The 57,671-nt window shown below is 72.5% G+C and carries 54 protein-coding genes and 1 pseudogene (1 of these 55 running past the window's edge); 18 read left to right on the forward strand and 37 right to left on the reverse strand.

The window, feature by feature from the left end; translation table 11 throughout:
• Nucleotides 1-2,815: 2,815 nt before the first annotated feature.
• From OG618_RS00005 to OG618_RS00015, 3 genes are all read right to left on the reverse strand, one after another.
• Complete coding sequence (locus OG618_RS00005) at nt 2,816-3,343, reverse strand: hypothetical protein (protein ID WP_329484977.1); 528 nt, start codon at nt 3,341-3,343, stop codon at nt 2,816-2,818.
• A 696-nt stretch (nt 3,344-4,039) separates the two neighbouring features.
• The gene (locus OG618_RS00010; protein ID WP_329484978.1) at nt 4,040-4,243 is read right to left on the reverse strand and encodes a hypothetical protein; all 204 of its coding nucleotides are present in this window, start codon (nt 4,241-4,243) and stop codon (nt 4,040-4,042) included.
• Between the two features lie 553 nt (nt 4,244-4,796).
• Nucleotides 4,797-5,717, reverse strand: coding sequence for a hypothetical protein (locus OG618_RS00015; RefSeq protein WP_329484979.1), 921 nt, complete (start codon nt 5,715-5,717; stop codon nt 4,797-4,799).
• Between the two features lie 1,516 nt (nt 5,718-7,233).
• On the opposite strand from OG618_RS00015, the gene OG618_RS00020 reads away from it, so the two are divergent.
• Together OG618_RS00020 and OG618_RS00025 are read left to right on the forward strand one after the other, a co-directional pair.
• Nucleotides 7,234-7,995 carry a hypothetical protein gene (locus tag OG618_RS00020; RefSeq protein WP_329484980.1) on the forward strand — a complete coding sequence of 254 codons (762 nt, stop codon included), beginning with the start codon at nt 7,234-7,236 and terminating at the stop codon, nt 7,993-7,995.
• 51 nt (nt 7,996-8,046) lie between these two features.
• Nucleotides 8,047-8,658, forward strand: coding sequence for a helicase associated domain-containing protein (locus tag OG618_RS00025; RefSeq protein ID WP_329484981.1), 612 nt, complete (start codon nt 8,047-8,049; stop codon nt 8,656-8,658).
• Between the two features lie 233 nt (nt 8,659-8,891).
• Here OG618_RS00025 and OG618_RS00030 read toward each other — a convergent pair whose 3' ends face one another.
• The 7 genes from OG618_RS00030 to OG618_RS00065 form a co-directional block, all read right to left on the reverse strand.
• Nucleotides 8,892-9,512: an RICIN domain-containing protein gene (locus OG618_RS00030; RefSeq protein ID WP_442906712.1), complete on the reverse strand. Its 621-nt coding sequence runs from the start codon at nt 9,510-9,512 to the stop codon at nt 8,892-8,894.
• A 1,379-nt stretch (nt 9,513-10,891) separates the two neighbouring features.
• Nucleotides 10,892-12,568, reverse strand: a complete 1,677-nt coding sequence (locus tag OG618_RS00040; protein ID WP_329484984.1) for an ABC transporter ATP-binding protein — start codon at nt 12,566-12,568, stop codon at nt 10,892-10,894.
• Nucleotides 12,565-13,554: an ABC transporter permease gene (locus OG618_RS00045; RefSeq protein ID WP_329484985.1), complete on the reverse strand. Its 990-nt coding sequence runs from the start codon at nt 13,552-13,554 to the stop codon at nt 12,565-12,567. Before OG618_RS00045 ends, OG618_RS00040 begins: the two co-directional genes overlap by 4 nt.
• The gene (locus OG618_RS00050; RefSeq protein ID WP_329484986.1) at nt 13,551-14,591 is read right to left on the reverse strand and encodes an ABC transporter permease; all 1,041 of its coding nucleotides are present in this window, start codon (nt 14,589-14,591) and stop codon (nt 13,551-13,553) included. Before OG618_RS00050 ends, OG618_RS00045 begins: the two co-directional genes overlap by 4 nt.
• Nucleotides 14,592-14,634: 43 nt before the next feature.
• Entirely contained in the window at nt 14,635-16,353 is a 1,719-nt protein-coding gene (locus tag OG618_RS00055) for an ABC transporter substrate-binding protein (protein WP_329484987.1), read from the reverse strand.
• Nucleotides 16,354-16,499: 146 nt separating this feature from the next.
• Nucleotides 16,500-16,592: an Ms4533A family Cys-rich leader peptide gene (locus tag OG618_RS00060; protein ID WP_329484988.1), complete on the reverse strand. Its 93-nt coding sequence runs from the start codon at nt 16,590-16,592 to the stop codon at nt 16,500-16,502.
• 21 nt (nt 16,593-16,613) lie between these two features.
• Complete coding sequence (locus OG618_RS00065) at nt 16,614-17,261, reverse strand: hypothetical protein (RefSeq protein ID WP_329484989.1); 648 nt, start codon at nt 17,259-17,261, stop codon at nt 16,614-16,616.
• Nucleotides 17,262-17,522: 261 nt separating this feature from the next.
• Here OG618_RS00065 and OG618_RS00070 point away from each other — a divergent pair, with 261 nt between their 5' ends.
• On the forward strand, nt 17,523-17,990 hold the full coding sequence (locus OG618_RS00070) for a hypothetical protein (protein WP_329484991.1): 468 nt from the start codon (nt 17,523-17,525) through the stop codon (nt 17,988-17,990).
• 577 nt (nt 17,991-18,567) lie between these two features.
• A complete protein-coding gene (locus OG618_RS37925; RefSeq protein WP_442906921.1) occupies nt 18,568-19,143 on the forward strand; it encodes a replication-relaxation family protein in 576 nt (191 codons plus the stop codon).
• 88 nt (nt 19,144-19,231) lie between these two features.
• On the opposite strand, the gene OG618_RS00075 is transcribed toward OG618_RS37925, so the two are convergent.
• Entirely contained in the window at nt 19,232-19,513 is a 282-nt protein-coding gene (locus OG618_RS00075; RefSeq protein ID WP_329491962.1) for a helix-turn-helix domain-containing protein, read from the reverse strand.
• 1,157 nt (nt 19,514-20,670) lie between these two features.
• Here OG618_RS00075 and OG618_RS00080 point away from each other — a divergent pair.
• Complete coding sequence (locus OG618_RS00080) at nt 20,671-20,886, forward strand: hypothetical protein (protein WP_329484992.1); 216 nt, start codon at nt 20,671-20,673, stop codon at nt 20,884-20,886.
• 225 nt (nt 20,887-21,111) lie between these two features.
• On the opposite strand, the gene OG618_RS00085 is transcribed toward OG618_RS00080, so the two are convergent.
• Complete coding sequence (locus OG618_RS00085) at nt 21,112-21,690, reverse strand: hypothetical protein (RefSeq protein WP_329484994.1); 579 nt, start codon at nt 21,688-21,690, stop codon at nt 21,112-21,114.
• A 29-nt stretch (nt 21,691-21,719) separates the two neighbouring features.
• Here OG618_RS00085 and OG618_RS00090 point away from each other — a divergent pair, with 29 nt between their 5' ends.
• A complete protein-coding gene (locus OG618_RS00090; protein WP_329484995.1) occupies nt 21,720-22,145 on the forward strand; it encodes a hypothetical protein in 426 nt (141 codons plus the stop codon).
• A 215-nt stretch (nt 22,146-22,360) separates the two neighbouring features.
• Here the strand turns inward: OG618_RS00090 and OG618_RS00095 are convergent, their stop codons facing one another.
• Together OG618_RS00095 and OG618_RS00100 are read right to left on the reverse strand one after the other, a co-directional pair.
• The gene (locus tag OG618_RS00095) at nt 22,361-23,017 is read right to left on the reverse strand and encodes a hypothetical protein (protein ID WP_329484996.1); all 657 of its coding nucleotides are present in this window, start codon (nt 23,015-23,017) and stop codon (nt 22,361-22,363) included.
• Nucleotides 23,018-23,080: 63 nt separating this feature from the next.
• On the reverse strand, nt 23,081-23,608 hold the full coding sequence (locus tag OG618_RS00100) for an NUDIX domain-containing protein (RefSeq protein ID WP_329484997.1): 528 nt from the start codon (nt 23,606-23,608) through the stop codon (nt 23,081-23,083).
• 299 nt (nt 23,609-23,907) lie between these two features.
• Between OG618_RS00100 and OG618_RS00105 the strand changes: the two genes are divergently transcribed.
• Nucleotides 23,908-24,690, forward strand: a complete 783-nt coding sequence (locus OG618_RS00105; RefSeq protein ID WP_329484998.1) for an IS5 family transposase — start codon at nt 23,908-23,910, stop codon at nt 24,688-24,690.
• Here the strand turns inward: OG618_RS00105 and OG618_RS00110 are convergent.
• The 13 genes from OG618_RS00110 to OG618_RS00170 form a co-directional block, all read right to left on the reverse strand.
• Nucleotides 24,656-25,150, reverse strand: coding sequence for a hypothetical protein (locus OG618_RS00110; RefSeq protein WP_329484999.1), 495 nt, complete (start codon nt 25,148-25,150; stop codon nt 24,656-24,658). The genes OG618_RS00105 and OG618_RS00110 overlap by 35 nt on opposite strands.
• A 421-nt stretch (nt 25,151-25,571) precedes the next feature.
• Nucleotides 25,572-26,345: a DUF4328 domain-containing protein gene (locus OG618_RS00115; protein ID WP_329485000.1), complete on the reverse strand. Its 774-nt coding sequence runs from the start codon at nt 26,343-26,345 to the stop codon at nt 25,572-25,574.
• A 272-nt stretch (nt 26,346-26,617) separates the two neighbouring features.
• Nucleotides 26,618-26,881: a hypothetical protein gene (locus tag OG618_RS00120; RefSeq protein WP_329485001.1), complete on the reverse strand. Its 264-nt coding sequence runs from the start codon at nt 26,879-26,881 to the stop codon at nt 26,618-26,620.
• A gap of 81 nt (nt 26,882-26,962) precedes the next feature.
• A complete protein-coding gene (locus OG618_RS00125; RefSeq protein ID WP_329485002.1) occupies nt 26,963-27,892 on the reverse strand; it encodes a hypothetical protein in 930 nt (309 codons plus the stop codon).
• Nucleotides 27,889-28,239, reverse strand: a complete 351-nt coding sequence (locus OG618_RS00130) for a PadR family transcriptional regulator (protein ID WP_329485003.1) — start codon at nt 28,237-28,239, stop codon at nt 27,889-27,891. The genes OG618_RS00125 and OG618_RS00130 overlap by 4 nt, the downstream gene beginning before the upstream one ends.
• 56 nt (nt 28,240-28,295) lie before the next feature.
• Nucleotides 28,296-28,619 carry a hypothetical protein gene (locus OG618_RS00135; protein WP_329485004.1) on the reverse strand — a complete coding sequence of 108 codons (324 nt, stop codon included), beginning with the start codon at nt 28,617-28,619 and terminating at the stop codon, nt 28,296-28,298.
• 109 nt (nt 28,620-28,728) lie between these two features.
• Nucleotides 28,729-29,490, reverse strand: a complete 762-nt coding sequence (locus OG618_RS00140) for a hypothetical protein (RefSeq protein ID WP_329485005.1) — start codon at nt 29,488-29,490, stop codon at nt 28,729-28,731.
• A gap of 65 nt (nt 29,491-29,555) precedes the next feature.
• Entirely contained in the window at nt 29,556-30,212 is a 657-nt protein-coding gene (locus tag OG618_RS00145) for a hypothetical protein (protein ID WP_329485006.1), read from the reverse strand.
• A 7-nt stretch (nt 30,213-30,219) separates the two neighbouring features.
• Nucleotides 30,220-30,798 (reverse strand): NUDIX domain-containing protein, encoded by a 579-nt coding sequence (locus OG618_RS00150; protein ID WP_329485007.1) that lies wholly within the window; start codon nt 30,796-30,798, stop codon nt 30,220-30,222.
• 421 nt (nt 30,799-31,219) lie between these two features.
• Nucleotides 31,220-31,423 carry a hypothetical protein gene (locus tag OG618_RS00155; RefSeq protein ID WP_329485008.1) on the reverse strand — a complete coding sequence of 68 codons (204 nt, stop codon included), beginning with the start codon at nt 31,421-31,423 and terminating at the stop codon, nt 31,220-31,222.
• A gap of 210 nt (nt 31,424-31,633) precedes the next feature.
• On the reverse strand, nt 31,634-32,050 hold the full coding sequence (locus OG618_RS00160) for a hypothetical protein (RefSeq protein ID WP_329485009.1): 417 nt from the start codon (nt 32,048-32,050) through the stop codon (nt 31,634-31,636).
• A gap of 112 nt (nt 32,051-32,162) precedes the next feature.
• Complete coding sequence (locus OG618_RS00165; RefSeq protein WP_329485010.1) at nt 32,163-32,681, reverse strand: hypothetical protein; 519 nt, start codon at nt 32,679-32,681, stop codon at nt 32,163-32,165.
• A gap of 327 nt (nt 32,682-33,008) precedes the next feature.
• Nucleotides 33,009-34,484: an APC family permease gene (locus tag OG618_RS00170; protein ID WP_329485011.1), complete on the reverse strand. Its 1,476-nt coding sequence runs from the start codon at nt 34,482-34,484 to the stop codon at nt 33,009-33,011.
• A 303-nt stretch (nt 34,485-34,787) separates the two neighbouring features.
• On the opposite strand from OG618_RS00170, the pseudogene OG618_RS37930 reads away from it, so the two are divergent.
• The 4 genes and pseudogenes from OG618_RS37930 to OG618_RS00185 form a co-directional block, all read left to right on the forward strand.
• Nucleotides 34,788-35,126: pseudogene (locus OG618_RS37930) on the forward strand (replication-relaxation family protein); the annotation flags it as partial.
• A gap of 106 nt (nt 35,127-35,232) precedes the next feature.
• Complete coding sequence (locus OG618_RS00175) at nt 35,233-35,619, forward strand: hypothetical protein (RefSeq protein WP_329485012.1); 387 nt, start codon at nt 35,233-35,235, stop codon at nt 35,617-35,619.
• Between the two features lie 227 nt (nt 35,620-35,846).
• Entirely contained in the window at nt 35,847-36,500 is a 654-nt protein-coding gene (locus OG618_RS00180; RefSeq protein WP_329485013.1) for a replication-relaxation family protein, read from the forward strand.
• Entirely contained in the window at nt 36,470-36,853 is a 384-nt protein-coding gene (locus OG618_RS00185) for a hypothetical protein (protein WP_329485014.1), read from the forward strand. Before OG618_RS00180 ends, OG618_RS00185 begins: the two co-directional genes overlap by 31 nt.
• A 213-nt stretch (nt 36,854-37,066) precedes the next feature.
• On the opposite strand, the gene OG618_RS00190 is transcribed toward OG618_RS00185, so the two are convergent.
• Both OG618_RS00190 and OG618_RS00195 read right to left on the reverse strand, forming a co-directional pair.
• Nucleotides 37,067-37,723: a hypothetical protein gene (locus OG618_RS00190; protein ID WP_329485015.1), complete on the reverse strand. Its 657-nt coding sequence runs from the start codon at nt 37,721-37,723 to the stop codon at nt 37,067-37,069.
• Nucleotides 37,724-38,871: 1,148 nt separating this feature from the next.
• Nucleotides 38,872-39,555 (reverse strand): hypothetical protein, encoded by a 684-nt coding sequence (locus OG618_RS00195; RefSeq protein ID WP_329485016.1) that lies wholly within the window; start codon nt 39,553-39,555, stop codon nt 38,872-38,874.
• 109 nt (nt 39,556-39,664) lie between these two features.
• Here OG618_RS00195 and OG618_RS00200 point away from each other — a divergent pair, with 109 nt between their 5' ends.
• The 5 genes from OG618_RS00200 (at nt 39,665) to OG618_RS00220 (ending at nt 44,876) form a co-directional block, all read left to right on the forward strand.
• On the forward strand, nt 39,665-40,843 hold the full coding sequence (locus OG618_RS00200) for a dsDNA nuclease domain-containing protein (protein ID WP_329485017.1): 1,179 nt from the start codon (nt 39,665-39,667) through the stop codon (nt 40,841-40,843).
• Nucleotides 40,844-40,895: 52 nt separating this feature from the next.
• Nucleotides 40,896-41,363, forward strand: coding sequence for a hypothetical protein (locus OG618_RS00205; protein WP_329485018.1), 468 nt, complete (start codon nt 40,896-40,898; stop codon nt 41,361-41,363).
• Complete coding sequence (locus OG618_RS00210) at nt 41,360-43,237, forward strand: hypothetical protein (RefSeq protein ID WP_329485019.1); 1,878 nt, start codon at nt 41,360-41,362, stop codon at nt 43,235-43,237. Before OG618_RS00205 ends, OG618_RS00210 begins: the two co-directional genes overlap by 4 nt.
• A gap of 480 nt (nt 43,238-43,717) precedes the next feature.
• Nucleotides 43,718-43,978 carry a hypothetical protein gene (locus OG618_RS00215; protein WP_329485020.1) on the forward strand — a complete coding sequence of 87 codons (261 nt, stop codon included), beginning with the start codon at nt 43,718-43,720 and terminating at the stop codon, nt 43,976-43,978.
• Nucleotides 43,979-43,985: 7 nt separating this feature from the next.
• Nucleotides 43,986-44,876: a helix-turn-helix domain-containing protein gene (locus OG618_RS00220; protein WP_329485021.1), complete on the forward strand. Its 891-nt coding sequence runs from the start codon at nt 43,986-43,988 to the stop codon at nt 44,874-44,876.
• 160 nt (nt 44,877-45,036) lie between these two features.
• Here the strand turns inward: OG618_RS00220 and OG618_RS00225 are convergent, their stop codons facing one another.
• From OG618_RS00225 to OG618_RS00245, 5 genes are all read right to left on the reverse strand, one after another.
• Nucleotides 45,037-47,412 (reverse strand): DEAD/DEAH box helicase, encoded by a 2,376-nt coding sequence (locus OG618_RS00225; protein ID WP_329485022.1) that lies wholly within the window; start codon nt 47,410-47,412, stop codon nt 45,037-45,039.
• A gap of 103 nt (nt 47,413-47,515) precedes the next feature.
• Entirely contained in the window at nt 47,516-47,782 is a 267-nt protein-coding gene (locus OG618_RS00230) for a hypothetical protein (RefSeq protein WP_329485023.1), read from the reverse strand.
• Between the two features lie 147 nt (nt 47,783-47,929).
• Nucleotides 47,930-48,658 carry a helix-turn-helix domain containing protein gene (locus OG618_RS00235; RefSeq protein ID WP_329485024.1) on the reverse strand — a complete coding sequence of 243 codons (729 nt, stop codon included), beginning with the start codon at nt 48,656-48,658 and terminating at the stop codon, nt 47,930-47,932.
• Nucleotides 48,655-50,982: a hypothetical protein gene (locus tag OG618_RS00240; protein ID WP_329485025.1), complete on the reverse strand. Its 2,328-nt coding sequence runs from the start codon at nt 50,980-50,982 to the stop codon at nt 48,655-48,657. The genes OG618_RS00235 and OG618_RS00240 overlap by 4 nt, the downstream gene beginning before the upstream one ends.
• 7 nt (nt 50,983-50,989) lie before the next feature.
• Nucleotides 50,990-51,565: a DNA-binding protein gene (locus OG618_RS00245; RefSeq protein ID WP_329485026.1), complete on the reverse strand. Its 576-nt coding sequence runs from the start codon at nt 51,563-51,565 to the stop codon at nt 50,990-50,992.
• A 261-nt stretch (nt 51,566-51,826) separates the two neighbouring features.
• Between OG618_RS00245 and OG618_RS00250 the strand changes: the two genes are divergently transcribed.
• Both OG618_RS00250 and OG618_RS00255 read left to right on the forward strand, forming a co-directional pair.
• A complete protein-coding gene (locus OG618_RS00250) occupies nt 51,827-53,890 on the forward strand; it encodes an AAA family ATPase (RefSeq protein WP_329485027.1) in 2,064 nt (687 codons plus the stop codon).
• A 266-nt stretch (nt 53,891-54,156) separates the two neighbouring features.
• Nucleotides 54,157-54,471 carry an HNH endonuclease family protein gene (locus OG618_RS00255; protein WP_442906713.1) on the forward strand — a complete coding sequence of 105 codons (315 nt, stop codon included), beginning with the start codon at nt 54,157-54,159 and terminating at the stop codon, nt 54,469-54,471.
• A gap of 377 nt (nt 54,472-54,848) precedes the next feature.
• Here the strand turns inward: OG618_RS00255 and OG618_RS00260 are convergent, their stop codons facing one another.
• From OG618_RS00260 to OG618_RS00270, 3 genes are all read right to left on the reverse strand, one after another.
• Complete coding sequence (locus tag OG618_RS00260; protein ID WP_329485028.1) at nt 54,849-55,982, reverse strand: methyltransferase domain-containing protein; 1,134 nt, start codon at nt 55,980-55,982, stop codon at nt 54,849-54,851.
• Between the two features lie 240 nt (nt 55,983-56,222).
• A complete protein-coding gene (locus tag OG618_RS00265; RefSeq protein WP_329485029.1) occupies nt 56,223-56,648 on the reverse strand; it encodes an ATP-binding protein in 426 nt (141 codons plus the stop codon).
• Nucleotides 56,649-56,906: 258 nt separating this feature from the next.
• On the reverse strand, nt 56,907-57,671 hold the 3' portion of the coding sequence (locus OG618_RS00270; RefSeq protein ID WP_329485030.1) for a helix-turn-helix domain-containing protein. It continues 15 nt past the right edge of the window; 765 of the gene's 780 nt are visible here — the last part of the coding sequence; its start codon lies beyond the right edge, outside the window; its stop codon occupies nt 56,907-56,909.

Consider the following 57,671-nt stretch of genomic DNA (forward strand, 5'->3'; position numbering starts at 1 on the left):
AGGCAGCGCCTGGCGGCGCTGCAGCGGGCCTGACGGCCCGCCAGGGCCGGGGGGTGCCGGCTGCGCCGTCACCCTGCGTGGTTGCTGGCCCGGGGCTGCGCCCCGGGGGCCCGGCTGCGCCGGGCGGGGTGGGTGGGTGGCGGGGGCAATTCGCCTGCGGCGAATTGGCTTGCCCGGGGCGGCCCCTGGCGGGGCCTCAACTTGGTGGGTGATGGGCGTCAGGGCGGCACGGGCCTGCGGCCCGCCTTGGGGCCCGTTCCGGCCTGCGGCCGGGAGCGTTGACGATGTGGCGTGAATCGCCGTTATAGGGGCCTCCCCTGGCGGGGTGTCCGAGCAGCGTTGACGATGTGGCGCGAATTGCCGGTAGGAGGGCCATCCCTGACGGGACGGCGAATTCGTCGGGCCTTCCGTTCACGATATCCCGCGAATTGTCGGTAGAGGGCCATCACCCGATATCGGCCCCGGGGCGCAGCGGTGGGGCCCCGGTGCCTCTGCGGCCCTGGGGCGGGGGTGCTGGGCGGTCCCTCGGGCGGCCTGCGGCCTCCGGGAAGGGGACGGGGCCGGACGGCGCCCTGGCGGGCTCCGCAGCGGGCCGGGAGCGGCAGCAGGAGGGCGGGGCTGGCGCCTGCGGCCGGGACACGGCGGAGGGCCCAGGAGCAGCGGGCCGCAGGGGTGCTGGAGGACAGCGGGAGAAGGCACCGGCGGCGGGTGCTGGTGGGCGGCGGGCGAAGGCAGGCCCCGGCATCGGCCGCGACGGCGGCGGGCACCAGGAGGCCGCCGAGCCACCCGCCGGGCACCACCGGCACCAGCGTCGGCCCGGCACCCGGCGGCTCGGTGACGGGCCCTCCCCGGGGCAGCGGCGGCGCGGTAGAGGAAGTAGTCGTACCACTCGACGGTGCCAACCCCCGAGCGCGACAGCGGCCCCGCGCCCGTCCCCGGCGGGTGCGGCGGCGGCCACCACCGCAGCGCGGCGACAGCACCAGGCGGGTACGGCGCGGGCCTGCGGCAGGGCGCGGCGGGCACTGTCGGCCCGGCACCGAACCCACCCCCGGCGCCCACCACCACCCCCTTCGTGGACAGCACCGGCAACCCTCCGGCCTGCGGCAGGACGACGATGCAAAAGGTGTCGGCGACTCGGGGGTCGAGATGCAAGAGCTGTCAGGGACTCCACCCCCGGCCCCGGAAAGGCAGCACGGGAAGCAGCACCACACGGCCGGCGGGCGGGAGGCGACCCCGGTCCGGGGCGCAGCACCGCACCACCACCCAGCCCTCCAACAGCCACCCGTTCACACGCGGGCGGCCTGACGGCCGCGGCGGGTGCCGGCCTGACGGCCGCACCGGCGGAAGACCGGGCGCCGGGGCCCGGCGGCCCCGCAGCGGGCGGGTGACCGGGCCGGGCCTGCGGCACCGGCCAGGGTGGCAGGCGGCCCGTGGCGGTGGCCTGCGGCCCCCTGGCGGGGGCACAACGGACGTGGCCCGGGTGGGTGGTGCCGGGGGGCGCGGTGGCGGGGCGGGCCAGGCGATGGGGGCCGGGCCGGGCGGCCTACAGCCCCCAGGGACGATGGCACACCCCTGCGGGTGTCACCCCGCCCCGGGGTACCTCCCCCGGGGTGCGCCCAGCACCGCAAGCCGGAGCCGGAGCCGGCGTTCCGGGAAGCAGCGGCAGGCAGGACGTCCCCCTCCCCCGGGGGCCGGGAACAGCCCGCCCCCGGGGCGGCCGGCTGGCACCGGGCCCGGAGCAGCAGAGCAGCGCGGCGCAGCGGGGCACGGGGCAGGCGACGGGCGGGGGCACCGGACACGGCGGCGGGCGGGCGGCGGGCGGGCACTTCCGGTACGGGGTGCGGGGCGAATCCAGCGACCGGTACGACGGCGAATCGAGGCAGCCCCGGGAAGGCACTCCACAGGGGAAACCGGCAGTGCTCGCAGCAGTGAAAGCGGGCGTGATTCCGGCGCTGAATGCGGCGGCGGGCGGACCGGTTTCCGAAGGCCGAACACGACCGGGCCGGACCGTGAAACAGGCCAGGGAATCGCATGGATCGCCGGAGCCGTTCCGGCTGGTCGTTCCGGGAGGAAATCCGGGAAGTCGGAGCGGCGGAATCCTGGCGCGTTCCGGAGACCACCGGAGCGCGTCCGACAGGCGGAATGACCAGCATCGGAACTGGTGACACCGGCCGCTGCCTCGCACCGTGAATCACGGGACAGCCGGAGACACCGCAGGCGGGCGCAGCACAGTCCGGTCCGGCAGCACGTGAGCGGAATTCACGAGCGGCACGGTGGAATTCAGGGCCGGTTTCCGGAATCCGTACGACGCCAGGCGGGGCGGGGCCGGGTGGGCAGCGGCGCGGGGCGGGGCGGGGCGGGGCGCAGCCGGGCACCACCGCCTCCTGGTCCTCGCGCGGGCGGCCTGCGGCCGCGAAGGGGGTGCCGGCCTGGCGGCCGGACCGGTGGTGGTCGGGGGCCGGGGCCTGACGGCCCCGCAGCGGGCCAGTGAAGGGCCGCTGGCGGGGCGCGGGTTCCTGCGGCACCGGGGCGGTGGCGGCAGGGCCGTGGCAGGCGCAGGCGGTGGCCTACGGCCCCCGGGACCGGAACCACCCGACGGACCGACCACACCAGCCCGCCGAACCCACCCTGACGGCCAGCAGCAGCCGCTGCACCCGCACCACACGGCGGCGACCCAGCCGGGACGGCCGCCCCCACCGGCCGGGGCCACCCGGCCGGTGGGGGCGGCCCTGGTTGCACCCCCCTGTTCAGGGGTGCCTGTTCCGACGTGCTTCCGGGGCGTGGGTGCGCCGATCTCCTTCCCGAGGCTGTCCGGCTAGCCTCGATCAACGTGTGGGCAGAGGGGTCCTTGCTCATAGCCGCCGGGAACGCCGCTGCCGACGCTCTCCCAGAAGGGCCGGGACACCGGGAAGTGCCCGCCGAGGGTGTGCCAGGTCAGGCCGGGGTGATCGGCGCGCAGCGCGATGAGGCCCGATGTGGCCAGGCCGCAGCGGCGGTACGGTTCGAAGGTGGCAGGGCTTTCCACCCACCCGATCCGGCAGCGTCGGCAGACCCGGTAGTCGACCGCGAAGATGTGCTCGCCGTGCAGCCAGGCCGCGCGCGTGCGCCACCCGGTCCGTTCCGAGGCCACCGTGTCCTGCCAGGGCGAGCCCAGGTCCCGGACAACCGGCCGGCTCCGATTCACGCGCCAGCGCCCGCGCGACAGACGGCGTACCAGCGGAATCCACCAGTCGTTGCCGATCTCGCGTCTGACCTCTGCGGCCTGCCCGGCCAGCCGTACCCCGTCCGTGTGTGCCCGAGTCGCCATGCCCACCACCATGCCCACCAAGACGGACACGAACACGACACCCGGGTCGGCCCGCCTCACCCCCGCCGGGAGCCCTCCGAACGCCGCTGCCCCCCGGCGCGCAGGGCCCGCAGGTCCCACCCCACACCCGGGCAAGCGAAGACAGCAGGTCGCCACGACGGGAGCAGCCGCGGCGACGGCGCCCAGGGCGAGACGGGAACAGCGCGGGCCCGGCAGGGGGCTGGCGGCGGGCGGGGACCGGCCCGGGAACGGCGACCAGGAGCAGCCGCTCGACACCGGCACGGCGCAGCAACGGGCGGGGCATGGCGGCGGCCGGCGGGCCAGCGGGCCAGCGGGCCAGCGGGCCAGCGGGCCGGGCAGGGAGCAGCCGAGCCCCGGCGGACCGGCACGATCGATGCAACACAGCGGCGCAACACGCCCGCCCCCGCCGACGGCCACATAAACCCTGGTCAGACCCGAAACACAGCCCCGCGTCACACCCCGACGCAACACCACGTTGCACCCGCCACCAGGCCACCGAACACCACCAGCAGAAGGCCGGGGCGGACCAGCCGACGCAACCGCACCAGGCACAGCCGCAGCGGGCCCCGGCAGGGGGGCCGACCACCGGCGAGCGGCGACCAGGACGGCAAGGCACAGCGGGCCGGGCGGGCCGGGACGGCCTGCGTGAGGGCCGCTGCCGGTGCCCGGCGAGGGCCGTCAGGCCTCCGCCGCTGGGTGATTGCCGCGCAATCACCCAGCCATCAGCTCCGACCGCCGACGAGCCGGACACAGCAACACCGGACCCGCAAGCGACGACCAGACGCAGCGGCACCGGGCCGGCAGCGGCTCATACAGGACGTCCCTGATCGCCCCGTCGACCGCCCGGGTCGAGGTGGTCAGCATGTGCTCGCCGTCGAACACCAGCTCACCATCCGCGGCGCGGACCAGGACCACCAGCAGCTCCTGCGCGTGCCGTACAAATCGTCGCCCCGTACCCGCCACGCGACCCCGGCAGCGGCCGCCAGGCAGCGGCGGCCAGGCGCAGCAAACCGGCGCCGGGCCGGGAGCCGGGGCCCGGCAGCGACCGCCAGGCACGGCAGGACCGCTACTCCTCCCCGCCCCCGGAAGCGGTCACATAACAGCTGGTCAGACCCGTAACACGGCCCCGTGTCGCACCCCTGACGCAACACCGTGTCGCACCCGCCATCAGTGCGCCGAGCCACCACCACGAGAAAGCCCGCAGGTGCGCTACCCGCTCCCGGACCCCGGGAGCAGCACGACGACCAGGCGCAGCCGCCCGGGGGCCGGGAGCAGCGGCCGGGGGCCGGAGCCGGAGCGGCAGACAGGCCGAACGCACTCGGCGGTGGGGAGCAGCCCGGCCACCACCACCCCGAACAGACGCGGCCGCCGGGGACGGCGGCGGGACCGGGGCACGGCGGCCGGAGGCGACGGCAGCCAGGAGCGGCCGGCCAGGGGTCGGCGCTCGTCTCGGCCTTGGGTCAGCCGGTCACACGTCCTCCAGGTAGAGCCATTCGATCGGGTCCCAGGTGAAGTCTTCCGGCGGATCGTCGAGAACGACCTCGTCGGTGAAGTCGTCGCCCAGCTCGTAAAGCTCTTCGTCGACGAGTTCAAGGCCGCAGGCGGAGCAGTCGAAGATGTAAGGCGAGATGAAGACGACGACGGCCTTGGGCCCGGCCACACCGCGGAGGGAGCCGAGGTTGAGGTCGCCCGTCAACCAGCCATCCGAGCTGCAGGCAGGGCAGGTCCTGAGCACGCTGTGCTCATTGGCGAGCGTCGTGCCCTGCTGCGTGACCGCAGCCAGTACGAGTGCTCGCTCCCTCTCATTCAGGTGCCCGTAGCGTTCCTCGAAGGCGGCCCTTGCTCTGGCCAGCCTGCCTTCCAGGCGGATACGGGTGGCTTCGACGCGCTCCTCGATCAGCCGGTCGTGCAGCGGCCGGTAGCTGCCCCAGTAGCGATCCGCATCTATCTTTAGCTCGGTAAGCAGCGGGTCGATCAGCCGAAGGCATGTGGTGAAAACCAACTGCACCTCGGCAACGTCATAGACACCACTGTGGGCAACTCCGTTGCGTGCGTTCGCGACGGGTCCGAGCGCCTGCTTGGCGACCGGCATTTGGGTGCGGAGGATCTTGTGCACCCGGTCGTGAGCGTCGACCAGTCCGATGGTCTTCGCCCGGCTGGCGGGGACAGACGCGTGCGTGCCATGACCGGTGGCATGGAGAAGCGAGTCAAAGTCCCGCTCGGCGATCAGCGCCGGGTGGAGCGAGGCCAGGTAGGCCTTGAGCATGTGCTCAGCGGCGATCCCAGCATGGTGAACGGCGAAGTCATGCGACTCCGGTCCCTGCGCAAACGCCGTCAGTGCGGCCGTCATCCACCGCTGGGATGAGAGCTGGAGTTGGTCAGAGTGCATGGGCTGGACCCTATGGCGGGAGGACGGGGGCGCGACACGGAATTCTCGTCTTCGGTATCCCGCGGCCGCGCTTGACGAAGCCGCAGTCGGCGACCGCCTGACCTCCGCCCGAGCGGCACGGAGCAGCCCCGCGACGCCGGTCTGCACGCCGGACAGGAGACCCCCGCTCGCGCGGGTGCTCGCCCAGCTTCACCCTCTGGCCCCAGAGGGGCAGCACGGGGAGCAGCCGGACCACCAGCCACCCGGAACGGCCGCGCGCCCCGAACGGCGACCTCCGCCGCCCCCGCGCCGGGGATGGCTGCGAGCCGGGCACGGCCGCCGCCCGAACCACACCGCTCCCCGCCCCCGAACTCCCGGCGAACTCCCGCATGAATTAACCACCCGCCAAAGCAGCCCGAGCAACGAAATTCCGGCTGAATACGAGAGGAAAGCCAGAGCCGAAAACCGGCGGCATTTCCGAGGCGCCGTCAATTCGCCGGAGCACCCCACAGCGGCCCCGGTCCCCAGACCGCCCGCCGAACCCCGGCCGGCCGGGGCGGTGACCACACGCCGTCGCCGAACCCGGCATACCCCGGAGTGCCGCCAGACCGCCTGACAGGGGTCGGCCGCACGCCCAGATTGGTCTACCAGAAGGCCCTACCCGCGCCAGAAATCCGACAAGGTCACACACCGGGACCCGAACCGGAACCCAGCCGAGGGCGGAGCAGAGCGGCCCGTCACGAAACCCCCAGCACCCCGAACGACAGACATCCGGGGGACAGGACAGCCCAGGCAGCCAAGGGCGGCCGGGACGGCAAGCAAGGGCGCCGGACAGGCGACCAGACGGGCCGGGCAGGCGACCGGCATGCCGGGGTGGACTACCCGAGCGGCAACGCCCGGCGGGGCAGTCCACCCCGGCACCGGTCAGCAGGCCAGACCCAGCCGGACGGGTGGACCACCCCCACCCAAACCAGAGCACCATCACTGCAGGTAGCAGCCCCCGTCCACGTCCATCGCGGACTTGATCGCCCAACGGCGCGCCGTGCGGCACCTGCCGGAACAGGTCAACCTCGGCCGGCCGCCACGGCGGCCCACTCCAGTCGGGACGGGCAGGCGGGAGTTTCGTCACCAACAGCCGGTCCCGCAACCACCTCACCACCCGCCTCCGGCAGCAACCGGCAGCCAGGCAGCAGGTGGGCCGGGCAGGCGGGGGCGCGGTTCAGGGAGCAGGCGGCTGATCGGCCCGCGCTGCTTGCTGCCTCCGCAAGCGCAACGCCTTCGCGGTCTTCGCGGCCAGTCGCGGGTCGTCGAGGACTCGGGCGATGACGGCTTCGTCGCTCATCTCCCCGTGCTGGGAGGGCAGCGGCGGGCGGGACGGGGCCGTCGCCATAGGGGTCCGCTTCTCCCTCTAGGCTGATGTCCCGTCATAGAGGCGGATTGGCAAGGAAGGCGGCATGTGATGGCGGGTCGGTTGAGGAAGGACGGCACAGCGCGGAATCGGCGGGACCCCCACGACCAGGTCGTACGCCAGCTGCTCGTGTTCAGCGGCAACGAGTGCGCGTGGGAGGACTGCAAGGTACGGCTCGTCACCGCCGAGAACGGTTGGATCGGCGAGATCGCCCACATCATCGGCGCCGAGCCTACAAGCGCTCGGCACGAGGACTGGGATGGCAAGGACCTCGATGACCTCCGGGCCCACAACAACCTGATCTTGCTCTGCAAGAACCACGCCAAGAACATCGACGACAAGTCCTCGCGCGGCGAGTTCACTTCGGAGTTCCTCCGGGGCATGAAGGAGCGCCACGAAGCCCCCTACCGCCACAGCGTGCAGCAGATGGAGGCGGCATACCGCGACGTCACCAAGGACAACACGGTCGCCTACGCAACCACCCTGCGCCGCTTTCACGACTGGGAGAACCTGGGGCTGACCCCAGAAGAGGAAGCACAGAGCATCAGCGCGTTCAACCGCCTCGCGACGGCTGTGGGCACGCTGACCCTGCCGGCACGTCAGGTCCTGGCCTTGGTCGCCGGGTTGGAGGAGCCCCCCGACTTCCAGCTCGTCATGCGGCGGTTGCAGATCAGGCAGCACGAGCTGGTCAGCGTCTGCGACGAGTTGAAGCGGGCCGACGTCGCGGAGTTGTGGGTGCCGGAGGACGGGGATCCCGCCGTGATCAGCCTGCGCGGGGGCCAGCTCGATGACGTGTCGGAGTACTGGGACGAGCTGCGGGGGTTCTGTGCTGACGAGGCCATCGATCTTGAGGACATCTTGATCCGCCTCGACTTCTCCCTATTGGACTGAGGCGCCGAACCGGCTGCCTGGGCACACGGCGGTAGCACTGGTGGTACCGGCTTGGCCCTCGGGCGGGGGCCACCGGACCAGCAGGACAGGTCAGCAGCCACCGGCTGGACATGGCGGCGGGCGCTGGAGGAGATCGACCCGTTCTGGTGCCCGGTGTGGCCGGTCACCTGGCAGCGCACCTACGCGGTCGCCCGGCTGTGGTGGCTCGACTCCGACGGCCGCGTCGACTGGGCGCGGCTGCCGGTGGACACGGTGTTCGAGGGTGAGCAGCTCGGCCGCTGGGTACGGGCGCAGCGGGCCGGCTGGCCGGGCCTGGAGGCCGATCAGCGGGGCCTGCTGGCGGCGATCGGGATCGAGGAGGACCAGGAGTTGGTGGCTGCGAAGGCCGCGGCCGAGGCGAAGCCGACCGTGTCCCGCGGCGACCGGTTCGCCCAGGGCCTGGCGGCGATCGCCCAGTTCGTGGAGCGGGAGCGGCATCCCCGGGTCCCCCGTCCGCACAAGGAGCCAGTAGAGGCCATGGAGGCCGGCCCCGACGGTGAGGAGCAGGCGGTCGTGTCGCACTTCGCCCTGGGCACCTGGCTCAACACCCAGAAAGCCCGCCGGGCCAAGCTCACCCCGGGCCAGCTCGCCCAACTCGCCGAACACGGCGTCGAGTGGGCGTAGCGGGCGGCGGTGGGATTCCCGGGACACTCACGTGATTCCCGTACACCGACGAGGTCGGCAGGTCAGGGCCGGTCGGGCCTCCCTCGTAGACGGAGGCCCGACCGGGAACACCGGCTCGACGCGCCTCAGCGGACGAACCAGACGATTCCCGCCGGACTCACGAGATGCGCCGGTCAGGGGCCATTCAAGCCCCGGCGCAGCGGCAGGAACTCACACTGGGGACCGAGGGCGGATCAGCCGACCGGGTTGAGGGTCCACCGCTGGTTCGCCGAACCCCCCGAGGACCACTGGACCACCGGAGCCGTGTCGCTCGGGTCGCCGCCGGCGACATCGAGGACGAGGCCGCTGTTGAAGTTGATGACGGCCATCGTGGCGCCGTCGACGTTGACCTTCCCCCAGCGCTGGTTGGCACCGCCGTTGCAGGTCCACTGGACGACCGCGGTCCCCTGGGCGGTGCTCCAGCCCGGCACCTCCAGGCACTTGCCGCTGTACACGTTGACGACGAAGCCGTCACTGACCCGCCACTGCTGGGCGGTGTCACCGCACCAGGCCGACTGACGCACCGGCGCGCCGTCATCGGTACGGAAGTCCGCCGCCCCCAGGCACTTGCCGGTCGCCGCGTTCTGGAACGCCACGGTGGAGTCGGCCGACAGCGGGACGTAGGACATCCCCGAGGCCGAGGCCGAAGCGGGCGCGGCGGCCAGCAGCCCGGCCCCCAGCCCGAGGGCGACCGCGGCGGCGGCGGAGCCCAGGCGGCGCGTGGTGGTGAAGTGGTCGTTCATGGTTCCCCCCATGGGTCCCTGCAGATGTGGTTCGGATGAGACACCCGGACTTCCCGACCGTCTCAACCTCATAGACGTGCGGAGCCCCCGGAGGTTGCAGGTACCTCAGAACTATTTCTGAAGTCATGTCAGAACACCGGGCACGTCCCCGTGTCCGCACCGCCCGATCGCCGCGGCGGGGCCCGCGCCCCACCCCTGTCGGCTCCGTTGAGGAAGGTGGAGAAGCCCGGCGGGCGACGGCGGGTCCGTCAGGTCGCCGGGGCGAAGGTGGGCTCGGCGTCGCCCAGTAGCACGGCGGCGGCATTGGCTCGTTCGAGCCAGGTGACCCGGAAGGCTCGTCGCGCCCGGTGCGTGATGGTCAACGAAGCGCTCGGGGCGCGCCGCCGCGGGTGACCTTGCCGCCCGGGGCGGCGGGGGCAGGCCGTCGTAACACATGATCACTTCGTCCCGGGTGGCGTCGTGCCGCCACGCTCGCCGTGGCCGTCCTGCCGGCCCGGGCGAACACCCTGGTCCCGGCGCCCGCGGGTGGGGGTGCCTCGCACCGCGAACTTCCCGAACCGCCGCCCGCCGACCTCGTGCGCGGGAGCGCCACGCCAACGTCCGGCGCCCACACAAGGAGCCGGCGGAGACCGTGGAGGCCGGCCCCCGGCGGCGAGGAGCAGGTGATCGTGTCGCACCTCGCGCTGGGCACCTGGTTGAACACCCAGAAGAGCCGGCGGGCAAAGCTGAGCGCGGGCCGGCTCGCGCAGCTCGCCGAACACGGGATGGAGTGGGCGTAGCGGGCGGCGGTGGGATTCCCGGGACACTCACGTGATTCCCGTACACCGACGACGTCGGCAGGTCAGGGCCGGTCGGGCCTCCCGCGTAGACGAAGGCCCGACCAGGAACACCGCTCGACGCCCCACCGGACGAACCCGACGATTCCCACCGAACGCACGAGATACGCCGATCAGAAGCTGTTCAAGCCTCGGTGTAGCAGCAGGAACTCACAACTCACCGAACACGGGATGGAGTGGGCGTAGCGGGCGGCGGTGGGATTCCCGCGACACTCCCGCGGATCCCGTACACCGACGAAGTCGGCAGGTCAGGACTGGTCGGGTCTCCATCGTGAATGGAGGCCCGACCGGGAACACCGGCTCGATGCTCCCGATGGACGAACCGGACGATTCCCACCCGACTCACGAGAAGCGCCGGTCAGAGGCCATTCAAGCCGGGATTTGTGGGACCTGCAGAACGAGCGCAGCGGCCTGCCCGTCCAACGGGCCGTACGGGTGGTGGAGGCCGGGGAGCCCCTGCGGTGACCGGCTTCGACGGGCCGACCGCGGGCCGGCCGTCCGTGGCGGCGCCGGGCGGGCCCTGACGTGCGGTCGGCTCCCGGCTCCCAGCCGTAGGACCGGGAGCCGGGAGCCGGGGGTCAAGAGCCAGCCGCTGCCGGGGGCCGGTCGGGCCGGTCAGACCCCGGCGGCGGCGAGGCGGGCGTGGCGCCGGGCGGTCGCCTCGACCGGGTCCAGCACCGGCACGGCGGCCAGCAGGCCCTTGGTGTAGGCGTGCTGGGGGGCGTCGTACACGGCGTCGGCGTCGCCCTGTTCCACGATCCGCCCGGCCCGCATCACCGCGACCCGGTCGCTGACCTGGCGGACCACGGCGAGGTCATGGGCGATGAAGACCAGCGCGAGGCCGAGGTCGCGCTGCAACTCGCCCAGCAGCTCGACCACCTGGGCCTGCGTGGTGACGTCCAGCGCGGAGACCGGTTCGTCGCAGACGATCAGGCGCGGCCGGGGGGCCAGCGCCCGGGCGATGCCGACCCGCTGCCGCTGCCCGCCGGAGAACTCGTGCGGATAGCGGTGGTACCAGTCGGCGTCGAGCCCCACGCGTTCGAGGAGGTCGCCGACCCGCGCGCGGATGCGGCGCTCGTCGCTCTCGCCGGCGATCCGCAGCGGGTCGGCGACGGACTCGCCGATTGTGCGGCGCGGGTTGAGCGAGGACACCGGGTCCTGGAAGACCATCTGCAGCTCCCGCCGGAGCGGGCGCAGGTCCTTCTCCCCGAGCGCGCCGATGTCCCGGCCGCGGTAGTGGAGCCGGCCGCCGGTCGGCTCCAGCAGCCGGACGAGCATCCGCCCGAGCGTGGTCTTCCCGGAGCCGGACTCGCCGACGATGCCCAGTGTCTCGCCGGCGCGGACGGTGAGCGAGACGCCGTCCACGGCGGCCACGGGGGCGCCGTGCCGGACGGGGCCACCGCGGGTGGCGAACTCGCGACGCAGCTCGACGGCTTCGAGCAGGACCTCGTCCCCGGCCGGCTCGGCAGGCGCGGCAGGGGCGCCCGAAGCCTCCGGGGCGTCGACCCGGGGCACCGCCGACAGCAGCGCCCGGGTGTACGGCTCGCGCGGAGCGCCCAGCACCTCGGCGACCGGGCCGTGCTCCACCGCCCGGCCGTCCTTCATCACCAGCACCCGGTCGACGCTCCCGGCGACCACGCCCAGGTCGTGGGTGACCAGGACCAGCCCGGCCCCGGTCTCGGCGCGCAGCTCGTGCAGCAGGTCGAGGATCTGGGCCTGGACGGTGACGTCCAGCGCGGTCGTCGGCTCGTCGGCGACCAGCAGCCGCGGCTCGCAGGCCAGGGCCATCGCGATCAGCACCCGCTGGCGCATGCCGCCGCTGAACTCGTGCGGACGCGACCGTGAGCGCCGGGCGGCGTCGGCGATGCCGACGCGGTCGAGCACCTCGACGGCCCGGGCCCTGGCGTCCCGGCGGGAGATGTCCCGGTGCACCCGGACGACCTCGGCGATCTGGTCCCCCACCGCGTAGTACGGGTCGAGGGCGGAGAGCGGGTCCTGGAACACCATCGCCGCCAACCCGCCGCGCAGACGCCGGAGTTCGTCGCCCTCGGCGGTGACGGCGTCCACGCCGGCGACCCGGACCGAGCCGCCGATCCGGGCGCCGGTCCCGCGGTGCAGGCCGAGCAGTCCGTAGGCGACGGTGCTCTTGCCGGAGCCGGACTCGCCGACGATGCCGAGCGCCTGCCCAGCCTCCAGGGTGAAGCCCACGCCGTCGACGGCGCGGACGTGGCCGGTTCCGACCGGGAAGTCGACGACCAGGTCCCGGACGTCGACCAGGGATGCGGCGCTCACGTCAGGACCACCCTTCGGTCGGTCACCGCGTAGAGCACGTCCGCGATGACGTTGGCGAGGACCACGGAGAAGCCGGTGACAAGGGTGAGGCCCACGACGGTCGGCAGGTCGATCAGGCCGACCGAGGTGACCAGCAGCTTGCCCAGCCCCGGGAGGCCGAAGAGCGACTCGGTCAGCACGGCAGACCCGAACAGCGTCCCGAGGTCGATGGCGGTGAGCGCGATCACCGGGGTGAGCGCGCCGCGCAGCGCGTGCCTGGTCACCAGGCGCCGTTCGCTGACGCCGTACGCCCGGAAGGTCCGGATGTGGTCGTCGGCGAGGGTCTCCAGCATGGAGGAGCGGGTCAGCCGCGCGTACTTGGCGGACTCGATGAGCGCGAGCGAGACCCAGGGCAGCAGCAGGCCCCAGAACCACTGCTGCGGGTCCTCGGTGAGCGGCACGTAGCTCGGGAACGGCAGCCACTGCAGTTGGGCGCACAGGACGATGAGCAGCACCAGGCCGATGACGAACACCGGCACGGAGGTGCCGGCCAGCGTCAGCCCGGTCAGCAGGCGCTCGCTGAGCCGGCCCCGGCGCAGCGCGGAGAGCAGGCCGGCGCCGACCCCGAGGACCAGCCAGAGCACCATCGCGCCGAGCGCCAGCGAGGCCGTCACCGGGAGCCGGGCGGTGATCATGTCGGTGACCTGCTCGCCGCTGCGGTAGGAGACGCCCAGGCAGGGCGCCGGGCAGTGCAGCACGCCCGTCCCGGCGCTGAAGTCGCGGCCGGCCACGACGCCCTGGAGGAAGTGGGCGTACTGCAGGTGGACGGGCGCGTCGAGGCCCAGCCGTTCGCGCACCTGGAGGACCTGGGCGGGGCTGCACTTCTCGCCGCAGGCCAGCTGGGCGGGATCGCCGGGGGCGATGTAGAACACCGCGTAGACGATCAGCGAGAGGGCGAACAGGACGCCGACCATGCCGACGGCCTTGCGGAGCAGGAAGCGGGTCATGCGGTGGCCTCCTCTGCGACGCTCGAAGTGCCGGCGCTCGAAGCGGACCCCTCCGCCGCCGGCCCTGCGCTGCCACGCACCGTCCCGACCCGCAGCCGGGAGGCCGCCCGGGGGTCGAGCTCGGTACGGACGGCGTCGCCGAACACGGTGAACGCGAGCACGGTGGCGAACAGCAGCGCGGACGGGAGCAGCACGTACATCGGGTCCGCGCGGAACCAGGTGGTCGCGCCGGAGAGCATCTGGCCCCACGACGAAGTCGGCGGCTTGACTCCCACCCCGAGGAAGGACAGCCCGGCCTCGGCGATCACGTTGGACGGCAGCAGGACCGCCGCGTAGGTGATGACCGGCGCGGCCAGGGACGGCAGCAGCTCCCGGCGGGCGATCCGCCACCGGGTGGCACCGGCCAGCCGGGCCGCGGCCACGTAGTCGAGCTGCCGCAGGCTGAGCGTCTGCGCCCGGACGATCCGTGCGGTGCCGGACCAGCCCAGCAGCCCGATGACCATGGTCAGCAGGAGCGGGCGGGGGAAGGAGGAGGGCACGATCGCCATCAGCGAGATGGCGAAGACCAGCGTGGGCAGCGCGAGCATCACCTCGGTGGTGTTGCCGATCAGCTGGTCGAGCAGCCGGCTGCCGAGGCCCGCAGCGAGCCCGAGCAGGACACCGATCGCGACCTGGACGAGGGTGGCCCCGACGGCGACGAGCAGCGAGATCCGGGCACCGTGGACCAGCCGGGCGAAGACGTCCCGCCCGGTGCCCGGTTCGACGCCGAGCCAGTGCTCGGCGCCGACGCCGCCGAAGGAGCCGGTGGGCACCCCGCCGGCCGCCGAGTCGAGCAGGTCGTTGTGGTAACTGGTGGGGTCCTGGCCCTCGATCGCGGCGAGCAGCGGTGCCGCCGCCGCGATCAGGACGAGCAGGACGATGACGAGGCCGGCCGCGAGGACGGCGCGCCGCGCGAGCAGCCGCCGCCACACCTGCCGCCCCCCGGTGGCCGGGGAGGCCGCGGGGGCCTCCCCGGCTCTGGGTTCGTGTGGTGCCATGGTTGTCCGAACCGATCCGTTCGATTCCGTTCGATACCGTCCGCTACTTGACCGCGACCTGGGAGATGTCGAGCACGCCGGTCCAGTCGCTGATGACGATGTTGCGGACGTCCTTGCCGGACAGCCGCTTGTAGACGGGGTGGTACAGCGGGACGGTGAGCGCCTGGTCGGCGATCCGCTTGTCCAGGGCGCCCCAGCGCTTGGCGGCCTCGGCGTGGTCGGTGATCTTGTTGATCTGGTCGATCTCGTCGTTCACTGACGGGTCGTCCAGCTGCGCCGAGTTGAAGTTGTAGCCGTCGGTGACGATCTGACGGCCGTCGAAGATCGGCGCCAGGAACGGACCGCCGGACGGCCAGTCGGCGCCCCAGCCGGAGAGGAAGAGACCGGGCTCGGTACCGACGGTGTGGATCGTCTTGGAGTACCTGGTGGAGTCCAGGGCGTCGAGCTGGACGGTGATCCCGGCCGCCTTCAGCCCGTCCTGGACGGCGGTGGCCAGGTCCGGGCCGTCGCCCTTGCCCGTGGCGCTGGAGTGGGTGAGCGTGATGGTCAGGCCGTCCGGGTAGCCGGCCTCCTTCAGCAGTTCCTTGGCCTTCTCCGGGTTTCCGGTGACACCGGCCGGGAACGGGTCGTACGGGGTGTACCCGAAGGTCTCCTGGTTGGGCAGGTAGGTGGTGGCGGCCTCGGCGAGCGAGGAGCCGCCGGCGGCGTTGACGACCGAGGTGCGGTTGATCGCGTAGGCGACGGCCTGCCGGACCTTCGGGTTGTCGAAGGGCTTCACCTTGGGGTTGAACGCCAGGTAGTTGACGTAGCCGAAGCGACCGGTGCCGACGCGGGCGGCGAGGGCCTTGTCGTCCTTCACCTGGGCGAGTTCGGAGGGGCCGAGGTTGGTGTCGGTGGTGACGGCGGCCGCGTCGGCGCCGGTGCCGGCGGAGAGCCGCTGGTTGATCACCGCCGGGTCGAGCCCGGACTGCACGTCGACGGTGTCCGGGTACGCCTTGCGCTGGTCGTCCGTCGCCGCGGACCAGTTGGGGTTGCGCGTGAGGACGAGGTGCGCGCCGTCGTTCTCGTTCTTGACGACCTGGTAGGGGCCGGAGGAGACCGGGTGGTCCTGGTATTTCGTCCCGGTGTCCTTGGCCTTCGGGACGGGGGCGAACTGCGTCTGGGTCGCCAGGTACGGGAAGTCGCCCTCGGGCTTGTTGAGGTGGAAGACGATGGTCTTCTCGTCCGGCGTCTCGATGGCGTCCAGCGTGCGGCCGTCCTTGTACGGGCCCTGGTAGTCTGCGGCACCGACTAGCCAGTCCCTCAGGTACGGTGCGCCGCCAGAGAGTTCGGGTGCGAATGACCTTTCGATGCCGTACTTGATGTCGGCGGTGGTGATCGGCGATCCGTCCTCGAACTTGAGGCCGTCCTTGAGGTGGTAAGTCCACACCGTCGCACCCTCCGACGAGGTGCCGATGTCGGTGGCGAGGTCCGGGACCACCTCGGTGCCGGCCGCGCCATCGACCCGGTTGCGGGTGGTGAGGGTGCGGAAGACCAGCGAGGGGACGTGGCCGCCGCCGGAGGTGTAGAGCCGTGCGGGGTCGAACTGGTCCTGCGGGTTCTGGTTGAGGACGGTGAGGGTGCCGCCCTGCTGCGGCGCGGCGTCCTTGCCGGCGCTACCACCGCCGTCGGCCTTCGGGCCGCACGCCGCCAGTCCGACGACCAGCGCGACGGTGACGGTCGCCGCGGCGAGGCGGCGAGGGGTGAAGGTGGTTCGAGACATCGGAAAGGGGGGCCTTTCGCTACCGATTTGTACACGGAGGAAGGCGGGCGACAGTGAGGCTTTGGGGAAGAGTGCGCAGCACAGCGCCCGCAGGAGGGGGCGACTCCCGAGGCGGCGATCACCGCAACGCGTCGGGACAGGCGGATTCAGCGACAGAAATTGTCGGAAACGCAGTGCGCGGCCACGCCGATCAGCGCCAGCTCAATGGCGGCGCAGTCGATCGGGTGGCGGTCAGTCATGCCGAAAAGACTGTATGACTTTCAGCAGGATGTCAAAATCCCCCCGTCCACCGTTCCGCATCGGCCGGCGGTGCAGTGCGGTGCGGCCGGTCGGCCGCGACCGGGCGGCTCCGGGCGGCGGATCAGTACCGGGATCAGTACCGCTGGGCTTGGACGACCCGGGAGACCAGCGCCTGCTTCCGGTCGGTGGAGGGCTGCGAGCAACGGCGTGGCCAGAACCGTGACCAGGGCCAGGATCCTCGCCGTCGTCCAGCGTCCGGCCAGCACCGCGATCGCCATCAGCGTCGCCGGGGCGAGGGCCATCGCCCTGACGGCGACCGCCCGGGTGCCGGACGGTCCCAACTGGTCGAAACCGTGGTCGATGGCCATCTGGAGGGTGTACCAGAGGTCCCAGGCCGCGTAGGTGCCGGCCAGGACGGCGGCGAGCGGGGCCGCGGTGGCCAGTGCCCGGCCCATCGGCCGGTGGGAGACCAGGCCGAGGCGGACCCGGGCTCCGTGTCCGGCCACGTCGGCAACCTCCCGCAGGCCGGCCAGCGGGCCTGCGGTGCGCACGTGGCGTTCGGCGTGGTCGGTGAGTTCGGCCAGCTCGTGGGCGCCGTAGGAGTCGGGGTAGAGGGCGAGGGCGCGGCGCAGCAGTCGGGCGTTCGGGGTGGTTCGGTCCGGGATCATGCCATGCCTCCGGCGAGTCGGGTGCGGTTGGTCGCCAGACGCCGGTCGGCTTCGCGGAGGGCGGCACGCAGCCGCTCGCTCTCGTCGGTGAGGGCCTGAGTCTGTCACCGAACACGGGCCGCCCGGCCGCAACGGCAACAGCCCACGGTCTCCGCCGCCCTGGTCTCACCGAGCGCACCGCGCCTGCGTCCTTCCCGCTCGTTGGCGTGAATCGGCCGGTACCCGTGGCCGCGGCGCCGGCCCCTCGGATAGACCGGGGGTATGACGACTGTGGACGACCAGCTGGTGGATGCGACCTGGCGGGCCGCCGATCTGACACGGGCCTACCTCATGCGGGACCGCGCCGCGGTCGAGAACTGCCTCGCGGGCCTGGACGCCGACCGGCTGGAATGGGTACTGGCCTGGCTGGTCCTCGACCACGACGCGCTGTTCACCGAACTCGGAGAGCCCTCGATGCGGGTCGCCAGCCTCGACGTGGTGGCGGCCCTGGCCCCGCTGGAGGTGGAGTTCGCGGTCACCACCGCCGTCCACCGCGTCGCCGCCGGCGAGAGCGGCCTGGGCACGGCCGTCGCAGGCCTCGCCCTCCCCGAGCAGATCCACGCCATCACGGTGTCCACCGCCGTCATGCTGTCAGAGGCCCTGGGCCCCGCCGGCGCACTCCACCGGATCGACCAGCAGAACCAGCAGTGCGTGAACGCCGGCCACCCCCGGCCCTACCCCACCCCCTGACCGACACCGACTACCCAGCCCGGCGCGCGGCCTGCCGGCTCCGGCCAGCGGCGGGCTGGTTGGCTGGGGCGAAACCCGCCGGGCCGCTGGCCCCGCCCGGGCCGGAACTCGCTCGGGTGCGTGAGCTTGGCGGCGCTGGCGAGTTCACCCGTCATGAGAGACGTGACCGTCCTGCCCGTGCCCGCGCGGCACCCCGAGGACGACGACCAGGAGCAGCTGGAGCGGGAGCGGCGGCAGGCGGTGAACGATGGCCACCGCCGAGCAGCTGCGCGTCCTGCACACCCCGGACGTCGGCATTGAGCAGATGGGCGCCGGCGCCTTCGCCGCCTGCACAAGGAGGGCCTGGTGGACAGCGTCGTCCTCCCGCAGGCCGGGAAGCTGCAGGCGTGGTTCCTGACCGAGCGCGCGGTGCGGATCGCCGCGACCTTCCCCGAGCTGGAGGGGGTGGCCTCCCCGCCGCTGCCCGAGGACAAGAGCGCGGCACGGCTGCGGCTGGGCCACGTCCTGGCCGTCGTGCGCACCCACGTCGCATTCGTCCCCCCGCGCGCGGGGGGACGAGTGCGCGCCGCTGGACTTCCTGCCCGAGGTCTACCACCGCTTCGGCGAGGGCCCCGGCGGGACGGTGATCCCCGACGGCCTGCTGCACTACTCGAAGAAGGGGCCGGACCGGGTGCTGCACCGGGCGTTCGTCGAGGTCGACCGCGGCACCATGGCCAGCGAGAAGCTCGCCTCCAAGCTGATCGCCTACGCCCGCTTCCACGACCACCACCCCGTCCCGGCCCACCTGCGCCGCACCTCGCACTCGCAGAGCGTCCTGCCGGCCTGGCAGCAGCGCTACCCGGCCTTCCCCCCGCCTGCTGTTCGTCCTGGCCGACACCGGCGAGCAGGCAGCCCGCCGCCGCGTGCGCGACCTGCAGGCCATCGCCGACGCCCACCCGATGGTCACCCGGATGCTGACGCTGATGCGCGTGAAGGCCGGCGCGGCCCGCCTGGCCGACCTGGAGCAGCACGGCGTCAACGCCCAGGTGTGGCACTCCATCGGCGACCACACGAAGGGCCTGGGAGCTGTAGAGCGCAGCGGTGCCGGTCCGGACGGCGGCATCAAGGTGTCCGGAGGCCACCAAGGAATCCGGGGTGCCATGAGAAGCACTGAAAGCCGTCGCCCCGCGGGGTGGCGGCTTTCCGGTGTTCTGTCGTGCCGCAGGCCCGAGGCGGAACCCACCGGGCGGGGGCCGTACGCGTCAGGTGTCGGCTGGCGGCGGCTGTCCGGTGGTGGGGCGGCGCAGTTGTTCGTTGAGGCGCAGGGCTTCTTCGAGTTGGTCTTCGAGGATGACGATGCGGCAGGCGGCGTCGATGGCGGTGCCCTGGTCGACGAGGTCGCGGGCTCGCATCGCGATGCGCAGCTGGTAGCGGGAGAAGCGGCGGTGGCCGCCCTCGGAGCGCAGTGGGGTGATCAGGCCGTGTTCGCCCAAGGCCCGTAGGAAGCCGGCGGTGGTGCCGGTCATCTCGGCGGCGCGGCCCATGGTGTAGGCGGGGTAGTCGTCGTCGTCGAGGGTGTGGGGGGTGTGGGGTCGGATGGTCGTCGTGGTCACTGCACCTCTTCTGTGTTGGTTCGGGGGCGCGGCGAGGGGCCCCGGCGCCGTTGCGGCTCCGGGGCCCCGAAAGGGATACATCACCATCTACCGGCTGTAGCCGGGTTCCTTGTTCCGCAAGTCCCCGGGAGAGGGGATGTGCGGGGATCGCGTATGCGTGACCGGAAACCACCGTCCTCGTACTCAATGGGGGTCTGCGGTGTCCGCCCGGGTGAAGACCTCACGGGCCGGGCGATCCTGATGGCGCTCTGTCCCCTCCGTTCATCCTCTGTACTGACTGGGACTGCGAACTGCTTGGTACTACTCACACGGGTACTTCTCGGTACTGCTGAACTTCAACTGCCTGGTACTGCTGCGGCGGCCCTCCCGGGCCATCCGGTCCGGCAGCCAGCCCCGTCGCCCGTCCTGCTCACCTGCTCGGCTTGGAACCCCACTGCCCGGACCTCCCAGCACGCGCGCCCGCAGTCCTGGCGCCTTTACTGGGATACCGCGTACCGCGACTGCTGGTACCGCTCAACTCAATTCACCTGCTGGGTACTGCACCTGCACTTACCGCGGTACCGCTGGGTGGTGACCCCTTATCACTGCGGGCCACCCGGCCCGGCTGCCAGTCCCGTCGCCGACCTGCACCAACCCTGGCTTCGCAACTCTGCTGCCGCGCCGTTGTTTGCGTCACTGCTCCACGCCCACCTGCACGGCGCGTCCTGCGTATTGCTCACCTGCTGGGTACTGCATCTGCTGAACTGCGGTACCGCGCGGTGGCGGCCCCTGATCACTGCGGGCCGCCCGGCCCGGCTGCCGGTCCTGTCACCGTCCTGCACCTGCTCTGGCTTCAGGGCCCCACAACCGTGCCGACCTGCGAACTTCTGTAATGCTGCCCGCCAGTTCGTGTCTGGCGGGTACCGCTTGACTGCGTCTACGGGAGAAACACTAACCACGACACAGGGCGATGTCTACTTCAGCCAGCACAGATTTTTCGGTGTCCGGAGGGAAGGTAGTCTTCGCCCCGCAGAACGGACGGTCCGCACCCGGGCCAGGGACAACAAGCGGCACGAACGAGCGAGCGGCACACGGACGGGAGGCAGCCGGTGGAAGACCCACCGACCACGGCGCCGGTGCGCGCGCCCGACCCGGCCGCGCGGGCATCCCTGCTGGCCGCCCTCACCGAAGCCGTCCATGACCGGGACCAGCGCGGCCTGCGCCGACTGCTGGCCCGCTTCGCCGAACAGGTCACCATCACCGACCTGCACGCCCTGCGCCAAGCGCTCGACCCCCGCCGCACCCGAGGACCGGGCCCCCGGTAGCCGACACAGAACGGTCTGGCGGCACGGCCATGGCGCCGCCGTGTGGCCCGGGTGTCAGCCCGTGCGAGCGGCCGCGTCACAGGTCAGGCAGATATGCCCGGCCCAGTACGGGGGAACCAGCGCTGCCCCGGCCGGCCCGGCCGCCACCGGTCGGGCCCCTGCGCGGGGCCTGGCAGCTGCAGGGCGCAGCGGGCAGGTGCGGCATCAAGGTGTTCGCCCCGGTCATCAAGGTGTCCGGAGGGCACCAAGGTGTCCGGGCGGCGCCACCAAGGAATTCGGGGTGGTCATCAAGGAATCCGCCAAGGTTGGTGGCTCACCTTGGTGGGGGCCGTTACGTGATCGTTGCGGCCGAGGGGGCTGTTCACCAAGGGATACGTCAAGGTTCGCGGGGTTCCCTACGGCGACCGCGCGGAGCACCGGCTCCGTGCCCAGCCGGAGGGAAGCCCCTGCTATGACGACGAGCGACAGCGCCCAGCCGATGACCAGGACGAGGGCCAGGGCACGGACGGGCGCGGAGCCGGACGGCGACACGCGGGAGGTGGAGATCACCTGGGCAGTGCTCGCCTCCTTGTTCCAGTTCCGGATCGCCACCGCCGAGCAGCTGCGCCGCCTGCACGCCCCCGACAGCGGCATCGAGAAGATGCGGAGCCCGACAAGCCAGTGCATCCCCGGAACCTGCGGCGCACGCTGTCCGTCGAGATGGCCGCCCGTCCCGGTGGCCTGCTCGCCACCAAGGTCCACTTCAATCACCTGCAGGTGGCCACCAGCAAGGAGGGCACCGTGCGCCCGGACGGCCTGCTCCACTACGGGCGCACCGCCACCGACGGGGGCGGGTGGCCAACCGGGCGTTCGTCGAGGTCGACCGCGCCACCATGGGCGGGCCCCGGCTCGCCGCGAAGCTGAACGCCTACGCCCGCTACTGGGCCACCGCCCCGCTCCCCGCCGGGATGCGGGCCGGCACCATCGAAGCCGTCCAGGGCGGGCGCAAGCCGTTGTGGGAGCGCCGCTACCCGGTCTTCCCCCGGCTGCTGTTCGTCCTCACCGGCACCGGCCAGACCGGCTTCGCCAACCGGGCCACCGACCTGGAGACCGCCGCCCGCACCCCCTACGTCGCCAGGATGCTGCGCACCGTGGCGGCCGGCGTCGCCAAGCTGGAGGACCTCGAGGCCGACGGCCCAGGCGCCGACAACTGGTGGCCGATCGCCGACCTCGACGACGGCCCCGTCCCCTGGTGGGAGCTGACCGGCACCAAGCCCTGACCGGCACCCGGCAGTCTCGCCTTGATGGCCGCCCCGGTACGCCCGGGGCGGGCATCAAGGTGTCCCGGCCGGGCCGGCCGCCGGGCCGTCAAGGTGCGCGATGTCAGCACAGGGTTGATCACTTCGTTCCGCCAGCGCGGAACGACCCCGCAGAACGCACCGCGGCACCAAGGCCCCCAGTGCCGCTGCCACTTTCGCACTACCTGACCAGTCACTCAGTCGAGGTCGGCGGATGCCAGGGCCACCGCGAGCACCAGGTACGGGACGGCGCCCAGGCACTGCTCGGCCATCATGCTCGGATCGGACGCCGTGCCCGCGTCGGCCAGCGCCAGCAGCCCGGCACCGACGGCCGCCTCCACCGCCGCGTCCAGAACCTCTGCCGGGGTGAACTCCCCGCCGGCCACCAGCTCGCGCACCACAGCGGCGGCCTGCGCCGGGTCGGCGCGCCACAGCTCGGCGACCTGGTCACCGGCGCCCGCCAGGTCGATGACCGCACCCTGCTGCGCGGTCGGAAGCGGCACGGGCCAGGACAGCCCGGGCTCCTCCACGATCTCCTCGGCCCGCCCCAGCGCCACCCTCGCGGCGCTCGTCCGCCGGGCCTGCTCCCGCTCCCGCGCGACGGCGGCCGGCCACCGGGCGTCGTCCTCGGCCCGCGCCGCCTCCAGCAGCGGGGCCGCGGTGCGGCCGAGGTAGACGACCGGCAGCGGGTCCACCACGACCGCGTCCTGCCCGGGCGGGGCGTCGGCGACGGGCTGGTACAGCGCGGCCGCCGCCGTAGCGCAGGCCCCGACCGTGGCGGTCAGGGCGGCGATCAGCCGGGCGTGGCGGCGTCGGCGTGCGGGCAGGTCCAGGCGAGCGGGAATCGCGGTCACCCCCGCACTATCCCGCGCCGCACCCGCCCGCGACGTCCGTTCCCGTGAACACCGAGCGGCAGGTCAGCGCCACTGGTAGGACGCGCCGGTCATCACCGGGAGCAGCATCGGGCCGCCGGCCTGGGCGGTGTCGGGCCGGACGGCCTGGTCGAGGACGGGGCCGACCGCCGGGTACAGGTGGAGGCCGGCCACACCGGCCGCCGGCAGCCACACCACCAGCGCCCGGTCCGGGTCGTCCTGCTCGACCACGGCGACGGCCGCCGCCAGGTGGTCGGGCAGGTGAGCGACGTAGACCAGGTGCCGGCGCCGGAACGGCTCCACTTCGCCCGGCCGCTTCGTCTCCTGGTCCTGGACGAAGCACAGCACCGGCACCTCGGGCAGCATCGCCAGGTCGAAGCCGAGCTCCTCGAGGAGCTCCCGACGCAGCGCGGTCTCGGGTTCTTCGCCGTCCTCGTCCTCGACCACGCCGCCGGGCAGCGAGAGCTGGAAGCCGGCCTCCCGCTGACGGCGGATCAGACACACCCGGCCGTTGTGGACCAGCACCGCGCACACCCGCACCCGCACCGGTCCGCTCCCCAGGCTGGTGGTCATCGCCGGGCCCAGGCCGGGCAGGCTGGCTCAGACGCCGTTGTCGTACCGATCAGGGCGGTTGCCGATCGAACGGGAGTCCCGTTCGGGTGATCGCGGGGTGATGGACGCATGAAGACAGGGCCTCCGGTGCAGCTCCTGGGTGTTGAAGCCGGAGAAGCACCAGGGAGGCCCTGTTGTCGCTGTTGTATGCCCTCGCACCTGTGGGTTTCAACTTGGCTGCCCGTGAGTGTGATTGCCTCGCTCACCGGTTCGGGAACGCTGGGGACCAGCCGCACAGACGGCCGAGGTATCCCTCCGACATGACTGATGCCGAATGGGCCGTGGTCCGCGAGGCGATGCCGGTACCGGCATGGTTGGAGGGCAGGGGTGGACAGCCGGAGGGCTCCTGCCACCGGCAGATGGTCGACGCGATCCGCTACCTGGTCGCGGGCGGCATCACCTGGCGGGCGATGCCCGCGGACTTCCCCGCGTGGGACCGCGTCTATGCCTTCTTCCGGCGCTGGCGGGACAAGGGCTTGGTCGCCGAGTTCCACGACCGGCTGCGGGACCGGGTCCGCGAAGCGGTGGGCCGGGACCGGGAGCCGACCGCGGGGATCATCGACGCGCAGTCGGTGAAGGGCGCCGCTTCGGTGCCGGCCGCGAGCCGGGGCTTCGACGGCGGGAAGAAGGTCAACGGCCGTAAGCGGCACATCGTGGTGGACACCCTCGGGTTGCTGCTGACGGTGATGGTCACCGCGGCGTCGGTCACCGACCGGGACGCGGCACAGACGCTGCTGGCCCGGCTGCGGACGCGGCACTGGCGCATCACGCTGGTGTGGGCCGACGGCGGCTACACCGGACGCCTGGTCGACCTCGCCCGCGACGTCCTTGCCATCGCGCTGACCGTGGTCAGACGCACCGACGACACCGCGGGCTTCGTGGTGCTGCCCAAAAGGTGGCTGGTGGAGCGCACGTTCGCCTGGCTGATGTGCTCACGCCGACTCGCCCGCGACTATGAGGCCCGCACCGACACCGCCGAGGCGATGATTCGCTGGTCGATGAGCATGGTTATGAGCCGACGCCTCGCCCGGCGACCAGCCTGAACCTCCCCGGCTTCTCCTCGGCCAGCCAGCCCCGCGCGGCCAGGCGCTTCGCCTTCGACCTCATCCCCTCGACCTTCGCCGGGACCGGCTCCAGCCCGACCGCCGCCGCGAGCTGTCGGCAGTCCATCGCCTCCCCACCGGGCCCGCTCCGACCAATCAGGACGTCCATGATCCGCTGATAGTCCGGCGCCAGCACCGCCGGAGCAAGCCCTTCCCGCCAATGCGGCACCACCGAACCGGCCGCCGCCGCCAGGTCCCGCGCCGGACGCTCGTCGGCCACCACGACCTGCGGAAGCTCCTCGCCATCGCGAGGTTCCGCTAGGACCTCGACAACCGTCTCACGGGTGATCACGAACCGCTCCCACGCGGCCTCCGCCTCCCGCAGCTCGGCCTGAAGGGTCTCCACCCGCTGTCGGGCAGTGCGTTCGCGTTCCTCCAACAGCCCCATCACCGACGGCATCCCGGCACCTCCACGAAGAGACGAATCGACACCCCGTCCCTGCCGCCGAAACACCATTCCTATACCTGACCAGCGGAAACACGCCCGTCACTCTCGGAAAGACAACGGCTTCTTAGATCCAGGCATCACCCACGACACACGCGCACGGCATCAGAGAACCAACCACAACCCCAGCTCAAATACTGTTCTCCAACCACTCACCACTCCCGAAAGACCTCGCACCCAAACCACAGACCCACAGCTCACAGACCCACCAGCACCAAAACAAAGACCCCCAGAATCCTCACCTTGGCGCGCCGCAGGTCAAGCTGGGTGCGGCCGCCGACCGTGCGCACCGACCAGTGACCGGCCTGTCGGCTGGACAACCGCCCCGGAGCGCACGGCGCTCCGCGGCGGCCAGCAGCGCCGCCTCGTCCGGCTCCTAGAAGCGGGCCTCCTGAGCAGCCCTGGCTGCGATCGGGTTGGTGCTGGCCCGGCGTTCCTGCTGCATGGAGGTCAGCCGGTTGACCACCATGATCGCCGCCACCGCCGCGACCAGCCGCAGCGCGAAGCCGGCGGTCTCGACCCGGATGGCGTCGCGCAGGCTCGCGAGGTCGTCGAGGGTCGGGTCGAACTGGCGGGTCATGGAGGAGGCGACCCGGCCGACGACGAGTGAGCCGGTCCAGGTTGCCCACCACAGGGCCACCACCTTCTCGGACGGTGTGCGGCGCCGGCCCTCGGCGTCCAGCGGCGCGCTCGCCCGCCAGCAGTCCACCGTCAGCTGCCAGGGAAACCAGAGCCCGACGACGGGGGTGAACCAGGCGCCGACGGCCCAGCCGCTGCTGTGGCGGTGTCCGCCTGGCATCAGCAGGTCGGCGTTCCGGCGGATCCGGTGGAACCAGATGACGAACACGACGACGGTGGCGAGGAACAGGGGCAGGGTCAGCCCGTTCACCGCGTCGGTCACGGATATCACCGCGTCGAGATCGTCGAACCCGACGTCGTCGGACCCGTCCAGCAGCCCACCCAGGATCACGTCCGACCGGACGTCGGCCGCGACGACGACCGCCGCCAGGACGGCGTCGAGCCCCAGCAGGACGTAGAGGGCCGCGGCAAGGCCGTTCGCCGGGCGCAGTGCCGCCGCCCACCCCGGGGACGCCTCCGCACACCCGTAACAGCGGCCGCTGTCCGTCCCCGCCGGGTGTGTCCCACACACCACGCACACCATCAGACCATTCCCTCCAGAGAAGCACCGCTCGCGGATACGCGCGCCGGTACGCCACCGCCCCGACCGGGGCGGGCGCGCCGACTCTAGGGGACCTGCGCCGACGCCCGCCAGCGAGAATTCCCAGTTCAGAGGCTGGTATCGCCACAAATGGTCCACGCGAGACGAATTGCTTGATCGGCCCCGGCAGAGCTCAGGCACTGTCGGCGAGGTGAGCACGGGGCGGTCGGCGGGCTGCGCGCCGACCGCCGGGGGGGGGAAGGCTACGGGCGGGTGTTGATGGTGATCGTGGCGTTGCCCGCGACGTTGCCGATGTTGCCGTTGCCGGTCATGGAGCCGACGCTGCTGCCGGCGACCCGCAGTCTGCGTTCGAGGTTCAGCAGGCGCAGCTGGGCGTCGGTGTTGTCGGCGACGAAGGAGAGGAGCCGTTCGGTGAGGTCGGCGACGGCCCTCTCCTCGGCGTCCGCGGCGGCCGTGCTGACCTCCATGTCGCCGGTCGCCCAGTCCAGGGAGTCGAACCCGGCCAAGGCCTCCTTGTGCGTGTCCCAAGCCTCGAGTGCGGCGGCCCGGCCGGCCGGCCCCCGCGCACCGGTGGGGGGGGGAACCGGTCAGGGGTGCTGCGGCTCGGTCGGCCGGGCGAACTGGTCCGCCAGCCGCACAATGGCGAATGTGACCGCGTACCCGGCTGCGAACAGGACCACCGGCCGCAGAACGAACGGAAGCGGGTCCCAGTGGAAGTCCACCAGTACGGGGCAGAGCAGCGGCGGGCCGGCGAGGGTTGCTGCGGCCAGAGCCGCGGGCCCCACCGCCCGTGTGGTGCAGGCGATGGCCATGCCGACGACCAGCGGGGCGGCGAAGTCGAAGCCCGTGTGGGGGGCGCGTTCCCCGAGGTGGATCTTGGCCAGGATCAGGGTGGCTTCCGCGACGGTGATCGAGATCGCCAGTGCCCACGGCAGGACCCTGCGCGGATGTGACGTGCGGTCCGGAGGGGCGAGCAGCAGGACGAGGGCGTTGAACGTCAGCAGTACGGTTTCGGAGTCACGCAGTTCCGGTCGGTGGAGGGCTGCGAGCAACGGCGTGGCCAGAACCGTGACCAGGGCCAGGATCCTCGCCGTCGTCCAGCGTCCGGCCAGCACCGCGATCGCCATCAGCGTCGCCGGGGCGAGGGCCATCGCCCTGACGGCGACCGCCCGGGTGCCGGACGGTCCCAACTGGTCGAAACCGTGGTCGATGGCCATCTGGAGGGTGTACCAGAGGTCCCAGGCCGCGTAGGTGCCGGCCAGGACGGCGGCGAGCGGGGCCGCGGTGGCCAGTGCCCGGCCCATCGGCCGGTGGGAGACCAGGCCGAGGCGGACCCGGGCGCCGTGTCCGGCCACGTCGGCAACCTCCCGCAGGCCGGCCAGCGGGCCCGCGGTGCGCACGTGGCGCTCGGCGTGGTCCGCGAGTTCGGCCAGCTCGGGGGCGCCGTAGGAGGCGGGGTAGAGGGCGAGGGCGCGGCGCAGCAGTCGGGCGTTCGGGGTGGTTCGGTCCGGGATCATGCCATGCCTCCGGCGAGTCGGGTGCGGTTGGTCGCCAGACGCCGGTCGGCTTCGCGGAGGGCGGCACGCAGCCGCTCGCTCTCGTCGGTGAGGGCCTGGACGCCGGCCGGGGTGAGGGCGAAGATCCGGCGGGGACGCCCGTCGACGGTCTCCTCCCGTTCGACCCGGACCAGGCCTTCGGCCAGCAGCCGGTCGAGGGTGCCGTACAGGGTGCCTGCGCCGAGCCGTACCCGGCCGTCGGAGATCGCGGTGACTTCCTCGCCGAGGGCATAGCCGTGCCGGGGCCGGTCGGCGAGGGCGGTCAGCAGGAGGAAGGTTGGCTCCTGCATGGAGCGTTTCTTCGTCATGCCGACCACCATAGTACGGTCACCGTAGGGTATGGCAAGGGATGACTGATATGCCGTCAATATCGCTGCTGAAGAGGGCCGGCGGAGGGCATGGAGCGTTCGGCGCGGGGGCCGGCGCCGCCCGCCCGGCACAGCGGCCCGGGCATCGTTCCCCCGGACTGACCGACGACCAGGAGCAGGTCGGCCCGGTCGACGCGACACGCGCCCGGGAACTCACCGAGCGGCTGCGCGCCGCGATCGAGGGCGTCCGGGCCGCCGTGCTGGTCCTCGCCCGCCGCCGGCCACGACGGGTGCCCGAGCGCGGTCCACACCTTCGCCCGGTGGGCGGCACGGCCGAGGACGTCCTCGCCCCTCGCCGCCGCCCACATCGGCGTCACCACCGAGGAGCTCCTCGCTGCCGCCGCTACGCCATCAGCGGCGACGTCCGGGCGCTGGACGGCTGGTAGGGAACCACAGCTCACGAACGGGGACACACCCGGTCGCGGCGGGTCAGCCCCGGCTGTCAGGCGCCCCGGCGGCCAGGGCGAGGGCGGTGGCGCGGGTGCGCTCGAGCCAGTTCGCGACCTGCTGGACGGTGGCCGGGTCGAGGTGGCGGGTGAGCTCGCGGACCGCCTGGTGGTCGTCGTCGGTCAGGGTGTGGATTCCGGCGCGGGCGAGGGCGGTGTACAGCGGGCCGGCAGCCGCTCCGGCGAACTGGCGGTGCGCGGCGTCGGTGCGCTGCCGGGCGTCGTGGGCGGCCTCGGCGGCGCACTGCGCGACGTCCTGGCGGTGGCGGGCCGCGGTCTGGGCCCGTTGCAGGCCGAGGTCCCGGTCCGGGTCGTGGGTCTCGCCGGCGGCGGTGGCGGCCTCGCCACGGATGCGCTGCCACTCCTGGTAGGCGAGCGCGGCGCGGGCGAGGGTGCTCTCGTCACCGGCGTCGGCGTGCCGGTCGGCGGTGCGCAGGTCGGTGTGGGCGTCGGCGACGGCCTGGTCGATGGCGGCCACGGTGAGGCCGGCGGCCCTGCGGCGGATCCGGGTGCGGGTCTCGCCGAGCAGGCCGTCTTCGGGGCTGTCGCTCTCGTCCTCGTCCGTGCTCTGGTCGTCGTCGGGGTGGGCGGGGTGCTGGGCGAGGGCCGCGTGGAGTGTGACTCCGGCTTCCCACGACTCGGTGTGCAGAACCGGGTGGGTGCGGCCGGCGCAGTCGCGGGTGACGACGAGCCGTCCGTCGACCAGGGCCGCCCAGCCCTCCAGGCCGTCGACGTCCTTCTCCACCCAGCCGCGGGCGAGGCCGGCGCCGTGGTGGAGGGTGCGGATGCCGTCCTCGCGTACAAAGCCACTCAGTCGAGGTCGGCGGATGCCAGGGCCACCGCGAGCACCAAGTACGGGACGGCTTGCAGGCACTGCTCGGCCATCATGCTCGGGTCGGACGCCGTGCCCGCGTCGTTCAGCGCCAGCAGCCCGGCGCCGATGGCCGCGTCGACCGCCGCGTCCAGGACCTCGGCCGCGGTGAACTCCCCGCCGGCCGTCAGCTCGCGCACCAGGGCAGCGGCCTGCGCGGGGTCGGCGCGCCACAGCTCGGCAACCTGGTCACCGGCGCCCGCCAGGTCGATGACCGCACCCTGTTCCGCGGTCGGAAGCGGCACGGGCCAGGACAGCCCGGGCTCCTCCACGATCTCCTCGGCCCGCGCCAGGGCCACCCTCGCGGCGCTCGTCCGCTGAGCCTGCTCCCGCTCCCGTGCGACGGCGGCCGGCCACCTGGCGTCACCCTCGGCCCGGGCCGCCTCCAGCAGCGGGGCGGCGGTGTGGCCGAGGTAGACGACCGGGAGGGGGTCCACCACGACCGCGTCCTGCCCGGGCGGGGCGTCGGCGACGGGCTGGTACAGCGCGGCCGCCGCCGTGGCGCAGGCCCCGACCGTGGCGGTCAGGGCGGCGATCAGCCGGGCGTGGCGGCGTCGGCGTGCGGGCAGGTCCAGGCGGGCGGGAGTCGCGGTCACCCCCGCACTATCCCGCGCCGCACCTGCCCGCGACGTCCGTTCCCGCGAACACCGTGTGGCAGGTCAGCGCCACTGGTAGGACGCGCCGGTCATCGCCGGGAGCAGCCAGCGGGCCGCCGGCCCGCGCGGTGTCGGGCCGGACGGCCTGGACGAGGACGGCGCCGACGTCCGGGTACGGGTGGAGGGCGGCCGCGTCGGCGACCGGCAGCCACACCACCGGCGCCCGGCCGGGGTCGTCCTGCTCGACCTGGGCGACGGCCGCCACCAGGTGGTCGGGCAGGTGAGCGACGTAGACCAGGTGCCGGCGCCGGAACGGCATCCTCTCGCCCGGCCGCTCGGTGTCCTGGTCCTGGACGAAGCGCAGCACTGGCGGCGCGGGCAGCATCGCCAGGGCGAGGCCGAGCTTCTTGGTGAGCTCCCGGCGCAGCGCGTCGGCCGGTTCTTCGCCGTCCTCAAGCAGGCCGCCGGGCAGCGAGTGCTGGAGGCCTGCCTCGCGCTGGCGCCGGTTCAGGCACATCTCGCCGTCGTGGACCAGGACCGCGCACACCATCACCCGCACCGGTCCGCTCACCAGGCTGGTGGTCATCGCCGGGCCCAGGCCGGGCAGGCCAGCTCATCCCACGGGGTCCGGACGACGACACCTCCGGGAGTGAGGTGCTCTCTGGACCAGGTCCGGCAGCAGCCGTCGGCCGAGCGGGCCGGGAGCGGCGGCCTGGCGGCGCGGGCCGCAGCAGCGGGGACGGGGACGGCCGGCGGGGACGGGCGTCGGCGACGGCGGCGCCTGGTCATGGGTGTCGTCATGTCGCAGGCTCTGCCCAGCCCGCTGCCGCGCCGAACCCGGCTGCCACCCGGATAGACCAGCCGGGGGCGAAACTCACCGCCCCTGACCTGCGCTGGGGAGTTTTCGCCGGGTCGGCGCGGCAAACTAAAACTACGTAGCAGCTTGCGGAAGTCGCGCGGGCTCAGCCCGGTGAACGGGCTTATCCAGGACGGCTCCGACGCCGTGATCACACCAGCCGCCGCGAGATCATCCCACCGCTTCGGGACGACCCTCTTGAATCAGTGCGCCCCGGCAGCGGCCGCAGCAGCGGCACGTCGGCGTGCCGGGCACGGAAGTCCTCCCGCAGGGGCTTGGGCCCGGCGGACATCTCCCGGTCCAGGAAGCGGCGCAGCGGGGTGCGGGGGCAGCTGAGGCCGGAGGTCAGGCTCATGCCGCCCACCGCCCTTCGGCTCCGAACCAGGCCGGCCTGGTCGGCTTCGACGGGGGTGTTGAGGCGGGTGCGGTCGGCGCAGTACTGCGCTGGGGGTTCGTCATACCGGCGACGGTAGGAACATCCCCTGACGGTTTGTAGGACGAACGGAGCAGCCGTGTCGCCCGGCCGTGGAGGTCTTCACCCGGCCGGGCGGACCTGGCGTGCGCGTCAGGCTGGGGCCGTCGGCGGGAAGTGCCGGTCGAGGATCTCGGCCCACGTGGGCAGGGTGACGAAGCGGCCGGTGTCGTCGGCCTGGGCCTGGACGAGTTCCAGCAGGGCCGCGGCGAACGGGTCCGCGGGGGTGCCGGCCGGGAGCGCCGCGGCAGCCTCCCGCAGCCGGCCCTGGGCGGCGGGGAACGCCTCCTTCGCCCACGCCTCCTGCTCCTTGACCCTCTCCGCGCTGGCCTCCAGCAGGATCCGCTCGATCGTGTAGGTGGGGCACTGGGGGCTGTGCCAGATCTCGGTGAGGCTCAGGTCGCGCTCGACCGCGGTGATGCGGATGTTCTCGCGGTCCGGTCCGGCATGGCAGTCCTCGCAGTCGAGGTGTCGGCGGATGTTGGGGCGATCGGCGTGGGCGTCGGTCACAGGGCACCAAGTCCTTTCTGCCCGGCGGCCCGGGTGTGAAGCCCGGGCCGGGAGCGCCCATCCAACGCCCGCCGAACAGCGAAATCAACACCTTTGACCAGGGAACGGGCCGTCAGAACCGGTTGCGGCGTACGACGGGCCGAACGGGCCGTTCCTGGGCGGCGGCCAGGGCCAAAGCGGTGGCGCGGGTGCGCTCCAGCCAGCCGGCGACCTGCCGCAGGGCCGCCGGGTCGAGGTGGCGGGTGAGCTCGCGGACCGCCTGGTGGTCTTCGTCGGTCAGCGTGTACAGCCCGGCGCGGGCGAGTGCGGTGTACAGCGGGCCGGCAGCCGCTCCGGCGAACTGGCGGTGCGCGGCGTCGGTGCGCTGCCGGGCGTCATGGGCGGCCTCGGCGGCGCACTGCACGACGTCCTGGCGGTGGCGGGCCGCGGTCTGGGCCCGTTGCAGGCCGAGGTCCCGGTCCGGGTCGTAGGTCTCGCCGGCGGCGGTGGCGGCCTCGCCGCGGATGCGCTGCCACTCCTGGTAGGCGAGCGCGGCGCGGGCGAGGGCGCTCTCGTCACCGGCGTCAGCGTGCCGGTCGGCGGTGCGCAGGTCGGTGTGGGCGTCGGCGACGGCCCGGTCGATGGCGGCCACGGTGAGGCCGACGGCCGGGCAGCCGGTGACAGGCCCGGCCGGCCGGGGCAACGCCGGGACAGCGGGCGGCGGCAGGCGGCCCGGCACGGTGGCGGGACGACGGGACGACGGCCCAGACAGCGGCCGGGCAACGGGCGGACAACCGCCCCGCCCCGGCGGCGTGCCGCGGGCGGCGGCCCGGCGGGCCGGACCGGGACGAGAGCGGGGCGCAGCCAGACAAGCAACCGGCAGGCGGACGGACGGGACGAGCGCGCCAGGCCGGATCCGGTGGCGTCCCGCGGGAGTGGTGTACAGGGATCTCGGAGGCGCGATGCGCCAGACGGGTCGTCAGTGCTTGAAGGCGCTCTCGTCTCCCGGCTCGGCGTCCAGCGCCTCGCGGTCGAAGGCCAGCATGCCGAGGAAGAACAGACCGCCGACGAGGAGCAGGCCGATCACGATCACGACGGGGGTGAGTGCCTCCGCCGGCGTCACCAGCACGAAGAGTGCCACGAGCGTCCACACCAGTGCGCAGATCGCAACCGGCAGCTCAAGGCGCCCGAGGTCGAAGGACCTCTCCCTACGGCTCAGCCCCCTACGGACGGCCAGGTAGAGGACGACCGTCGAGCCGTAGGTGACAGCGGGGAGGATCGTCGATGCCGTGACCAGTTTCAGCAGGGCGGCGCCCGGCAGTGCGACCATCAGGACGACCCCCAGCGCGAAGATCAGGACCGTCGCCGGGATCGGCGTCCGGGTGCGCGGGCTGACGCGCCGCATCAACCGGTACGCGGGGAACCGCGAGTCGCGCGACATCGCGTAGACGAGCCGCGAGCAGGCGACCATCACCACGATCCCGGCGCCGAAGAACGCGATGGAGATCGCGACCAGCAGCGACCTCTCCGCCACCGGACCGAGGCGTTCGCGCATGATCGCCGCGACCGGCGAGCCGTCGGCGCTGATCCGGGGAATGTCCTCGATCGCGACGGTGAGTGTGATCAGGAACAGCAGGCCCAGAACTCCGGCCGCAATCACCGATCCCACGATCGCGCGCGGGACGCTGCGATAGGGATCCTTGGCCTCCTCCGCCAGGTTCGCCGCGGAGTCGAAGCCGACGAGGGTGGCAAGGCCCATGATCATGGCGAGCATCAGGCCGCCGCCGACGGCGAAATAGTCGGGGGCGTTCGCGGCGATGCCGCGTGAGGTGAGGTTGCCCACCGAGCCGTCACCCCCGACCACCACCGCGACGACGAGTGCGATCGCCACCACCACGACGAGCGCCAGTTCGAGTCCCACGGCGACCGAGTTGATCAAGCTGACGAGGCGCGTCGAGGCGATCGCGAGCAGGGCCTGGACGAGCAGCACCACCAGCGTGATCAGGCGCGCGGTGTCCTCGTTCTCCTCGATGCCGGCGAGCGGCATGAACGCCTGGCTCGCCAGCGCGTTGTCGATCGCCACCACGCCGATCGCCAGGTAGCAGAAGGTCAGCCAGCCGAACCACCAGCCGACCCTGGGGCTGGCCAGCCGCGAGGCCCACTGGTAGGAGGAGCCGCTGAGCGGGATGCGGGCCGCGAACTGCGCGACCACCAGCGCCACCAGGGTCTGTCCCACCGCTGCGATCACCCAGAGCCAGATCCCGACCGGCCCCGAGGCCTGCAGCACCTCGTCGAAGGTCGCGAAGATCCCGACCGCCACCGAGATGAACGCGAACGAGATCGCGAACACCTGGAACGAGCCGAGCGTCCGTTTCAGTTCCTGCCGGTACCCCCCGAGCTCCACGGCCCCTTCGCCGTCCTGCGCGCCAGTCGCGACCTCCGCCACCTCGGCCACCTCTCCCTACCTTGGCGCCTGCGCCTACATGGTCGGCGGCAGAACCCGCCCAGTGTCCCCTTTGGGACACCTGGACCTGGTTTGCCATGGGCAATAAGCACGATCACACCCCGAACGGACGCGCAGTACGAGGAGCCCGCCGATGATGACCAGCTGTCACCACCAGGCAACCCGACATGAACACCCAGAAGGTCAACCGAAGACCCGACACCGGGGCGGCGGGCGCCGACGTTGAGCAGTCCGTGATGGCGATGCCGCCCGAGACCGACCACGCCGTGGGTCGCCGCGCTGTTCCAGTTCCGGATGGCCACCGCCGAGCAGCTGCGGGTGCTGCACACCCCGGGGGCCGGGCCGGAGCAGATGCGCCGTCGTCTTCGTCGGCTCAAGGACGAGGGCCTGGTCGAGGACGTCGTGCTGCCGCAGTCCGGCCGGCTGATGGCCTGGTTCCTGACCGAGCACGGCGCGAGGATCGCCGGGACGTTCCCCGAGCTGGAGGGCGTGGCCTCGCCACCGCTGCCCGGGGACAAGAGCGCGGCGCGGCTGCGGCTCGGGCACATCCTGGCCGTGGTGCGCACCCACACCGCGTTCGTGGCCGGCGCCCGGGCAGCGGGCGACGAGTGCGCGCCGCTGGACCTGCGACCGGAGGTCTACCACCGCTTCGGCGCGGGCCCCGGGGGCGGTGCGGTGATCCCCGACGGCCTGCTGGACCACGACCGGCGGCCCGGGCCGCACGCTGCACCGGGCGTTCGTGGAGGTCGACCGCGGCACCATGGGCAGCGAGAAGCTCGCCGCCAAGCTGATCGGCTACGCCCGCTTCCACGACCACCACCCCATCCCGGCGCACCTGCGGCGCACCTCACACGCCCAAGGCGTGCTCCCGGCCTGGCAGCAGCACTACGTGCTCTTCCCGCGGCTGCTGTTCGTCCTGGCCGACACCGGGGAGCAGGGCGCCCGCCAGCGGATCCGCGACCTCCACGCCATCGCCGCCGGCCGCCCACTGGTCGCCCGGATGCTGACGCGGGTGAAGGCCGGCGCCGCCCTGCTCGCCGACCTGGAGCAGCACGGCCCCGGCGCCGCCGTCTGGTCACCGCTCGCCGACGCCAGCCGACCCGCGTGCGGGGCGTGGGAACTGTGAACGGCTCCGGCCTGCGCCGATGCCGGGCACCTTGATGGGCTGTCAAGGTATCCCGGGCGACCCGTCAAGGAGTCCACCAAAGTTGGCCCCCCACCTTGGTGGCGGCCGTTACGTGATCGGTACCGCAAACGGGTCGATCACCAAGGGATCCGCCAAGGTGTGGGGGGTTCCCTTCGGCGACCACGCGGAGCACCGGGCCCCGCGCCAGCCGAAAGGGCACACCCGCGATGACGACGGACGACAGCACCACCGCGATGACGACAGACGACAGCACCACGAAGAAGAACAGGGCAAGGGCGAGGACGGGTGCGGAGCCGGACAGCGAGACGCGGGAGGTGGAGATCACCTGGGCGGTGGTGGCGTCCCTGTTCCAGTTCCGGATCGCCACCGCCGAGCAGCTGCGCCGCCTGCACGCCCCCGACAGCGGCATCGAGAAGATGCGGGCGCGGCTGCGCAGGCTGCGCGAGCAGGGCCTGGCCGAGGAGCTGGTGCTGCCCCAGTCCGGGCGGGCGAAGGGCTGGTTCCTGACCGAGCACGGCGCGCGGATCGCGGCCGCGTTCCCCGAGCTGGCGGACATCCCCGCGCCCCGACTGCCCGGGGACCGGGAGGCCTTCAAGTTCACGCTCTACCACCAGCTGGCCGTCGTCCGTACGCACCTGGTGTTCCTCGCCGACGCCCGTACGCGCGGTGACTCCTACGGGCCGTTCGACCTGGTCCCGGATATGACCCACCGCTTCGCCGAGGGCAAGGAGGGCACGGTGCGCCCGGACGGCCTGCTCCACTACGGGCGCACCCCCGCCGACGGGGGCGGGTGGCCAACCGGGCGTTCGTCGAGGTCGACCGCGCCACCATGGGCGGGCCCCGGCTCGCCGCGAAGCTGAACGCCTACGCCCGCTACTGGGCCACCGCCCCGCTCCCCGCCGGGATGCGGGCCGGCACCATCGAAGCCGTCCAGGGCGGGCGCAAGCCGCTGTGGGAGCGCCGCTACCCGGTCTTCCCCCGGCTGCTGTTCGTCCTCACCGGCACCGGCCAGACCGGCTTCGCCAACCGGGCCACCGACCTGGAGACCGCCGCCCGCACCCCCTACGTCGCCAGGATGCTGCGCACCGTGGCGGCCGGCGTCGCCAAGCCGGAGGACCTGGAGGCCGACGGCCCAGGCGCCGACAACTGGTGGCCGCTCTCCGACCTCGACGACGGGCCCCCCTGGTGGGAACTGACCGGCACCAAGCCCTGACCGGCAGCACCGCCCGCTCCTTGATGCCCGTCCCGGACCGCCCGGGGCGGGCATCAAGGTGTCTTGGCCGGGCCGGCCGCTGGACCGTCAGGGTGCGCGATGTCAGCACAGGGTTGATCGCTTCGTTCCGCCAGCGCGGAACGACCCGCAGGACGCACGGCGGTATCAAGGACCGCAGTGCCGCTGCCACTTTCGCACTACCTGGCCGGTCACTCAGTCGAGGTCGGCGGATGCCAGGGCCACCGCGAGCACCAGGTACGGGACGGCGCCCAGGCACTGCTCGGCCATCATGCTCGGATCGGACGCCGTGCCCGCGTCGGCCAGCGCCAGCAGCCCGGCACCGACGGCCGCCTCCACCGCCGCGTCCAGAACCTCTGCCGGGGTGAACTCCCCGCCGGCCACCAGCTCGCGCACCACAGCGGCGGCCTGCGCCGGGTCGGCGCGCCACAGCTCGGCGACCTGGTCACCGGCGCCCGCCAGGTCGATGACCGCGCTCTGCTGCGCGGTCGGAAGCGGCACGGGCCAGGACAGCCCGGGCTCCTCCACGATCTCCTCGGCCCGCCCCAGCGCCACCCTCGCGGCGCTGGTGCGCCGGGCCTGCTCCCGCTCCCGTGCGACGGCGGCCGGCCACCGGGCGTCGTCCTCGGCCCGGGCCGCCTCCAGCAGCGGGGCCGCGGTGCGGCTGAGGTAGACGACCGGGAGGGGGTCCACCACGACCGCGTCCTGCCCGGGCGGGGCGTCGGCGACGGGCTGGTACAGCGCGGCCGCCGCCGTGGCGCAGGCCCCGACCGTGGCGGTCAGGGCGGCGATCAGCCGGGCGTGGCGGCGTCGGCGTGCGGGCAGGTCCAGGCGAGCGGGAATCGCGGTCACCCCCGCACTATCCCGCGCCGCACCCGCCCGCGACGTCCGTTCCCGTGAACACCGAGCGGCAGGTCAGCGCCACTGGTAGGACGCGCCGGTCATCACCGGGAGCAGCATCGGGCCGCCGGCTGCGGACGTGGTGTCGGGCCGGCGTCCCGGCCGGCGGCAGGCCGGGACGGGGTCTGGGGGCGTCTGGGGCGGCTGGCGGCGACGCGACGCGGACGAGCGCGGGCGGGCGGAGGCTCGGCGAGGCAGCGGCAGACCGGGCGGACGCGGACGGCGGACGGCAGGCGGGAGGCGGGAGAACAGGCGGCAACGCGGCCCGACGGCGCGGACGGGCGAGCGCGGGACGGCGGCGCGGGCAGCCGGGGTCGCGGGCGGAGGCGGGGTCGGAGGCCAGCGGGCCCGCCAGGCAGCAGGCCGGAGGCCGGCCAGCGGCGGCGGGCGGCAAGGTGACGCGGACGCGGGCAGCGTGGACCGGCGGCGGGCCAGCGGCGGCGGGCGGCAAGGTGACGCGGACGCGGGCAGCGTGGACCGGCGGCGGGCCGGGGCGGCCCCCGGGACAGCGGACCGGCGGCCCTGCGACGACGCGCAGCCCGAGCTCGTAGGCGGCCGGCGGCCCGGCGGCCGGCAGACCCGGCGGCGGGCGCGGACGCGGGACGGCGGCGCGGGCACGCAGGCGGCCACCAGGGCGGGGCGACGCGGACGGAGGGACGGCAGCCCGGGGCAGCCACCGGCGGGCGAGCGCGGGCCGGCAGCCGGGGTCGCGGACGAGCAGGCGGCGGCGGACGCGGACGAGCTGGCGGCGGGGCCCGACAGGGCCCGACGGGACGGTGCTGGGCGGGGGCAGCAGACCGGAGACGGCGGCCGGAGGCGGACGCGGCAGGCGGCGGGGACCGGCGGCCCGGCGGCCGGCGGACGACGGCGCAGCGGGAGCCGGGCGGCAGCGGCCGGGGCAGACCCGGCGGCGGGCGCGGCCACCGGGTCAGCCACCTGCGCGAACCGACGGAACACGACGGACCCGGGCGGGGAACGGAGAACGGCTCAGCTGGGCCGACGCGGACGAGCGTGGACGCGGCAGGCCGAAGGCGGCGGCAGGCGGCGGGACGGAGCGCGCCGGCCGCACGGGCGGCCGGCGCCTTGTCGCGTCCGGACGGTCAGGCGTAGAGGCCGGATCCGAGTTCGACGAGCTTCGCCCCTACGCCGGAGGCGACCGCCGTGGTGAGTGCGGGTCCGGCCAGCCGCATGATCCTGCGCCAGATCCGGGCGCCCTGCTCGGCGTCGCCGCCCTCACGTTCGAGCGCCTCGACCTCGACCTCGAAGTCCCCGGCGTCGACGTCGTCCAGGCCGAGCTGCGGGGCCACGTCCCGCAGCCCCTGCACCAGGGCGGTGAGGGCCTGGCTGTCGATCCCGTTGCCCGCGTTGATCGTGTTGTGGTCGCCGGTGGAGGCGACGCCGCCGGTCATGTTGCCCTGGACCACACTGCCGTAGTAGGTGTCTCCGGTGGCCTTCTGAGTGTCCATGTAGCTCCTCACTGAGTGGCCGCTGCGGATGCAGGCGTTGCCGCTCCGGGTGATCCGGAACAGGTACGGACCGTCTTCGTCGCCGTCGGCGGGACTCTCCGCCAGCTCGTAGCCGACGAGTTCGGCGACGGCGCTGGAGATCTCCCCGGCCGTGAGCGGCGTGCCGGCGAAGTAGGCGGCGGGGGCCTGCGTGAACGTCCCCGGCTCGACGGGGCCATCCTGGTCGTGCAGCCAGCGGGCCGGGAGCAGCCAAAGCCAGCGAACCGGCGCAGCCGCACCGGACCGGCGGGCGAGCGGGGCGAGGGCGGACAGCAGCACAACCGGCCCGACGGACGAGTCTGATCGTTTACGGTTTCATCACAAGCATCGACGGCCCTCCTCCCCGGTTCTAGCCTGAGGTCCTGATCTCAGACCCATTGGGGGGCGCGTGACGGATCCGCTCGACATCCCGGCGCCTGACAACACCGGAACCGTCACCCTGCGCCGGTACACGTATCAGGAGAAGGTGGCCGCACGGTACGTGCTCGCCATGCTGGGTGAGGGCAGCGGTGTTCGCCACGTCACGTGTGAACACATCGAGGACGTCCTCGTCGCAACTGACCACCCCACAGACCGCTCCAATGTGCTGTCGGACTTCCTGCAGGTGAAGACGAAGGACGATCCAGCCCCGTGGGGCCTGTCTGACATCATCGCCAAGGGTGCCCTGAAGAGTCTGTGGCGGACTTACCGGGCGATTCAGAACCATGGGCTTACGTACTTGCTGACTGCAGCCGTCGAGGGCTTTCTCGACCCGGCGGACGACGCGCTCACGGCCCTTGCCCGAGGGGCGGGTGCGGATCACCCGAAGTGCCTGGCTCGAGTCTCGAAGCACCTCAAGGCACAGGAGGCGGATGTTTCCGCCTTCCTGTCGTTCGTCAGAGTCCGGACGATGCCGCGCCGTGAGCACATCGACGATCAAGGTCTGGCGAGCCTGGCCGAGCTGGCCCCCGCGGTGAGCGTCGGTGAGCAGCGGGCCGTGTACCTGGAGATCTTGAACCGGGTTCACGACGCCATGCAGGGAGAAGCCGGTGCCGGCTGGAAGGAGAAGCTGGGAGTCGAGTCCCCGAGCGAGGCTCTGCTTCGCAAGCGGCTGACACCCAGCTCGGTGTACGACCTGGGGCAGCGCTTGCGGCGGCCGGACCATGTGCTGCTGGCTGCCTACTCGGAACGTATTGATGCGGTCGAGACCAACCTTGTTCGGAAGTTGCGTCGAGGCGGCGCTTCGGAGGGGACGATCCACGATGCGCAGTTCCTGCGTTCCGAGGCGGACGGGCGGAGGTTGAGCGACGTGGCGCTTGGTGTGTGGCCGGAGGATTCACGCGTTGAACAGGATCTGGACACGCGCCTGAGAATCACCGCCACCCGCATCGCTCGCCGATACCAAGACCAGGGGCACCGGCCTGCGGACCGCATCTGGGACGACCTGACACAGGAGATCAACTCGGCCGCCGGTGTACTTGACCTGCATCCGCTCTATGCCAAGGATCCGTGGCTCCTCATGGGCCGGGCCTGCTCGGTGTCGGACGAGTGCCACTTCGGGTGGGGGGTCGCGACCGGTGAGAACTGACGCCACGCCAACCGCGACTGGCGGTCCACCCTCGGTCGATGCCCAGGCTCGCTTGCTGATCTTGGTCGACGCCTTCGGCAAAGCCGGTATCGAGGGCCGGATGAAGCTGGCGAAACTGGACTTCCTCCTTCGGTATCCAGACCGCTTCACCACGCTGGTGGAACTGCGTGCGCCCGGCATCGCCGCGGGCGAGAACCCCTGGTTGACCGGAGACATCGAGCAGAGAATGATCCGCTACCGCTACGGTCCGTGGGATCCGGCCTACTACGGCCTTCTGGGAGCGCTGATCGGCAAGGGGCTCATCACCACGCGGCAGCGCGGAAGCGTGGCCACCTACGCGGTGACCCCCGCCGGGCATCAACTCACCAAGGCACTCGCGGCAACCGATAGCTGGGAATCCGTCCGGGAGCGGGCACGCTTGCTGCATCGGCACTTCAACCTCACGGGAACATCCTTGAAGGATCTGATCTACGAGACGTTCCCCGACATCGTCAACGCGGACTGGGGGACTCACCTGTGAGACTGCGTATCGAAGAGCTGACGATCAGCGGCACGACCCGCACCGTGCACTTCCAGCCTGGACTCAACGCCATCACCGGCGCCATGAGCGGCGGCAAAACCGCGACCATCAGCTGCCTTCGGGCCTTGGTCGGCGGCGACGTGAACGTGGTTCCCGAGCTCAAGGGCAGGACCATCACCGGCACCGTGCTGATCGGCAACCGCAGGTTTCGCATCGTGCGGCCGCTCGTCACCACCGACACCGCCAAGATCGATGTTGCCGAGATCGGTGGCGCGGAGCACGCCTGGCGTCTGCCGGCCGCACGCCTGGAACCTGGCTACGACCTGACCTTCCGCGACTGGTACCTGCAGATGCTCGGACTGCCCAAAGTCCTCGTGCCGCGCGCCCCCACCGACGAGACCAGCGCCCTGGTCCCCGTCACCATCAACGACTACCTGATGTACTGCGTTCTGCGTCAGGACCAGATCGACTCGTCGGTCTTCGGGACCCCGGACAACTACCACAAGGACATCAAGCGGAAGTTCGTCTTCGAGATCTACTACGGCATCTTCAGCGCCAAGGCGATCGAACTGCGCGAGCACTTGAGGACGGTGTCCGTCGAGCTGAAGGCGCTGACCGCCGACGCGAAGACGCTGGAACGGGTGCTGGAGACCACCTCCTTCTCCTCCGCCGCCCAGCTCCAGGTACAGCAGACCCAGGCGATCGAGCAACTCGCACGCTCCCGGGAAGCGGAGCAGGACCTGAATCGGACCCTCCAGGAGCCCGCCACCGTCGGTCTGCGCGCCCAGATCGCGGCGGCGGAGGCAGACCTGCAGGTGACCGACACCTCTCTGCGCTCGGAGACGGCGACGGTCGCCCGTCTCACCGGCCTGCGCGACCAATTGGTGGCTCAGAGCCGGAGGATCACCCGGGCGCTCGTCGCCGAGCGCCTGCTCAGCGATTTCGAGTTCCACACGTGCCCGCGGTGCGGATCGGACGTGCCGGAGCGCGGAGGGGACGACACCTGCAGGCTCTGTCTGCAAAACCCGCCCGCGGTGGTCCCCACTACAGCCTTGGTCTCCGAGCAGGACCGGGTGATCGAACAGGTCGCCGAAACAGACCAGCTGATCGCCCGCAGTCAAGAACGTCTCCAGCTGCTCCGGCAGGCCCGCGAGGAGAAAATCGGGCTGCGGGCAGAACTCGGTGCCCAGCTGGACCGCCTGGCCCAGGGGTTCCTGACCGATCAGGCCGATCGCATCCGCCGGTTCGGCGCCGACCAGGCCAGGCTCGAAGAGCAACTGCTACGCATCGCGGACGCACTCGCGCTTCACCAACGCCTGCAGAACCAGGGCAGCCGGATCGCCGAACTCGAGCGGGAACGCGAAGACCTGATCAGCCGGCTGGACGCCTCCCGCCACCGCAACCCGGCAGCGGCAGAACGCATGGCCGAGCTCGACCATGCCTTCGAGAACACCCTGCGCTCCTTCGACGCGCCACGCTTCGAACCCCGCCCCGGCTCCTACATCAGCCGCAAGAACTACCTGCCCATCGTCGACGGACGCGCCTTCTCCGAACTCAGCTCACAAGGCGTCGAAGTCATGGTCAACGTCGCCCACGCCCTGGCACACCAACTCGTCGCGCTGGCACACCCCGAGAGCCTCCTGCCCAACCTGCTGATCATCGACGGTGTCAGCAGCAATGTCGGCCATGAAGGCATCGACCTCACACGACTGGAGAAGATGTACGCCACCCTGCTGGCTACCACCCAGCAGCACGGGGAAGAGCTGCAGATCATCGTCGTAGACAACGACCCGCCCCCCATCCCCGGAGTCCACGTCGCCCTCACCCTGTCGGACACCGACCGCCTAGTCCCCGAGACCGAACCGCAGGCATAGCACGTCGGCGCAGCACGCTGGGCGGCCTGCAGAGCAGCTCGGCAGCGAGCACAGGCTGGCACCGAGACGTCCGGGTGCAGAGGTGCGGGACGGGACCGCAGGACGGGTTCCCGAGCCAAGGGCCTGTCCCAGCCGGCTCGTGAGCGGTTGGCCAGCCGAAGGTGCGACTGTCGGTGGTGCGGCGTAGTGGTGGGTCTACCGGGGTCCGGGAAGAGCTGGGGCGGATCTGACGCATCGGTGCGGTGTCCTTGCTGGTCGTGCTGGGGGAAGCAGGATGTGGGTTACCGCGACCTCATGGGACGTGTGGGGGCGGATGTGCATCAAGGCGGGACCGCAGGTTGGCGTCGACAGCGCTCTCGCGCCATGGTTGTTCCCAGCCACAGGAGCCGCCTCGCACCTACCGATCCCCTGCGGCGCACGTGCCCTGGCGGGCCCTCAGGTCCGGCACTCCCTCCTCCTTCCGACAGGACTTGCCCAAGCATGCCCAAGCCCCGATTCCTCCGCCTGTTCTGCGTCGGCCCGCAGGACCGCGGGAACCGCCTGCCAGCCGGTGTCCGGCAGCGCCTGGTGGTCGTCGTCGTCCTGCTCACCACAGCCGTTGCCATCGCCCTCGGCGTGAACGTCACCACCGTGGTCGAGGCGGTCGCTCTGCCGTCGGCCGTGGTGAAGCTCGCAGACCTTTCCGTCGGCACCGGACCCGGCCGACCGCGCAGCGGCACCTCGGCCCGGCAGGGCCGGTGACCGGGCCGTGTCACGCCCCGAGAAGCCGCTCCCGGACAGCGCCAGCAAGGAATTGCGGGCGCTCGCCCAACACCTGCGCGGCCTGCGCACCGCTGCCGGCCTCGGCTACCGCGAGCTCGCTGCACACCCGCACACCAGCGGGTACTCCGCGGCCACCTTCCGGCGCGCGGCCAACGGCGAGCAGGTCCCGGCACAGGAGGTCACCGCCGCCTTCGCGAAGGCCTGCGGAGGCAACCCGGCCAAGGCCCTACGGCTGCGCCTGAACGCCGCCCGCGGCGCCGCCTGGGAGGCCGCACGCAAGGCGTGGGTCCGGTCCATGCAGGACACCATCGCAACCGGCAGCCCGTCCATCGCCCCGCCTCCCCCGCACCTTGCCCCGAGCGACGTCAGAAGCCTGCCCGAACTGCTCATCGCGATGCGCTACATCCACCTCCAGGCCGGCGCCCCCTCCAGCCGCGAACTCGAGCGCGCGGCCCCGCCGGGCCACCTCCCCCACACCACCCTCGACCGTCTCCTCGACAGCCGCGCCAAGCCCCAGCTCCCCTCCCCGGAACTCCTCGATGCGTTCCTCACCGGCTGTGGCGTACCGGCCCCGCGCAGGGATGCCTGGATCTCCGCCTACATGCGCCTCCTCGACGACGATCCGGCACTGCGCGTCCGCGCCCAGGCCCGCCGTCTGCGCGGCGTTCCCCTCAGCCACCACGTCCCGCCCGAGGAACTGGAGAGAGAGGAACAGCGCCGTGAAATGGACCGCTGGCGCTTCCAACTGCTCAGACGAGACGGCTGGGAAACCACCCTTCGCAGCGCCTACCTGTCACGCATCCCGGACGACGAGTACGCCCCGTGGCCCCGGCCATACGACCCCTTCAAAGCCGCGGAGATCGCGCTCGACTACTGAGCAGCCCGACCGGGGCGCAGCAGGCGGTAGACCGAGCCCGGAAAGCCCCACAGCACGGACGGGACAGGCAGTCACCAACGACACCGTCGACCAACCCAAAGGAGACTATAAATAGGCCGTCCCGGCCCGGTGAGCTGGGACGGCGGGTGTACGAGGCGGGTCAGCTGGCATCGGTTTCGGAGTGCCGGTGGAGCGCGTCCAGGAGCGCGGTCTGCTGGGCGCTGAGCTTGCCGTCGGCGCGGGCCTTGTCCTGCTTGCGCAGCCACGCACCCGGTCGAAAGGTCGGGTCGCCTTCGCCGCCGGTGCGGTTGGCCGGGCCGGTGAGGGTGCCGCCGGCGGTGAGGTAGGCGAGCAGGCGGCGGTAGGAGCGGTTCCAGTCCGGGTCGATGCGCCACATCGCGTCCAGGGCGGTCAGCTTGGCGTCCTGCTCTGCCGTGAGCTTGGCGTTCTTGCGCTGGCGGCCGACCCAGGCGCCCACGGCGTGGCCGTCGCGCTTCTCGGCGGCGGGGATCGCCAGGTGGCCGTGCCTCTGGGCCCAGGCGCGGGCGTGGGCGTAGCCGCGGTCCCAGGAGCGGGCGTGTTTGTCCCAGATCATGCCGAGCTGGTCGAGTTCGTGGATGCGGACCGGGGCGAGGAGGCCGGCACCGTGGAGGTAGCGCTGCCGGTCGAGCCAGGAGATCAGCGCGCCGTCGCGGGTCTTGTCGGTGGGGTCGAGGTGGTGGTGGCCGGTGTGGAACGCGGCGGCCAGCTGGTACATCCGCTGCCACTCGGTGGCGCGCGGGTTGAAGGCGCGCAGCTTCACGGTCCGGAGGATCTGGGCGGCGTGCTCGCGGGCGTTGATCCGCAGCCAGTCCACCGGCGACTCCGGGGCGGCCGGCTGCTCGGCGTCACCGGCCTCGCCGGTCTCCTCGCCCTCCTCGGACTCGGTGATGGTGTCCTGGTCCTTCTCGCCGACCCGGCGGGTGCGCAGCTCGGTGATCCGGCCGACGACGCGGGCGTCGTGGGCGGCCAGGGCGCGCAGGACGCGCCAGATGGTGCGGAAGGAGGAGGCCTCGATCTCGTCGTCGGCCTCGGCCTTCACGGCCTCGCCCGCGTCCTGGATCTCGGCCGGGTCGGCGGCCTGGGTGTCGTCGCCGATCTCGGGGGTGGGCAGGTAGACGGGGATGATGACCCAGGAGACCTTGCCCTGCCGGTAGGACTGGCGCAGGGCCCGGCCGACGGCCTGGACGACGTCGATGACGCTCGACTTCGGATCCGCGAAGACGATGGCGTCCACGGCCTCGACGTCGATGCCCTCGTTCAGGAGCCGGCTGTTGCAGATGATGCAGCACTCCTCGCCCTCCTCCCCGGGCCGCTCTCCGGTGGTGGCCGAGAAGGTGGCGAACGCCGCGCGGCGGTCCTTCAGCTTGTCGCTGCCGGCCACCGCGAGGGCGGTCACCCGCTCCGGCCGGTCCGCATCCGGGAGCAGCTCGGCGGTGGCGTTCATGGTGGCGGCGAACTCCCGGGCGGCGGCGACGCGGGAGTGGAAGGTGATGACCCGGCGCAGCTGGAGGTCGGCGACGGCGCGCAGCACCGCGATCTGCAACGCGAGGCGCAGGAGTTCCTCGTTGGAGCGCTGGGAGCGGAGGTCGGCGACGGCGGGCAGGTTGAGGAGTTCACGCAGGTCCTCGTCGGTGACGACGGGCACCAGGACGCGGTAGTCGGCGAGGTAGCCGTGCTCGATGCCCTGGCCGAGCGTCCAGGTGTAGACGGTCTCGCCGTAGATCGAGGTGTCCGTCATGGAGCAGAGCGCGGGCAGCTGCTCCGCGCCCTGGCCGTCGGCGTCGGCGGTGAGGTCGGCCAGGCCCGGCTTCGCGCGGGTGTCGTCGGCGATCTTCGGGGTGGCGGTGAGGTACAGCCGGCGCAGCGCGGGGACCTTGTCGTCGGAGTGGATCGCCGCCCACGCCTTCCCTTCGGAGCCTGCCGTCCGGTGTGCCTCGTCGATGATCACGACGTCCCAGGCGGGCAGATTGAACTGCTGGTGTGCCTGGACGATGCGCTCCAGCGAGGCGTACGTGGCGTAGACGGTCACCGGCTGGCCGTCCGAGGCTCCCTTGACCAGGTCGGCGATCCGGGCCGCCTGGGTGGACACCTCGGCGTGAACGCGGCCGCCGGCCTCCGCGCTCTCCAGCGCCTCCGCCCGCGAACACGCCGCCACCGCCAGCCCCCGGCGGCCGCCCTTCAGCGACCAGGCGGCGGCGGTCTGCTCCAGCAACTCGATCGTCGGCACCAGGACCAGCAGCCGGCCCTTCGCCGCCAGGCGCCGCGCGCAGCCGGCGGCGATCAGGGTCTTGCCGGAGCCGGTGGCGGCGACGACCGTCGCCCGGCCGCCATTCTTCACGGCCTTCACCGCAGCGGCGACGGCGTCCTTCTGGAACCAGTGCAGCGGCAGCGGGTTCACCGTGGCGGTGCCGGTCGGCTGCGCCGGAACCGGCTGTCCGGGCCGGTCGGGGGAAGCGGCCGAGACGCCGGCCTCGGTGGCGGTGGTGGTCTCCACGGCGGTGCGTCTCCTGTTCTGCCGGGTGGTGCGGATGCGGGGCCGGGGTGGGGCGGGAGGTGGCACGGGGTGGGCGCCCGGTCGGGGTGCCCACCCCGTGCGGCTATTCGGGGGTGTTGTCGGCGTTGGCCGGCAGTTCGTAGGTGTCGGTGTCGTCCGTCCAGTTGTAGACCCACTGCTTTCGGACCGTGACCTTGGCGGCCCAGGGGAACAGGCCTTCGGCGAGTCCGATGACCCGGTCCGAGATCGTGTCGAGCGCCTTCTGGATCTTGGCTCCGTGGATGTTCCGCTTCAGGCCTCTCGGCACCTCGAACTCGAAGCTGATTCGAAGAGCACGAGGCGTGCCGGTGGGCTCCGTGGGTTCCGTCATAGGGCTCCCCCTTCCGATGATTTTTCCTCAACATAGCCGTCCCTCGTGAAATTGGTCAGGTTTCACGAAAGTTGGCGCCCTGGCGCGAGGCCTCTCCTGGGGCCGGGCCAAGGTTGGGAAGAGGCGGCCGGGGTCCCCGGGGGCCGGTCAGCCGATCAGGACGTCGGAGCTCTGGTGTCCGGCGGGGGTCCAGGTGCGGATTTCCAGGTAGACGATCTCGGCGTCCTCGGTGGCGCGACCGGTCTCGACCAGCCAGGTCCGTACCGCGTGGACGACGTCGCCGTGCGAGGCGGCCACCCGCCGCGACCACTCGGTGGCGGGGAAGCCGCCGGTGGCGGAGGAGCCGTAGGTACGCTCCTCGGTGCCGTCGGCGCGCGGCACCACGCCGCGCCGGATGCCCGGAGAGTCCTGCCTCGACCCGGCCGCCAGGGTGAAGTGGCGGGAGAGCATCCGCACCGTCAGCGCGACCCGGCCGTCGGCGGCCGCGGCCGCGTGAACCACGGCCGCCAGGTGCGCGGCACCGGACCTGATCGCCTGCTTCCCCGCCCGGCCGGCCATGCTCCCGCCCGGGGTGCCGATCACGTCCTTGCCCCGCACCCGCGCCTTCTGCCCCGTCCTGGTGCGGCGGCGCTCGACGTTCTCCTGGGCAACGGCCGAAAGGGCCTCGGCGTCGCGTTCGCCGCCGCGCACGGCCCGCACCAGCTGGCGCAGGGCACCGACCATGCTGGCGCCCTTGCCCTTGGTGAAGAACTGCGAGACCAGCGAGGCGTCGCGGCCGAGCATCTTGGCGACCTGGCGTTTGGTGTAGCCCTGGTCGATCAGCTCCTGGGTCAACCGGGCGGCCTCGTTCGGGTGGTTCGGATCGGCCGGGCTCACTGGTCAGCGCCCTTCTCGGTGGCGGCGAGTTCGGCGCGGCCCAGGCCGCGCAGCTGCAGGTACTGCTCCTGGCTGATCGGGTGCTGGATGGGGCCGGTGAGGTGGCCCTTGAGGAGATAGTCGCCCACCTCGCCCCGGTAGGGCCAGGGCTGGCGCTCGGTCAGGGCGATGCCGTCGGTGCCGAAGTAGACGACCGTGCCGGGCTTCGCGTGCAGGGCGCCGGCGTGGCCGATGACCTCCTTGCCCTGCCGGTACTTCATGTCCAGCAGCGCCGCCCGCGCCCCGGACCACACGTAGGCGGCCCACTCCGGGTGGGCGTAGGGGTCGCGGGAGAAGCCGGCCTGCCGCTGCCACGTCACCACGCTGTCGCCCTGGCCGAGGATCTCCACCCCGGCGGGGAGGGTCTCGCCGAGCGGGGTGGTGCCGGAGACCAGACGCGGGCGCTGCGCGAAGCCCCCCAGCCCGAACAGCAGCACCGACCGGACCGCGCGGGAGGAGAGGTAGGCCGCCTGGCGCTGGCGCTCGTCACCGTGCAGCTTCGAGAGGTTGCTCAGGTCCGCCCACGCCGCCTTCAACCGCTTGCCCCACTCGTCCAAGGGCTTGCCGTCCTCGAACAGCAGGCCGCCGAGGATCTCGACCTTCCACGGCATCAGGTGGTTGGACAGCGCCAGGTGGACCTCGGCGCCGCCCGCCCACGTCGTGAACGTCGTCCCCGGCGCCGAGGGGTAGACCCAGGCCCGGTCCCCGGTCACCGGCGCGGGCAGCAGCCCCACGTGGTTCCACCCAGCCGGGACCGTCACCCGCACGTTCCAGTGCGAGCAGGACATCAGCGCCTTCACCTGCTCCTGCCCGGTCATCGCGGCGAATGCGGCGGCGGTGATGCGGCGCGGAACGCCGACCGGCGACTTCCACAGGTGCTTCGCGTAGGCGAAGGTGCGGTCGTACTCCACCAACGCCGGCAACTGCTCCGGCACCCGAGGCGGCAGGAGCAACTCGGTCCGGCCCTGGCCGCCGGTCGCGTGCAGCAACCCGCGCAGCTCCTCGGACAGGACCGGGTAGCCGCCGGCCCACTTGCCCGTGGTCGGGATCGTGCGCGACCACAGGTCCCGGCCGGTCTGACTCGGGGAGCCCATGAGCACGGCGTCGTCCCAGTGGCGGCGCAGCGCCTGCCACAGCAGCGTGAACGCCTGGCGGCAGGTGACGACGTCGGCGCCGTCCGGGTCGAACCACTCCCCCATCGAACGGATCTCGGTGGTGGCGCTGTCCGGGGCCGCGGTGGGGGCGTAGCGGCCGACCGGCTGGCGCTGGTGGACGAAGTGCCCGGCGAGCTTGTCCCGGCCCGAGCCGACGGCGGTGGTCCACCGCTCGCTCGGCGTGTTCAGCCAGGCGGCGACCGCGTCCTTCAACGTGGAGTAGCGCTCGGCGCCGTCGTGCCAGGGAGCTCCGGCCGTGATGTAGACCCGCTCCGTGCCCGGCGCGGCATGCAGGACGGCATCCAGGATCTCCCCCGGGGTGCGGGCACCGAGGTCCAGGCGCACCACGCGGTCGCGCACCGCCAGGTCGCCGGTCGCCGCGTCCAGGAACACCGTCGAGCGGGCCTGCTGGACGAAGTTCGGACGCTTGGACACCAGGCCCGTGGTCACGGCCTCGAACCGCGCGCCCGCTCGGCCTTCGGGAAGGGCGGGCAGCTCACGCGGACCGACCGCCTGGGCCACCGGACGCACTGGGGCGGCGACCGGAGCGGCCGCATCCTGCCCGGTGGCTCTGGTGATCGACGCGGTGGTGGGGTCCGAGGTGGCCTGTACGCCGGGTTCTGTCTCCCCGGCGACCGGGACGACCTGCGCAGCAGGAGCGGGCTCGGCCGGGGCGGGCTGCTCGGCGACGGCCTGGTCCTCGACCTCGGTCAGCGCCTCCGCCACCGGGGCGGCCGGGGCCGGCTGCTCGACGACAAGGGCCGGGGCGGGGCGGGTCAGCGCCGGGGCGACCGCGACGGCGGGCTCGGCGACCGGCTCCGCCGTCGACGCCGGGGCGGGCGCGGCGGTGGCGGCCTGGTCCTCGACCTTGGCGGTGCGGACGGCGGCCGGGGTCGGGTCCAGCAGCGGGGCGATCCGCACGACGTCGCCGACCGACAGCCCGGAGGCCTTCGCGATGGCCGGCGCCTGGGCGCCCTCGTACCCCGCCAGGCCTGCCACGCGGCGCGAGCGCTGGGCGGTGAGCTTGTCCAGCTCCTTCCGCGCGGCCGCGACCTGCTTCTCGGCGGCCGTGATCTCGGTGCGCAGCTCGCGCAGACCGGCGAGCTCGGCGGTGTACGTCTTACGGTCCATCAGCGGGTCACTCCCCCTCGGCGACGGTGGTGTCGGTGGTCGGGCGGGTGGTGACGTAGGCGATCGGGCCGCCGGACACGGACGCCAGGCGGGTGCCGAGCAGCAGGCTCGCCAGGCGGGCGTCCTCCGGGTCGGTGGGGTCGGCGGCGTTCGCGGGGACGGTGAGGTCGGTCAGGTAGCCGGCCAACCGCGCCTTCGGGAACCGGTACCGGCCCGCGGTGCCGACCGCGCCGTCGCCCTCCCACTCCTGAATGCCGGTCAGTACCGCGACCACGAAGGAGGCCACCGTCACCGGCAGCACGGCGCCGGTCGAGACGCGGGCCGGGTCGCACCGCCACCACCCGGACAGCGCGGCCAGCAGCTGCGCCTGGTCCAGGCCGATGCCGAAGCCGATCCACTCGCGGTCCGGCTCCTCCACCCGCTGCGGGGCGTCCGAGCGCAGCACCGCCACCTCGGCCACGCCCAGCGCGGTCAGGTCGGCGGCCGGGCGGGCCTGCAACCGCTGGAGAGCGGCCAGCGGGAACACCTGCCGACCGGTGTCGCGCACGCCCGGCACCACCCCCGTGGCCATCAACTTCTTCACCGTCGGGATCGAACACCCCAACGCCGTCCCGGCCTGCCCCGTCGTCACGAACACACCCACAACCCCCCTACGCCTATTCACCTACCTTGAAACGCTAGAGCGACTCTACGCCTCCCCACCAACACTGTCCACGCCTTTTCAGTAAGTAACATAAGCATGGGGATGGACGGTGAGCTCCGTTTGTAAGGCGAAAGCCCATTGCCAACCGATGTGGTCTACCATGCTCCTCCGCATCGGCCAGGCACGGACGAACGGCGTCTCATGAAGATTCATTCGATAGCGGCTCAGGACTTCCTCTCCTTCGCCTCCCTCGACCTCCCTCTGAGGTCCGGGACGACGGTCGTCACCGGGCCCAACGGTGCCGGGAAGTCGAACCTGGGCGCCGCCGTCGCGCTGCCTCTGCTGGTCCTGGAGCACGGACTTGGCGGCTCCCGAGACTCCGATCCGTTGGAGCTGTATGAGCGGGCCGGTCGGTTCGGTGCCGACGCCTACACCGTCAGCCTCGAAATCGAGCTGGACCAGCCCGGCGAGCAGGAGCTGGTGCGGTTGTTCGTAGAAGCCGCGGTAACCGCCAACGCGCTCAACGCTCATGCTGAGACGAGGCATCCGGAGAGAGGCGTACTCGCGCTGTTCCCGGGGTTGGGCGTTGCAGCGGACTCCGTCACGTCACTGTTTCGGGGCACGCTGCGGATCGCGTTCTCGGCACGCCGCCGGACCCACTGGTGGGCTGCCTGGGAGTTCGACCACGACGGCCAGCCGATGCAGTGGATCCTCCGCGGACCCCACGCCGACTGGCTCTGCCACGGACAGCTTCCGCCTTGGGCGGAGGGAGGCTCTGCTTCGCCGCTGCTGCGGTTCACGGAAGTGGGGACCGAGCAGCGGGCCGTTGAGGCGACGATGATCTACCACTTCCTGCGGGCAGAGTCGTCGTCGCAGAGAAGGAAGGCGGAACCTGCGGCGATCGACTTCGCCCGCATCATGGCGAACATCGATCCTACGAGAGCGCGTGCCGTCGACGTCCCGGCCCTCACCGACGGCTCGGGCATCGAGCCGCCCGCCGTCGCGGCGCTCTCGCACGCCTTGGGCCGCGACGACACAGGGCAGGAACGCTACGACTTCCGTTCCGTCCTCGCCGCCGTACTGCGTCAAGGCCTGGTGCTCACCGACAACCGCCGCCTCCCCCTGGCGCGGAACTTCCCCCTCGCGAGCCTGAGCAGTCCCGTCGACCTGCGCGACGGCAGCGCGGTGGCCGCCGAGCTGTACCGCCTCAAGAACGGCAGCATCGAGGAGCAGCACCGCTTCGCACAGGCCCGGACGACCTTCAAGGACATCACGCGTCTCGACCTGCACCTGCGCAGCACCCCCGCCGCCGACCAGGGTATGGCGATCGACATCCTCGTCGGCCCGGCCGGCAGCGCCTGCATCGTCCAGTTCGCGGGCGCCGGCGTCCAGGAGTCCCTGCTGCTCGCCACCCTGCTGGCAGGAGAGCCCGGCCGCGTCATCATCCTCGACGAGCCGGCCGTCAACCTGCACCCCACCGTGCAACGCAGTCTGTCCCGCCACCTCGCCGGCGTGCAGGGCATCGTCATCACACACAGCCCCGACCTGGTCCCCTGCTCCGACGCCACGGACCTCGACCGCGTCGTACGCCTCACCCAGCAGGCCGACGGCACCCGCGTCAGCTCCCTGAGCGCCGCACACCGCCCCCAGCTCGCCAACTGGATGCAGCGACTCCTCCTCTCCGACGTGCGAGCACTGCTTTTCGCCTCGGGGGTGATCCTGTGCGAAGGGGCCACCGAACTCGGCGCCCTGAGCCAGTGGTGGAGCCAGAACCCCGGCGGCCTCGGCGACCCTGGGAGCGCGAACATCGCGATGGTCGACGTGAACGGCGATGCGAGCTTCGGCGGGTACATCAACTACCTGGAGGCGTTCGGCATCCCCTGGGCCGTCATCGCCGACGGCCCGGCGTTCGCGCCCACGGCCAACCTCGGCAAGCAGCTCAGAAAGCTTCGCCTCGCCCCGGACGACCCACCCGCCGCCGACGCCGACTTCGCCGCCTGGCGAACCTACTGGAACCGCGCCGGCGTCTTCACTCTGGCCGACACCTTCGGCACCGGCGGAACGAAGGCCGGCGAGATCGAAGCCTTCCTTGCCCGACTCGATAAATCCCTGCTGGAGACCGTCCAAGCCGAACATCGCTCCAGCAAGCCCCGCATCGGTGTCGCATTCGCGGCCGCCCACCCCAAGGTACCGACCGAGGTCACGGACCTGTACCAACAGATCCACACCCACCTCGCCAGCCCCTCAAACCGACCAGTCGGCTGAACACGCCAGCGCCTGCAAACTGCGGGACCCCGCCTGCCCAGCCACGGGGGCTCGCCAGGCCGGCCCAGCCGCCCAGCCGCCCAGCCGCCCAGCCTCTAACGCCAGACGGTCGCCCCGATCACGGGGAGCCCGCCCCCATTTGTGCCACCTGGTGAACCCGGTGGGTCAGGAGGGAATTCCGATCCCGCATGCGCCAGCCAGGGAGCCCAGGCGGTCTTCGCGAACCCCAGTGGACAGCCGCGCGCCACCCCCAGCACCTTCCAGGCATGGTCCCCCTCGCCGAGGCCTGGGACTCCGGAGCCTCGACCTGGAGTCCGCAGGAGCGCGAGGCCTACGCCAACGACCTCGGCGATCCCCGCTCCCTCATCGCGGTCAGCGCCAAGTCCAACCGCTCGAAGGCCGACAAGGACGTCGCCGAGTGGATGCCTCCTGCCGGCCACTACGCCTGCACCTACCTCACTGACTGGACAACCGTAAAGACCTGCTGGGCCCTCACCACCGACCCGCGTGAGAAGACTGCCCTGGGCCGCCTCGCCGCTGCCTGCCCCGACGAGCCCATCACCGTCGAACTCGCCCGCTGACCACACTGCCGCCTGCGCTCCCTGCCCGGGCACATCCACTCCGGTCCCGGCCCGAGGCTGCCGGGCACACGCGGCGGCCCCGCGGCCCGCTCGGGGGTCGGATCGCAGTGTGGGCCGTGCCCACGGTGGGATGGACGGTGATGCGGCCGGCCCGGGGCCGATGGGCGGCCAGCGCGGCGGCGGTGAACCGGGCGTCGTCGCCGCGGTCGAGGACCACTGTCACCGGCGGCAGGGCGCGCCGCTCCCCCTCCGGCAGAACCGTGACAGGGTTCAGCAGCAGGTCAGCTGGCCGCGGCGACGGCCGGGCGCAGCCGGTCGGCGAGTCGGTGACGGGTCCGGCGCCGCGGGGCAGGCTCGCGGCGCCGGGACCAGGTGGGTCAGATCGGCTGGGCGGGGTGGTCGAGCCAGGCGTGCCAGCCGTGCGGGTTGACGGTGAGTCCGAGCCGGTCGACGCCGGGCTCGCCCGCGTGCTGCCACCAGGTGAGGGTCTGCTCGAAGTCGTCCCAGAGGCGGCGGCCGCCGTACTGGCGGACCTGGTGCTCGTCCTCGCCGTCGCGGAAGGTCGTCGCCGACCAGGCCGGGACGGTGAGGGAGTACAGCCACAGGGTGCGGGCGCCGTCCTCGTGCGGCTGGATCGCGTGGACGACGTCGCCAAGGCGCAGGCCGGCGACGAGCGGGAACGGGTCGAACTTGCCGTGCGCGGGCAGCGTCGCGGTGGTCGTGGTCTCGGCGAGGGTGCCGCCGTCGGCGGGGTTCTGCGGCCATTGGAGGCGCTGGGAGCGCATCTTCATGAACTCGACCGGCTGGAGGAACGGGCCGGACGCGGTGCCGTCGCTGGCCACGGTGAGGCGGACCAGGGCGTCGGCGTTGGAGCAGTGGGTGCCGAACGGCGCCAGGATCAGCCCGCCGGGCCGGGTCTGTTCGATCCACGCCTGCGTGATCTGGCGCAACCCGTAGGTCGCGATGATCCGGTCGTACGGGGCGCCGGGCGGGTAGCCGAGCGCGCCGTCCGCGCAGACGACGGTTGGGCGGTAGCCTGCGGCGTGCAATGCGGCGCGGGCCTGCGCCGAAACCTGCGGGTCGACCTCGACTGTGGTCACGTTCGCGTCGCCGAGCCGGTGGCTCAGCAGGGCGGCGTTCCAGCCGGTGCCAGTGCCCTGCTCCAGCACCCGCATCCCCGGCTTCGCCTGGAGGTCGTCCAGCATCGAGGCGACCAGCGACGGCTGTGACGCCGAGCTGGTCGGCACCGTGCCGGGCTTCACGCCCTGGTGCTCACCGTCGTCCCACTGCGTGACGATCGGGACGTCCGCAGCGGCCGCCGCCAGCCAGCCCCGCTCATCGGTGGTGCGGTCGACGGGTCGGCTCTTCCCGGTGGCCATGTCGTGCGCCCAGACCATGGCCGGCAGGAACAGCGAGCGCGGGACCGCGTCGAAGGCCGGCGCCCAGGCGTCCGCGACGGGGAAGGACCGCCCCGGCGCGGGGCGGTCCTCCTGCTCAGGTGCGAGCGTCACCTGCGGTGTCCCCCGTCCCCGGGCGGAGTGGTGCCGTCCGGGGACGGCGGGTCCGGCGGCGGCGTCCACGGAGTGCCCGGGTGGCCGTCGCCCCCGCCTCTCCCACCGCCGCCCGAGTCTCCGCCGCCGTGTCCGCCGTCGATCTCCATACCGCGCTCCTTGTCGTCGCTGTGATGGTGCCCTCCCGAGGTCCGGGAGGAGTAGAAGGCCGCCCCGGCGCACCGGGGCAGGTGGTGAGGGCTACGTCGGGCGGGTGCGCAGGTCCGCGTGGACGGTTTTACCGAGTGGCTCCAGGGTCACGCCCCAGTGCCCGCCGGTGAGGTGGTGGACCAGGGCCATGCCGCGGCCCGACACGGCGGCCAGGCCCGCGTCGATCAGGCAGGGCAAGGCACGGGAGCCGTCGCGGACGCTGATCCGCACGCACCGGCCGGTGATCCGCTCGACGGCGACCGTCATCTTCCGCTGGCACCCGGTCTTCGACGCGTTGCCCGCCAGCTCGCTGACGATCAGTTCGCCGGCCTCGACCAGGTCGTCCAGCCCCCACCCGCGCAGTGTCGTGCGCACCAGGCGCCGGGCCGCCGAGGCGGACTGCGGCTGATACGGCAGCAGCACCCTGGCGGAGCTGGCGGCCGGGGGCAGCGTCGGAGTCTCAACGGTCGTGGTCACCGTGAACCCCGCACCCGCCTGCGCTGCCCGAGCATGGCCGCAGCCTTGGCCGGTGGGCAGGTATGCGGTGCGCGGCCACGGCGGTTCTCCGCTCTCTCGTCGGTGGTGACGGCTGCGCCCAGCCGACGGGGGCAGTCGGGCGCAGCGGCCCCAACTCGCCGCCGGGGCCGGGTGTCCGGTCCGTCACGGCGGGCGACGGTTCGACGGTAGGGAGTGACCGCTGGCGCGTTCAACGCGATTGCGGGTGATTGCGGTGATTCACCCGAGGGTGTCGATCGCGGTGGTGATGAAGGCTCGGGCCGCTGCGCCGTGGACGGCCATCTTTGTCAGCTCGGCGAAGGCGCGGTGGTAGTCGGCGAGTTCTCGGGGCTGGGTCACGGTGACCTCGGCGATCAGCGTCTCCACACAGCCCTCCTCGTTGTCAAAGAGGTAGAACGCCTCCAGCGGCCACACGGTGCGCTGCGCGGTGAAGGGGATGATCCCGAGCGAGACCGTGGGCAGCGGCATCACCGCCAAGAGGTGGCCGAGCTGGCCGCCCATCGTCTCCGCGTCGCCGATCCGGTAGCGCAGCACCGTCTCCTCGATCAGGATGACGAACCGGTGTCTGCCGTCGTGGAGCAGCCGGCCGCGCTCGAGGCGGGCGGCTACCGCGTCGGCGACATCGTCCGGGGTGCCCTGGAACTCGGTGATCGAGCGCATCAAGGCGGTGGCGTAGGCGGCGGTCTGGAGGATGCCCGGGACGACGTTGGAGACGTAGGCCCGGCACACCGCGGTCCGCTGGTGCAGGGTCAGCGACTCCTGCTGCACCTGCCGCATGCCGGCGCGGCGCACCCGGCGCCACTCCAGGTACATCAGCTCCACCGCGCGCAGCGAGGCGATCAGGTCGGCGGCCTGGTCGTCCGCGCCGCACGCGGTGCACCAGGCGCGCAGGTCGCTCTCGGAGGGCGCCGACTTCCCGCTGAGGATCCGGGAGGTCTTGGAGGGGTGCCAGCCGCACCGGGCGGACAGCTCCTTGCCGTCGAT

Source organism: Kitasatospora sp. NBC_01246 (assembly GCF_036226505.1).
In the GTDB taxonomy this organism is placed as follows: Bacteria; Actinomycetota; Actinomycetes; order Streptomycetales; family Streptomycetaceae; genus Kitasatospora.

Bases quoted from the DNA above. Each gene is read 5' to 3' on its own strand.
- OG618_RS00015 (WP_329484979.1), bottom strand. From the start codon at position 5,717: ATGCACTCTGACCAACTCCAGCTCTCATCCCAGCGGTGGATGACGGCC.
- OG618_RS00030 (WP_442906712.1), bottom strand. From the start codon at position 9,512: ATGAGGTTGAGACGGTCGGGAAGTCCGGGTGTCTCATCCGAACCACAT.
- OG618_RS00045 (WP_329484985.1), bottom strand. From the start codon at position 13,554: ATGACCCGCTTCCTGCTCCGCAAGGCCGTCGGCATGGTCGGCGTCCTG.
- OG618_RS00050 (WP_329484986.1), bottom strand. From the start codon at position 14,591: ATGGCACCACACGAACCCAGAGCCGGGGAGGCCCCCGCGGCCTCCCCG.
- OG618_RS00055 (WP_329484987.1), bottom strand. From the start codon at position 16,353: ATGTCTCGAACCACCTTCACCCCTCGCCGCCTCGCCGCGGCGACCGTC.
- OG618_RS00060 (WP_329484988.1), bottom strand. From the start codon at position 16,592: ATGACTGACCGCCACCCGATCGACTGCGCCGCCATTGAGCTGGCGCTG.
- OG618_RS00065 (WP_329484989.1), bottom strand. From the start codon at position 17,261: ATGATCCCGGACCGAACCACCCCGAACGCCCGACTGCTGCGCCGCGCC.
- OG618_RS00070 (WP_329484991.1), top strand. From the start codon at position 17,523: ATGACGACTGTGGACGACCAGCTGGTGGATGCGACCTGGCGGGCCGCC.
- OG618_RS00075 (WP_329491962.1), bottom strand. From the start codon at position 19,513: ATGGGCCGCGCCGCCGAGATGACCGGCACCACCGCCGGCTTCCTACGG.
- OG618_RS00100 (WP_329484997.1), bottom strand. From the start codon at position 23,608: ATGACCACCAGCCTGGGGAGCGGACCGGTGCGGGTGCGGGTGTGCGCG.
- OG618_RS00105 (WP_329484998.1), top strand. From the start codon at position 23,908: ATGACTGATGCCGAATGGGCCGTGGTCCGCGAGGCGATGCCGGTACCG.
- OG618_RS00110 (WP_329484999.1), bottom strand. From the start codon at position 25,150: ATGCCGTCGGTGATGGGGCTGTTGGAGGAACGCGAACGCACTGCCCGA.
- OG618_RS00125 (WP_329485002.1), bottom strand. From the start codon at position 27,892: ATGATCCCGGACCGAACCACCCCGAACGCCCGACTGCTGCGCCGCGCC.
- OG618_RS00130 (WP_329485003.1), bottom strand. From the start codon at position 28,239: ATGACGAAGAAACGCTCCATGCAGGAGCCAACCTTCCTCCTGCTGACC.
- OG618_RS00150 (WP_329485007.1), bottom strand. From the start codon at position 30,798: ATGACCACCAGCCTGGTGAGCGGACCGGTGCGGGTGATGGTGTGCGCG.
- OG618_RS00155 (WP_329485008.1), bottom strand. From the start codon at position 31,423: ATGAGCCTGACCTCCGGCCTCAGCTGCCCCCGCACCCCGCTGCGCCGC.
- OG618_RS00180 (WP_329485013.1), top strand. From the start codon at position 35,847: ATGACGACGGACGACAGCACCACCGCGATGACGACAGACGACAGCACC.
- OG618_RS00185 (WP_329485014.1), top strand. From the start codon at position 36,470: ATGGGCGGGCCCCGGCTCGCCGCGAAGCTGAACGCCTACGCCCGCTAC.
- OG618_RS00215 (WP_329485020.1), top strand. From the start codon at position 43,718: ATGCCCAAGCCCCGATTCCTCCGCCTGTTCTGCGTCGGCCCGCAGGAC.
- OG618_RS00230 (WP_329485023.1), bottom strand. From the start codon at position 47,782: ATGACGGAACCCACGGAGCCCACCGGCACGCCTCGTGCTCTTCGAATC.
- OG618_RS00240 (WP_329485025.1), bottom strand. From the start codon at position 50,982: ATGGACCGTAAGACGTACACCGCCGAGCTCGCCGGTCTGCGCGAGCTG.
- OG618_RS00250 (WP_329485027.1), top strand. From the start codon at position 51,827: ATGAAGATTCATTCGATAGCGGCTCAGGACTTCCTCTCCTTCGCCTCC.
- OG618_RS00255 (WP_442906713.1), top strand. From the start codon at position 54,157: ATGGTCCCCCTCGCCGAGGCCTGGGACTCCGGAGCCTCGACCTGGAGT.